The sequence below is a fragment of the Pseudomonas sp. GW821-FHT07G10 genome (genome assembly GCF_059418545.1).
In genome coordinates this window covers 76,885-118,058 of record NZ_JBWKQB010000020.1, presented here as the reverse complement: position 1 = coordinate 118,058, position 41,174 = coordinate 76,885, and the positions used below count along the sequence as shown (strand labels likewise).

The window sequence follows — 41,174 nt, the reverse complement described above, 5'->3', positions numbered from 1 at the left end:
TCTGGCGAGCATTCTCGCCTAAATGGGTGTCCGGTTTCATTAGACCACTACAGTTACACCCCTAGAACATGCCCACTCAGCTTCTCCGACTTAAGGCGACGAGAGCTCTCAGAAGCGCTCAAGCAATGGGTTAAAGACTATTCTTTAAGCCTTGCCCTCATGTCGAAAATTTCCGGAGTGACCGGTCGGCCGAACCCTCAACGCAAAGCCGCCTTTACCGTGATCGCCAAAGCAGCTAGAAATTGACGCTCAATCGGTCTATGGCGTTGTGACTTCTCACTCAGCTTAAAACTCCGAGCTAATGACGCAACTGGGCGACGCCCAAGCCTCATCCGTGAACGACCTGAGAGCCTCCCTGAGCTGCATGCTCTACAAGTTACGTAGAAGATCTGCGACCTGGCTCAGTAAATAGCGCCAGCTTTATTTGAAAAAAGCTAGAAAGGGATCAATGCTTCGTGTCGACCTTTCGAAACGTTATGGATAGTCGGCGCCCCCTAGGCACGCCTGCTTCCTTAATCTTTCGTGGAATCTCGTGCAGCCAACTCTTTCGCGCCTCGCCGTCAAGCACGACGGCACTTCGACGCGCCAATAGCACTTTGTACTTCTCATCGGTTCCTGACTTCGTTTGACGGCTGAAAACCATTTCCCAACTTTCATTAAGACTAATGGTTACAATCGCGCCGCGAAAACATGGCAGGCAGTCGATGTGCTTAGCTATCCCTTGCTGGCCTATGTATTCGTTCACGATCACCTGATCAGGACGCTCCAATAACAAACCTTGCCTGAATAGTCTTTCTCCCATTTCGCTCGCCCATTTCGGCAGAGGCCCAATGTAAGCATTTGGGTTAACTTTCCTAGTTTTGTAATCGTAGCGCCAGCCATAATGCTGCACTCTACGGCTCATGGTCGAATCCCAAGGCAGGGCATCAATGGATTCAATCAAGGCCGACTCTTCTTCAGGGGTAATGAAATTTGGGGCGATTAACAGGCCCCTAGGTGGTTTTACCGGAGAAAGTTTGGTTTGGCTTGCGGAGTCTTCGACAACTGTTCGCTTCTTTACTTTTGTCGTCGGCGCAGGATTGGAGGCGCTAACACTGATAACATTCTCTGCGTCATTCGTAGCGGGCGGGCGCGGAAGCCGATGCGACATCGATGCGGTCGCAAGCCAATCGCGAAAATCGGCTACATCGAGTCGGCTGTCCAGGCTTGTGTTCGGGCCGAAGGTAATTTCTAATCGTCCTTTCACGCTCAACTTCATTTGCGTAGCATCAAGTGTAGCTTGACCGCTACCCACTAATTGGTAACTACCCTCTTCTAAAGTTAGCGTTTGTCGAAGTCGATCAGGGCAGAATTGTTGCGCAAGATTTTTGGCCTCATCCGCATATAGGGGGTCGTTTAAGTTGACTTGGTACCACCGCCCTCTATTGCTAAATTTGTGCTCAGCCAAGACCTCGCGATCTGCCCGAAGAACGACAGAGTCATTCTCAACAGCCCACGCCAATGAATCTTGACATAGAGTGTTCCACCCGTTTGAGCATCCTACGCCGGATAGTTTCCATGTGCGCAGTGCAAGAAGTTTGCGTGCTCCCAATGATCCACGAAAGCTTGGAGGAAGCGCGCGAAAGCCACTGACGTATCCCGTCAGGATTGCTCCTGTCCACCACGCAGCGGGAGGAATGGCGGGCCAATCTTCTTTCCATCCAGCGAAACGCTCAGGCGACGGTCTAAGCAAAACGAGCTGAAATACTAGCCCCAGAAGATCGTCCTTGATTCCTATGTGCTGAATAGTGCCACGATCCTGAAGCAACATCATTGTTGAGTCTCTAAGGCGATCCAGTCGCTCTTCGCTATCACCTAGCAAGTGAGCACGGGAGCACACAGCATCTAGCAGTGCCCGTGGCCGCCACTCTTTGAGTAAGCCAGGGCGTGAGAGCTCAGAAACAATCGCACGCCACAACATTGGAAATCGCGAAGACGATTGAGCTTCAGCCGACCAAAGAGCAAAGCGAAGCCAAGGAGCATGAACGGCTTCTGCGGTTTCGGTGGGCTTTTCGCTGGATAACGATTCGCACAGAACCTCCAACCATGGCCCAATTGCCGGTACAGCCCAGAGCGCCATGGCGGCGGCGCCTCGGAGAGCATCCCAATTTTCGGGAGGGCGGTTAGAACTGGAAGGCAGATTTCCGTCTGTAGGCACTAAAACTTTATCGACCGGCCTAACTTCAACGGATTGTGACGGTAGATCAATGTCCGCGAAATTCCGAACCATCGCTAGCAAGTGAGCCCTAGACTGGCTTGTTTCAACGGTAAAGTGGTCGACGGCGAATAAGGGTAGAGGCGCATCCCAAGAAATCACCGTGTCGTTTGGGCCAATGTCGCTTAAGGCTACAATTGACCAGGCCCCTCCTCTCCATATTGTGATGTTGATTGGGGGGAGCTTGGCCTGATCGAACCAAACGGCTACGGTCATTAGGTCTGGGGGAATGTAGGATTCACATGCACGATCTAACCCCAATAAGAATTTTCCAGAGCCATCAGGAAACAACCACTCTTCAATGAGAAAACGCATCCAAGTTCGGTGGTCTAACTCAATTACCAGCTGCGCGCGGTCTTGCAAACCCTTCTTTTTTGGGGGTGGATTGTCTAGAAAGTCTAGCTGCGTGCCGGGATAAGATTTCATCGTTCGAGAATATTTTGTGGGGGTAGTGAGTTCAATTGTGCCACCGTCAGCTCAGTAGGTCCGTTCACCAACACCAATTTGTTTCGTGCTCGTGCGCATAGCATGTAGAGACGTCGATTTTTGATCGCCTCGTCAGCCGGTAATGAGCGCGACAGATCCTGCAAATAAAGCGCATCAAACTCCAGTCCGATTGCAGACTCTCCGCAAATGACTGTAACCCCATGGTCACGCATGCGTATTGTCGCCTCTGCTCCTTGAATCGCATCGCTGGTGTATGAGTCGACACGGGCTGTGTCTAAGCGTTGGCGCAGAAGACTTGAAAGATAAGACACCTCTTCCTTGCGGTATACGATGACTCCAATGGCCTCGCCTGTGTTTTTCAAGCGAGCCGTGACAGTGTCAGCCAGAGCTTCCCAATTAGGCGTTGCCATCAAGTAAGGGAGATCGAAGCCTGCTCCTCGACTTGCCATCGCTCGAGGCAACTTTCTGTCTTTGTGGAAGTGTTCGATGACGTCAACGATTTCTTTCGTGTTGCGGTGATTGACAAGAAGGGGCAGGATCTCTGTGAACCCAGCGTCTCGCAAGTCAGCAACGCGTGATCCCACGCCGAGCGTCGATTGATCTTCATCGGCAAACACGGAAACCGCCTTCGCCCCAAACCGCACAGCCCATTTAAAGAAGGAAGGAGGTAAGTTTTGCCCTTCGTCGATGATCAGATGATCAATTGACGGTTGAACGCCTGCTTCCTCGTACTCGCGCAATATCACATCCCAGATGTATTCAAACGCATAGTGTTGTGGAGCAAATCGACCGAATTGGTCGTAGTAACTATTCGCGATCAAGCTACTCATTGTTGTAGCTTGAATTGCCGCACCATCGTGTTCTTTTGCCAACTCGCTAGCGACAGCCACAAGAAGCCGATTGCGCGTTACCAGAACGACGCTGCGATTCAGCTCGGGCCCCACCAAAAGACGCGCTCGCCAAATGGCCATGGAGGTCTTCCCTGAGCCGGGTGGGCCGACGACCAGTATGGAGCTATCAGGTGGACACTCGAAAACCTTTAGTTGCTCTAATGTCAGATCATTGAAGCTTGGCAGTCTCATCCTAAGAACTCACTCATGGAGAACGTCGTTACAGCGGGACGCACAAACAGTGCGTAGTGGATATCGCGCGGCTTATCGGTATCCTGGAAACGCTCAGTTTCCCTGACGTGCTCTTTAAAGCCAGCCTCGACCATTCGGTCTCTGAATCTTGGATAGTTGTTGCGAGCGCCCTCTCTTGCGGAGTTGGTGTACAGCACTACCGTTTGACCGAGCCCTATTCGGCCACGCGCACGATTTATTTCCCCGACGAGCGCATCTACGTCGACGGAGTTACTAGCCAGAAGGTATGAAAGGACAAATACCGTCATCTCGGCAGCCCGGGGATTTCCGAAGTTGATTTCATCTATGCTCTTATGAAAACTCACTTCTGTACGGTCATTGAACTCCCCCACTTTCCGTACTTCCGCCGCCAAATCGTTGGCCAGCGTAAGCATCGACGATGCACGGTCCACACCGAAATACCTGTAGGCTACACGGTTGCCAAGGACATTCGCCAGCGCAAGGCCAGCTGTAAAAGGCCCGCAGCCCACGTCAATGACGGTCGCATCGTGGAAGCTCTCCACCCCCTGCAAAAAAAACTGATCGAAAGCGTGGATAAGCTCGTCAATATGCGCCTTTTGGTTGAACAGCGCATACAACATCACCCTATCCCGGGGAGATAGCTCATCGATTGGCAGGTCAAAGTTCGCCTGCCCACCGCCTATTGCATGGTTGAAAATCCACCCTGAGTCTCGACCCAGCCGTGTTCCATTAACGCTACGACGGTCGTTTACGATCGGATCGATAATGAATTCGCGGCGTAACTGCTCAAGCCACGGCTTTCTATTTGTCAATGTTGCCTCCTGGTGGGACAGTTCCCCGAAAAGGATTATACCGACCAGAAGCATATCAACCACCTTAGAAATCGTGACAAGATCAGTGATCAATCCGTCTAGTCTGCCGCCCCTTGGTGACCAGCAACTGCACCACCCAAGAGCCGATAGATCTATGGATTGAATGGGCTCGCTTAAATTCTGCTCCAATTTGGCAACGCAATGGTGTTGAAACGCCCCCGACGCTACGATGGATATTTCCCAGCTCTATGTATCTAACGTCTGAGGGGCCGTTCAACTATGAGTCTCTAGCAAAGGCACACCTCTTCAATCTGGAGGATCAGTAGGTGATGAACGCCACCGCACAAACTATTCCACCTCGCGAGGAGCCTCCTTTTGCGCCAAGGGTCACATTGATTTTTTTGTGACCTCGTCTTGGCGCACAGCCGTAACTGGTTGTCTCGAGATACATCCTCACCCGTTCACAAATATATGGACCGAAGATATGGGAGGGGATGGGTATGCGGGACTTGGATACGAGCAGTTAAGACCGACTTGCTGTGCAGCCTGCCGTTGGTCAATCCAACTGCCCCAAGCCTTAGACCTAAGTATGGTCTATGGTATGGTCCTTAAAACACGGAAACAAAAAAGCCCTGAAAAATCAGGGCTTTAATGATGAATATGGCGGAGAGATAGGGATTCGAACCCTAGGTACCGGTGAAGGTACAACGGATTTCGAATCCGTCCCATTCGGCCACTCTGGCATCTCTCCAACGGCGCGCATCATAACAGCACAGTTGCTGGAAGCGAAGCCCCCAAGCAAAATTTTTCCGTGCTATCAGATGCTTGCGTCGATTAAAGCGGTACGCCGAGACGCTTGGCAACTTCTTCGTAGGCTTCGATGACGTCACCGAGGCCTTGACGGAAGCGGTCTTTGTCCATTTTCTTGCCGGTGGCTTTGTCCCACAGACGGCAACCGTCCGGGCTGAATTCGTCACCGAGGACGATTTCGCCGTGGAACACGCCGAATTCGAGTTTGAAGTCGACCAGCAGCAGGCCAGCATCGTCAAACAGCTTGCTCAGGACTTCGTTGACCTTGAGCGACAGCTCTTTCATGCGAACCAGTTGCTCGGACTTGCCCCAACCGAACGCCACGACGTGGGATTCGTTGATGAACGGGTCGCCCTTGGCGTCGTCCTTGAGGAACAGTTCGAAGGTGTAAGGCTCAAGCTTGAGGCCTTCTTCGACGCCCAGGCGCTTGACCAGGCTGCCGGCTGCGTAGTTACGCACGACGCACTCGACCGGGATCATGTCGAGCTTCTTCACCAGGCATTCGTTGTCGCCCAACAGTTTGTCGAATTGGGTCGGCACGCCGGCTTCTTCGAGTTTCTGCATGATGAAGGCGTTGAACTTGTTGTTCACCATGCCTTTGCGGTCGAGCTGCTCGATGCGCTTGCCGTCGAACGCCGAAGTGTCGTTGCGAAACAGCAGGATCAAACGGTCAGCGTCATCGGTCTTGTAAACCGATTTGGCTTTGCCGCGGTAGAGTTCTTCACGTTTTTCCATGATGGGCTCCGCTTGCTAAGTAGGTGGGCTAGGCGCCCCGTTTGGGACACTAGGCGATATGCCGCCAGTCGAGCCCTGAATCTTGATCGGCCAACTGCAGCCAGTCCGGGTCGCACCCGAGGGTGTCGACAAAACATTGCCGGGCCAGCTGCGGCAGGTTGTTCTTGCTGCTGAGATGGGCCAGCACCAAATGCTGCAAATCTTGCCATCCCAACTCGTCCACCAGGCGTGCGGCCTGATGGTTGTTCAAATGTCCCGTTTCTCCGCCCACCCGCTGCTTGAGAAAGTACGGGTAGTGGCCTCGAGCGAGCATGTCGCGGCAATGGTTAGCCTCGATCATCAACGCATCCAGATCGCGATAGCCGTCGAGCACAGTGGCGCAGTACGAGCCCAGATCGGTCAACAGACCGAAACGCCGTTGACCATCACTGAAGACGAACTGCGTCGGCTCCTGCGCATCGTGGGATACGGAGATCACGCTGATACTCAAGGCACCAACCTGAAATTGCTCGCCACCCGCCACGAAGCCTGTCGGCTCAACAGGTTTGCGCATCCCGCGCAACGTACCGCGACTGAGGTAGACCGGTAGATTGTAGCGCCGAGACAGTAAACCCACGCCATGCACGTGGTCGGCATGTTCGTGGGTTACCAGTATGGCGCTCAGCTGCGTTGGGTTGACACCCAGGCGCAGCAGGCGCCGCTCGGTTTCGCGCAAGGAGAAACCACAATCCACCAGAACGTACGTCTCATCACTGGCTATCAGCGTGCCATTTCCTTGGCTACCACTGCCGAGAACGGCGAAACGCATCTGATCAGCCCAGGTTGTCCTGAATCACGCTCAACACTTTGCGCGCCACTTCAGCCGGCGCAACGGTATTGATGTTTTTCTCGACGGTGACTTGTACCGTGTCGCCAACCTTGCTCAGGCGAACCTGATAACGCTCGGCGCGGGCTTCGACTTCTTCTTTGGCGGGTTTGCTGCCAAACAGCTTGCCGAAGAAACCTGGTTCGTCGTTTTTCTTCTCGGCTTTTTCAGCGAGGTTGATGTAGTACAGGCCCAGGCTGCGGTTGATGTCTTCAACACGCCATTCGCCATGTTCCAGCGCACGACCGACACTCGACCAGGCGCGATCGAGGTCTTCGCCGAGGTTGAGCACCACGTTACCGCTACCGTCTTCGGTGAGGCTGACGCGGTTAGGCGTATCGAAATCACGCGCGGCCAACAACGATACCGAACCACCCTTCTCGGAGCTGCGGCTCATGCTGGCAAGCATTTCGTCGACCAGTGCGGCGTCCAGACCGGTATTGACCGAACGGCTGGTGAAATCCACATTGGTCGTGCTGCCGGCTGGACGCTCGGCACTGACCACATAGACTTCACTGGTGTTGCGCTGCACGCCCGGCTCGATACGAACCCGCACACGGGTTTCGCTGCCGGATGCCACTCCGGCACTGCTCAGGCGTTTGGCCATCGAGGCGGAAAGCTCGTCGGAATGCTGCCAGGCGGTGGTGAATTCGCCGGTTTTCGGACGCTGTTCATCGAGACGGAAACCGTTATCCTGGAAGAACTGCACGGCCACTGGCCAGACTTCAGCGGGTGGACGCTGGGCCATGACCCAGCGCGAGTCAGCGCTTTTCTGCAGGCTGTAGTCGCTGGCCTCGGCTACGGCCGACAACGGCTGTGGACGTGGTACTACGTATTCGCCCTTGGTGGTGTCGTCGGCCACGTTACGCGGGATCGGCAACAGCGGGTCGAGACGCTTGGAAGTGCTGACATTCGGCGGCAATTGCATTGGCGCAGTTTGTTTCGACTCCAGATAATCGCTACCGCGGTCACGGAAGTAGCCTTCCGAGCCCCAAAGCCAGCCACAGCCACTGGTGCTGGAAATAATCAAGGCAAGTGCGGAAAGTCCGGCCAATCGCTTCATGCGTAGTACTTCCTCAATTAAACCAATACGCCGGACTGGCGCATGGCCTGTCGCAGCGGTTCGTGACAGGCAGCACTGAGCCAGGTGAGCGGCAGACGGATACCGTCCGGCATCAGGCCCATCTCGTGCAGGGCCCATTTCACGGGAATAGGGTTGGATTCGATAAACAGGGTTTTATTGAGTGGCATGAGCTTTTCGTGGATCGCACGGGCAGTCACGGCATCGCCACGCATTGCAGCGGCGCACAGATCGCTCATGGCACGCGGGGCAACGTTGGCGGTTACCGAGATGTTGCCTTTGCCGCCGAGCAGCATCAGCTCGACCGCGGTCGCGTCGTCACCGGAGTACACCAGGAAGTCGCTGCTCACGCCGGCCAGGATGTCCTTGGCGCGCTGCAGATCACCGGTGGCTTCTTTGATGCCGATGATATTCGGCACGGTAGACAGGCGGATCACCGTCTCGGCCAGCATGTCGCACGCAGTACGGCCCGGCACGTTATAGAGAATCTGCGGGATATCGACCGCTTCGGCGATGGTGCGGAAGTGTTGATACAGACCTTCTTGCGTCGGTTTGTTGTAGTAAGGCGTTACCAGCAGGCACGCGTCGGCGCCAGCGTTCTTCGCGTTGGTAGTCAGTTCGATCGCTTCGCGCGTCGAATTGGCGCCTGTGCCGGCGATCACCGGGATACGCCCTGCAACTTGAGCTACCACGCGACGAATCACTTCGATGTGTTCGTTCACATCAAGGGTGGCCGACTCACCTGTAGTGCCGACCGCCACGATGGCGTTGGTGCCCTCTTGCAGGTGGAAGTCCACCAGTTTGCTCAGACTGTCCCAATCGAGACGACCCTGTGCATCCATGGGTGTGACCAGTGCCACCATACTGCCCGCAATCATGCAACCGCTCCTGCCGGAAAAAGAGAACGGTAATGGTACTGGCGCCAAGATGCTTGTACAAGCGAAGTACTACGCTCGCGCCATTCCCCTGAGCGATGGTTTTCGCTACCCTTCAGACTTTGATCGGTACTGATAAGCTTGTACGCCGGGTTCCAGCCTCCCTTTTCGGCATCCGAAGCCCTCGATTCCCCGTTGCCACCCCTTGCTCTCGTCTCACTGGAGCTCGTCGCAACCTCTGGATTCAGGGTTTCTGAATTCGTATCCGGACGCTCGCCCCCCAGTACTCGAGCCCGTAAAGTATCGACCGCTCATCGTATTAGGAATGCTGCATGTCCACCCCCACAGTTCGCGAACAATTCCTTGTCATCAGTGCCCTCGGCGCCAACCCCATGGAGCTGACTAACGTCCTGTGCCGCGCCAGCCATGAAAATCGCTGCGCCGTGGTGACCTCCCGCCTGACTCGCCATGGCGAATGCAGCGCGTTGGTCCTGCAGATTTCAGGCAGCTGGGACGCCCTGGCGCGCCTGGAAGCCGGCTTGCCCTCTCTTGCCAAGAAGCACGCTTTCACCGTTAACGTAGTGCGTAGCGCTGCGCTAGAAAATCGTCCCGAGGCATTGCCTTATGTGGCGTATGTCAGTTCGGCCTATCGCTCGGATATCGTCAACGAGCTGTGCCAGTTCTTCATCGACCATCACGTCGAGCTGGAAAACCTGACCTGCGACACCTACCAGGCCCCGCAAACCGGCGGCACCATGCTTAACGCAACGTTCACCGTGACCTTGCCGGCCGGCGTGCAGATCAGCTGGCTGCGCGACCAGTTCCTGGATTTTGCCGACGCGCTGAACCTCGATGCGCTGATCGAACCGTGGCGCCCTCAGAACCCAATGTAAGGAAGCTTTCATGGCCGTTGCTATCGACCAACCCGTCGCTGACTTCGAAGCGCCTGCCACCAGCGGGCAAACCGTCAGCCTCGCAGGACTCAAAGGCAAACAAGTGGTGATCTACTTCTACCCGAAGGACAGCACACCCGGCTGCACCACCGAAGGTCAGGGTTTTCGTGATCAGTATCCCGAGTTCAAGGCTGCCAACACCGAAGTGTTCGGCGTGTCCCGCGACAGCTTGAAGTCCCACGAGAACTTCAAGTGCAAGCAGGAGTTTACGTTCGAACTGATCAGCGACAAGGACGAGGCCCTCTGCCAGCTGTTCGACGTGATCAAGCTGAAAAAGCTCTACGGCAAAGAGTACATGGGCGTAGACCGCAGCACTTTCCTGATCGACAAGGATGGCGTCCTGCGTCAGGAGTGGCGCGGTGTGAAAGTACCCGGCCACGTGGATGCCGTGCTGGCTGCAGCCCAGACCCTCAACAAGATCTGATCCTGTTTAAGCGATGCGCTGTCCGCCCAGGACGCCATCGCGGGCAAACCCTAGAGCAAGGGCGCTACAACCGGCTCCTTGCTCGGCCAGGCATCCAGCACCGCCTTGAACAGGGTAGCCAGCGGAATTGCGAAGAAAATCCCCCAGAAGCCCCACAACCCGCCAAACAACAGCACCGCACAGATGATCGCCACCGGATGCAGGTTGACCGCCCCCGAAAACAGCAGCGGCACCAGCACGTTGCCGTCCAGCGTCTGAATAATCCCGTACACCGCCATCAGATAAATGAACTGATCGCTCCAGCCCCACTGGAACAGCGCAATCAGCATCACCGGCACGGTCACTACTACCGCGCCGACGTAGGGCACCACGACCGAAATCCCGACCAACAGCGCGAGCAATGCCGCATAGTTCAGACCCAGCGTCACAAAGGCAATGTAAGTAATGCCGCCGCAAATAAAGATTTCGATAACCTTGCCGCGAATGTAATTGGCGATCTGACGATTCATTTCCTGCGCAACCCGGGTGATCAACGCTCGCTCGCGGGGCAGATAGCCACGGACCCATTGCCCGATCATTTCCCGGTCCTTGAGGAAGAAAAACACCAGGATCGGCACCAGAACCAGGTAGATCATGATGTTGACCAGCAACGGCAGACTGGACAGCGAGAACGTCAGCGCCCATTGACCGAACTTGCCAATCTCACCGCGTGCCACTTCGATGGCCTGCAACACCTGCTCGTCGGACACCAGATGCGGATAACGCTCCGGCAGCAGCAATAGCAGTGATTGCCACTTGGCGAGCATGCCCGGTAACTCGTTGAACAAGGTGATCAACTGATGCCAGAGCAACGGCACGACCACCACGATGAACACCAGCAGCACGCCCATGAACAAGGCGAACACCGTACCCACCGCTGCCCCGCCGGGCAAACTCAGGCGTTCAAGCGTGCTGACCAGCCCTTGCATCAGGTAGGCCAGCACCATACCCGCCAACACCGGCGCCAGCATGCCACCCAAGGTCAGTACCGCAGTAAAAGCCAGAAACAAGAGAACGGCCAGGACCACGGCCTCCTCATCGGAAAAGTAGCGCTGAATCCAGTCGCGTAACACTTTGAACATCAATGATCCTTATAAATGAGCGCTGCAGGTTTCAGGCTTTACGCAGCCAATAGCGATAGACGCCGTCGTCATCTTCTTCTCGAAGCAGCGTATGACCTGCCAAACGGGCAAAGGTGCGGAAATCGCGCTGGGAACCTGCGTCAGTAGCAATCACCTTGAGCACCGCACCGCTGGCCAGGCGATTGAGTTCCAGCTTGGCCTTGAGCAATGGCAACGGGCAGTTCAAGCCGCTGGCATCAAGTTCGGCGTCGTGCGTTAAAGCGTCGGTCATTACTTTGCTCCTGACAGGCATTCAAGCCGCCTAGAATATCTGGTCCCAAGCCAAGTGTCCGGCTACAGTAGGCTCTTTGTCGACTAAGGCTTTGTGCATGACCTTTTTGCGCCCTACCCTGCTGACGCTCGCCTGCCTGCTCGCCTCACCAGGCTTCGCCGACGACCTGCCGTCACTCGGTGACGCCAGCTCTGCCATCGTCTCACCGCAACAGGAGCACCAATTGGGCCGTGCCTGGCTGGCGCTGTTGCGCAGCCAGGTGTCGCAGCTCAACGACCCGCAACTCAAGGACTACGTCGAGTCCAGCGTCTATAAACTGGTGGAGACCAGCCAGGTCAATGACCGGCGTCTGGAGTTCATTCTGATCAATAGCCCGCAACTCAACGCCTTTGCGGCGCCGGGCGGGATCGTAGGGGTCAACGGCGGGCTCTTCCTCAATGCCCAGACCGAAGGCGAATATGCGTCGGTGCTGGCTCACGAATTGGCTCACTTGTCGCAACGCCACTTTGCTCGCGGCGTAGAAGCCCAGCAACGCCTGCAAGTGCCAATGATGGCAGCCTTGCTGGCCGGGATCGTGATCGCGGCCGCCGGTGCCGGCGATGCCGGGATTGCGACCATCGCCGGTACCCAGGCTGCGGCGGTTCAGGAACAGCGACGCTTCTCGCGCCAGAACGAGCAGGAAGCCGACCGCATTGGCATTCTCAACCTGGAAAAAGCCGGTTACGACCCGCGCTCCATGCCAACCATGTTCGAAAGGCTCATGCGCCAGTACCGCTTCGATGCCAAACCGCCGGAATTCCTGCTGACTCACCCGGTCACCGAATCGCGGATCGCCGATACCCGCAACCGCGCCGAACAATCCAAACCGGGCGGCACCGAAGACAGCCTGCGCTATCAATTGATTCGCGCACGGGTCCAGTTGAACTACGAAGGAACCCCGGGGCTGGGCGCCAAACGCTTCCGTGCTCAACTCGATGAAAACCCGAACAATGAGGTGGCCCGCTACGGCTTGGCGATCGCCCAGATCAAAGGCAGTCAGTTCAATGAGGCACGAGAGAACCTCAAACAACTGCTGGCCAAATCACCGAACGACATCACCTATAACCTGGCGCAGATTGACCTGGACATCACCAACAGCCGCCTGCCAGATGCCCAATCACGAGTCGATCGGATGCTCAAGCAGTATCCGGGCAACTATCCGCTGAACCAGGTGCGTGTTGAATTGTTGCTCAAGCAGAACCACCCCGCTGACGCCGAAAAAGCGCTCGAGGCTCTGCTCAAGACCCGTCCGGACGATCCGGATGTCTGGTACATGGTGGCGGAAACCCGCGGACTATCTGGCAACATCATTGGCCTGCATCAAGCCCGTGCCGAATACTTCGCGCTGGTCGGCGATTACCGGCAGGCGATTCAGCAACTCGACTTTGCCAAACGCCGCGCTGGCACCAACTTCCCCCTGTCCTCAAGAATCGATGCCCGACAAAGGGAGCTGATGGACCAGGAACAAATGATCAAAGACATGATGCGCTGACTTTTATCCCGCCCACAAAAAAAGCCCGTCTCTTTCGAGACGGGCTTTTTAATGCCGCGAATAACCGGTTACCCGGTTATTCAGCCAGTTTGAAGGTAATGAAGCTGGCACGACCTTGACGTAGAACCCGCATCGACACCGAACGATTCTTCGGCAGCGCCTTGGCGATCTCGGTAAATTCCTTGGCCGAACCAATTGCCTGGTTATTCAAGTGAGTAATCACGTCGCCCGGCTGCAAGCCGATCAAGGCGGCAGGACCATCCTGAACTTCCTTGATGACTACACCACCCTTGAGGTCGTAGGTCTTCTTCTGCTCATCGGTCAGCTCAACCACGGCAACACCCAAACGGTTGCTGCTGCGCTCGACACCGGATTTAGGCAGGGCGTCCAACTCTTTACCTTCTTCAGGAATAGCGCCAACGGTCAGCTCGACGTTTTTGCGCTTGCCCTCACGGACGACTTCAAGCTTAGCCTTGGAGCCAGCCTTGAGTGCGCCCACCAGATGCGGCAGATCCGCAGACATGACAATCGGCTGATCATTCATGCTCAGGATCACGTCGCCCACTTGCAGGCCACCCTTGGCCGCCGGGCCGCCATCCTGGATCTGTGCCACCAGCGCACCGGCGGGCTTCTCCAGACCGAAGGACTCTGCCAGGTCTTTGTTCACTTCCTGGATCACCACCCCCAGCCAGCCACGGCTGACTTTGCCGCCGCTCTTCAGCTGGTTGGAAACGTCCATCGCAACATCGATCGGGATAGCGAACGACACGCCCATGAAGCCGCCGGAACGGGTGAATATCTGCGAGTTGATCCCGACCACTTCACCGGCAAGGTTGAACAGCGGACCGCCGGAGTTACCCGGATTGATCGGCACGTCAGTCTGGATGAACGGCACATAGTTTTCGTTCGGCAGACTACGACCGATGGCGCTGACGATGCCTTGGGTCACAGTGTGATCAAAACCAAACGGCGAGCCGATAGCGACAACCCATTGCCCGGCTTTCAAGTCCTGGGATTTGCCCAGCTTCAGAACCGGTAGATCCTTGCCTTCAATCTTCAGCAGCGCCACATCGGAACGCGGATCAGTGCCGATCAACTTGGCTTTCAACTCACTGCGATCAGCCAGCCGCACGACGATTTCATCCGCATCGGCGATCACATGGTTGTTGGTCAGGATGTAGCCGTCAGGCGAGATAATGAAACCCGAACCCAGCGATCGGGCTTCGCGCTGACGATCACCACGTGGCGAACGCGGCTGCGGCATGCCGTGCTCGAAGAACTCGCGCAACATCGGTGGCAAGCCTTCCAGATCAGGCATTTGAGCCGAATCTGAGACCTTGCGATCAGGGAGTTTTTGGGTGGTGCTGATATTCACCACCGCGGGCGAAGCTTGTTCGACCAGCTGCGTGAAGTCAGGAAGCTCAGCCGCCTGGGCGGCGACCGTCTGACCCAGCAACAACACAGTGGCGACAATGGATAGATAAGACTTCAAACGTGGTATCGACATACGGCTCCCGTTACAACGAGCATGGTTAAGCGATATGGAGCAAGAAACACCGGGAAAATATACGCCGGTACTTTTGTTCCGGGAACAACAAACAAGGCCAGAGCCGAGGACTCTGACCTATAGAAAAATTCTGGATTCTTTGCAAGTTGAAATACTCACCAAATATTTCGACATCTCAATTGTGGAGTAGGCATTGCTGAACTCTTGCACAACCAAACGCTTTGATGAGCATTGCTTCAGCCGCTCACTGCTTGGACGCAGTGGCATCGGTGCGCATGGAAAGCGCAATCCGCTCAGCGGTGCCGATCGGTATCTCGCCAACCACCGTCACCATCACCTCACCCTCCGGCGTGGTCAGTCGTCGCGAAACCGCAACGGTCGGGCCTAGCTGAGTTCGGGTATCGGTGACTACTGCACCGTTGAGTGGCTCAAGGAACACCGAGAATCGTGCCAGGCCATCGTCATACATCAGACTGTTGACCAGTATCTTCGTGTCCGGATCCTTGCGGGCAGCGCTGCTGGTCAATTCGAATCCTGGTGGCAACCAGTCTGAATGCCAAGCCTGCGCAGTCTTCACTGCCGAAGCCTTGTCGCTGTCGAGAACCACAGGCTTGCACTCGGCACTGGCTTGCAGCTCGCCGTCCTTGGGCACATCACCAGTATTGAGCTGGGTAAACTGGAACCGCTCAAGCAATTGCCCTTTGTCATTCAACAGCAATGACTTCAATGGCAAGCCTGTTTCGCGGTCCAGATGGAGTTCGAAACCATACCGATGCTGATCACGAGGAGTCAGCGAAACTATGACTGCCGGTCGACCGGCCACGCGCGACCTGCCAATAACGGCAAGGTCATACCAATTCTTGAGCTTTTGTGGATCAAGTGCACGAGCGGTAGAGTTGGGAGCATCCCCAAGCCCTGCTATCAGTGTGCCACTGACGCATTGAGTATGCCCATCAATGCGCACGACCTCCTGAGCCGAGCCGTCGAGCTGAATCAAACGCTCGAGGACCTTGCCATCCTGAACGCGGTGCCAGATGTGATGGGAAGAAAAACTACCGTTACGCTCGTAAACGAAAGTACCGTGAAAGCTTTGCTGTTGCTCGGCCTGCCCCAGACGGGTCAACCAGTCCTGGGCTTCATCGGCATGGGCTGGAACAATGAACCAGCCACCAAGCAGAAGCGTAAGTAGAGGTATGGCGCGCATGATCCTCCTTAGCGGTTTTCCAGGCTTGCCGCACGGGCATAAGGCAGAGCGCTTTCAGTGCCTTTCAGTGCAGCTTGTTGAGCATGTTGACGCAAGTAGCCTGGCAGACGCTGATCATGCCAGCCTGGCTGACCTTGCAGCACACCATTGGTCATAGGACCAGCGGCTTCCGAACTCTCACTATAGCCTGCCAACACCGCTGGTCCCTTAATTTGCGGAACAGCCAGACCTGGTTGAGTCGATTGCTGAGCCAATTCGACTCCCGCAATCTCATCGTGGTTATACAGGCGTACACCCGCCAGCACGGCAACCGTCACCGAAGCGGCAACAGCCAGACGACCCAGGCTGCGCCATGGACCACGAGTCGCTTTTACCGGTACGGTTTCATCTGCCAGAGCCGCAGAAACTGCTGCAGCGATGTCCAGACGAGGGAGCAACAAGTCCTTGTGCATCGCTGCCCGAGCGATTTGGTAACGAGCCCAGGTGTCGCGGGTTTCAACATCGTCAAATGCATTCAATACCCGACGTAGTTCCAGTTCGTCCGCTTCGTTATCCATCACTGCGGACAGCGATTCCTGCAGGGCTTCACGACTCATGGCGGTTCCTCTCTTGGCTATCGCCGCTGTCTCGGTTATTCCTGCAACAACGGCTGCAGGGCTTTATCGATGGCTTCCCGAGCACGGAAAATCCGGGAACGCACGGTACCCACCGGACACTGCATGACGCTCGCAATGTCCTCGTAACTCAGACCATCGAATTCACGTAAAGTTAACGCCGTACGTAAATCTTCTGGCAGTTGCTGAATGGTTCGATGGACGGTGCCTTCGATCTCATCGCGCAGTAATGCACGCTCCGGCGACTCGAGATCCTTGAGGCCATGATCGCCGTCGTAGAACTCCGCATCTTCAGAACTGACATCGCTATCCGGCGGCCGACGGCCGCGTGAAACCAGATAGTTCTTCGCCGTGTTGATGGCGATACGGTACAGCCACGTATAAAACGCACTGTCGCCACGAAAATTGCCAAGTGCACGATAAGCCTTGATAAAAGCTTCTTGTGCGACATCCTGGGCTTCATGGGTGTCGTGCACGAAACGCACGATCAACCCGAGAATTTTGTGCTGGTATTTCAGCACTAGCAGATCGAAAGCTCGCTTGTCGCCGCGTTGAACGCGCTCTACAAGCTGCTGATCCTCTTCCTGGGTTAGCATGAACACTCCTCGTTAAACTCGGAGGAGGCTTGCATTACCAAACGATCTAGCCTGCAAACATAGACTCGGGTTTTTCGCAAAAGTTCTCCCCCTCCAAGCAAGTTTCCTGCGTGCTCTGATTTGGCACGCACGAAAAGCGCAGCTCGGGCAATGCCGGCCGCGCGAATAATCCTGTCGTCGAAACCACCTGCAAAGACCGGTACACAAATCCGGCATAGCTCCGACACTCTCCCCCTCCTTCGGGCAACCTACTATTGAGCCTGCCCACCCGGCAAAAGTTCCACATTTTTATAGCTGCGCATAACGAACATTGTGCAACCGTGAGGAGAAAAACACCGCTTCGTCCTCAATATGGTCGTCTTTTCGTCGATTTACCGGAAAATCAACCGACACACCGTCAGTCTGATGACAGTCTTTTCAGTCACAGTAGTTTCACAATGCCACGAAGGCCCGACTATTGTGCCGATCCCCCCCTCTATATACTAGTGGGCTGTATGGCTGCCTAGACTCGCCGATCCAGGTGTCTTGCGCCAACCCCGACCCGGGTCGCTTTGAGCGGAATCCTGAAATGAGCCAACAGTTTCAACACGATGTACTGGTAATAGGTAGCGGTGCTGCCGGCTTGAGCCTTGCGCTGACCTTGCCCGGTCATCTGCGCATTGCCGTACTAAGCAAAGGCGACCTCGCCAATGGCTCGACATTCTGGGCCCAGGGCGGCGTTGCTGCCGTGCTGGATGACACCGACACCGTTGAGTCCCATGTCGATGACACGCTCAATGCTGGCGGCGGCCTGTGCCATGAAGACGCCGTACGCTTTACTGTCGAGCATAGCCGAGAGGCGATTCAATGGCTGATCGATCAGGGCGTGCCCTTCACCCGCGATGAACAATCCGGCACCGAAGACGGTGGTTTCGAGTTCCACCTGACCCGCGAAGGCGGCCACAGTCATCGACGGATCATCCACGCCGCGGATGCCACTGGCGCGGCAATTTTCAAAACCTTGCTGGACCAGGCAAAACAACGGCCAAATATCGAACTGCTGGAACAGCGAGTCGCAGTCGATCTGATCACTGAAAAGCGCCTGGGCCTTGGCGGCGACCGTTGCCTTGGTGCCTACGTGCTCAACCGCGGCACCGGCGAAGTCGACACCTTTGGCGCGCGCTTCACCATTCTCGCCTCCGGTGGCGCAGCAAAAGTCTATCTCTATACCAGCAACCCTGACGGCGCCTGCGGTGATGGCATCGCAATGGCCTGGCGCTCGGGTTGCCGGGTGGCAAATCTGGAATTCAATCAGTTCCACCCCACCTGCCTCTATCACCCACAAGCCAAGAGCTTTCTGATTACCGAAGCCCTGCGCGGCGAAGGTGCACACCTGAAGCTGCCGAACGGCGAACGCTTCATGCAGCGCTTCGACCCTCGAGCCGAACTGGCGCCGCGCGACATCGTCGCCCGCGCCATCGACCATGAGATGAAGCGTCTGGGCATCGATTGCGTATACCTGGATATCAGTCACAAGCCGCAAGCATTCATCAAGACCCACTTCCCGACCGTCTATGAGCGCTGCCTGGAATTTTCCATCGACATCACCAAGCAGCCGATCCCGGTTGTCCCGGCGGCGCACTACACCTGCGGCGGAGTGATGGTCGATCAACAAGGCCGCACCGATGTACCAGGCCTGTACGCCATCGGCGAAACCAGCTTCACCGGCCTGCACGGGGCCAACCGCATGGCCAGCAACTCGCTGCTGGAGTGTTTTGTCTACGCCCGCTCGGCGGCCGCGGACATACTTGAGCAGTTGCCGAAAATCCAGGCGCCTCTGGCCCTGCCCGCCTGGGATGCCAGCCAGGTCACCGATTCCGATGAAGACGTGATCATCGCGCACAACTGGGATGAGTTGCGGCGCTTCATGTGGGACTACGTCGGTATCGTGCGCACCAACAAACGCCTGCAACGAGCGCAGCATCGTGTGCGTTTGCTGCTGGACGAGATTGACGAGTTCTACAGTAACTACAAGGTCAGCCGGGATCTGATCGAATTGCGCAACCTGGCTCAGGTTGCCGAATTGATGATCCGCTCAGCCATGGAGCGCAAGGAAAGCCGCGGCCTGCATTACACCCTCGACTACCCGAATATGCTGCCGGTTGCCCTCGACACTATTCTGGTGCCGCCCACCTACGCCGACTGAACTTGAGCCGAACCCGCAGGCGCCGGTGCACATCCGCCGCCTGCGAGTCACGCGGCACGCAGATCGCCCGCACGCACCGCTCACCGCGCAAACGAAAACGCAGCACGACGATCACTGGCAATGCCAGGCTGTCGGGCCGCAACTGTACGGCCTGCCAGCCATGGGCGGCATTCCAGAGTTGCCAGCCATCGGCATTACGGCGCAAACCGGTAAACGAGGCGCGATGAGTCAATAAAATTTGCCGCGGTAGCGCCCACAGGCCATGGGCCAGGCACAGTACAACGCCGGGCAGACTCGCCCAGATCGGTATAGCGAGAAGAGATAGCGAACCCAGCGTGAGCAGCTGAGCCAGAAGATACGCCGCCAGCAATTGCCGTGAGGCATGCCAGCGGCATTCGAAATGATTACTTGGGCTGGACACGGTCCAGAATCATCCGGACCATGCGCTGCAACTCAGGATCTTGCGATTCGGTACGTTCCATGAACCAGCCGAACATGTCCTGATCTTCACACTCAAGCAACTTGCGATAGCATTCGCGGTCTTCAGCATTCAAATGCGGGTAGACCTCTTTCACGAATGGCACCAGCAACACGTCCAGCTCAAGCATGCCGCGGCGGCTATGCCAGTAGAGGCGATTGAGTTCAACATCTTCGACCATGGAGCGCTCCTCAAATAGAGCGCAAGTATACAGGGGGCGGCTGCGACGAACAGTCGGCTTTGGTCGGGCACTACCTATCCTTTGTAAACTACCCATTTCAAGGGCGCCCCCTTATGATGTCCCCCAGACTTTTTACCCTGTGATGACCCATGGCTGATTCCGCATTTTTCTGTACCTTGTCTCACGAAGGCGTTCTTGCCGTTCGTGGCCCGGACGCCAGCAAATTCCTTCAGGGGCAACTGACCTGCAACCTCAATTACCTGAGCGAAACCCAGGCCAGTCTCGGCGCACGCTGCACCCAGAAGGGCCGTATGCAATCGAGCTTTCGCATCCTGCTTGAAGGCGACGGCTGCCTGCTGGCGATGGCAACCGAGCTCCTGGAACCGCAACTGACGGACTTGAAAAAGTACGCCGTATTCTCCAAATCCAAACTAACCGACGACAGCGCATCCTGGGTTCGCTTCGGTCTCGGCCAGGCGGACGCCGCTCTGTCGGCCCTGGGTCTTGATCTGCCACAAGAAACCGACGCAGTGGCGCGTGGTAATGGTTTGATCGCGATTCGCGTGTCCCCCGACAGAGCCGAACTCTGGGCTGCTGCGGATCAAGCCCAAACCCTGCGTGGTCAATTGTCCGGGCAACTGGTCGAAGGCGATCTGAATCAGTGGTTGCTGGGGCAAGTTCGCGCCGGCATCGGCCAGGTCATGCCGAGCACCCGTGAGTTGTTCATTCCGCAAATGCTCAACCTGCAAGCCGTTGGCGGCGTGAGTTTCAAGAAAGGCTGCTACACCGGCCAGGAAATCGTCGCGCGCATGCAGTACCTGGGCAAGCTCAAGCGTCGTCTGTATCGACTGCAACTGGACGCAGCCGAGCTGCCTGAGCCCGGCACGCCGCTGTTTTCCCCAAGCCACGGCAGTTCCATCGGCGAAGTGGTCATCGCCGCCGGTGCCGGACAAAACGTTGAACTGCTGGCGGTGCTGCAAGCCGAAGCAGCAGAAGGTGGCATCATCCATCTTGGCGCCCTTGAAGGCCCCGCCCTGCAACTGCTCGATCTGCCTTACCAACTGGACCGTGATCGCGAAATCCAGCGTTAATTGCAGCACCTTTTTTTGCAATACCCTAGAGAACAGAAATGAGCGAGCTGGCGGAAAAGGTCCAACAGGATTTGGTTGAGGCCATCGATAACGATGACCTGGTTCTGCCAACGTTACCGGAAGTGGCCCTCAGGATTCGCAAGGCCGCTGAAGACCCGGAAATCAGTGTCAGCACCCTGAGCAAAGTGATTGGCCGCGATACGGCGCTGTCTGCGCGTCTGATCAAAGTGGTCAACAGCCCTTTGCTGCGTGCAACCCAGGAAGTGACCGACCTGCATACGGCGATCACCCGGCTGGGCGTCAACTACAGCAGTAACCTCGCCATCGGCCTGGTCATGGAACAGATTTTCCATGCCCGCTCCGAAGTGGTGGCGCAGAAAATGCACGATGTCTGGCGCAAGAGCCTGGAAGTGGCCGGAGTCAGTTATGCCCTGTGCCGCAGCCATACTCAATTGAAGCCGGATCAGGCGGCCCTCGGCGGGCTGGTGCATCAGATCGGCGTGCTGCCGATTCTGACCTACGCCGAAGATCACTATGAGTTGTTGTCGGACCCGGTCAGCCTAAACCATGTGATCGAGCGCATTCACCCGTTGCTCGGCGACAAGCTGCTCAGGGTCTGGGAGTTTCCCGAAATGCTGGTAAAGCTGCCGGGGCAATACCTGGACTTCAAGCGCCGGTCGGAGCGGGTTGATTATGTCGATCTGGTGCAGATTGCCACGCTGTATTGCCACAAAGACACCGATCACCCGCTCGCCAGAATCGATGTCCTCAGCGTGCCGGCCCTCAAAAGGCTGGGCATCGATCCCGAGAACAAAACGATGTGCAGCGATCTGGAAGAGTCGCGTTCAATGTTTTATTAAACCGGATTTTTGTATCAAGGCGGCTATTGCATCGCGGGCAAGGACTGACAACACAAGCATTCAGCCTTACCCCGCGATAAAACTCACCCGCACCTTCAAGCCGGCCTGCGCGCCGTCGTGCAGGCTGATCTGCGCCAGGTGAGCGCGGCAGATTTCGCCAACAATCGCCAACCCCAAGCCGGAGCCTGCGACCTGCTGATTACGCCGATAGAAGCGCTCGAACACCCGATCACGCTCCTCAAGCGGGATCCCCGGTCCGTCGTCCTCGACTTCCAGCACGGCCGGAGCGGTGACCCGCAGGATCACGTTGCCACCTGATGGCGTGTGGGCCAGGGCGTTGTCCACCAGGTTGCTCAATAGCTCATTCAACAGTGTTGGTTCGCCGCGCAGCCACACCGGCTCGTCGGCTTCCAGGGCCAACGCCACGCCGCGCGCATGAGCCAGTGGCGCCATGGCCATACCCAGTTCGCGGGCCAACTGACTGAGATCCAGCAATTGTGCGCCACCCTCGGCAATCGCCCGCGCACCGTTTTCAACGCGAGCCAGGGAAAGCAATTGATTGGCCAGATGAGTCAAACGATCAGTGCCTTGGGCGGCGCTCTCTAAAGTGTTTCGCCAGATTTCCGGCTCCTTGGCGCGCAGACCCAATTCAAGGCGTGCCTTTAGTGCCGCCAGCGGTGTGCGCAACTCATGGGCCGCATCGGCAATAAACTGCGCCTGACGCTCGAACTGCCCACGCAAACGCTCGGTAAAGTGATTGAGTGCCCGCACCAACGGCCACAGTTCCCGCTGCACCTGCACCAGTGGCAAGGACCGCAGATCATCCGACTGACGCTCTTCCACCGCCGTGCGCAAACGCTCCAACGGGCGCAAGGCCGCACTGACCGCAAACCACACCAGCAGCAGTGCACCCATCGCCAGCAGGCCCAGCCGCAACAAGGTATCGGTCATCAGACTGCGAGCCATTCTGACTCGCGCCTCATCGGTTTCCGCCACACGAATTTCCGCCATGCCGTTCATGTTCGGATCACTGACGGGCTTGAGCAGGCTCACCACTCGCACGTTCTGCCCTTGATAGGTGGCATTGTAGAAGCGCGCCAGCGCCGGATAATCGTCGGTACGCGGCGTACCTGGCGGTGGGCCTGGCAGGTTTTCGTAGCCGGAAATCAGCTTCTGATGAGTATCATTGACCTGGTAGTAAATCCGCCCGGCGCTGTCATAAGCGAAGGTATCGAGGGCGACGTAAGGCACATCGGCACTCAGACCTCCATCGCGCTGGGACAGGCCGGCGGCGATAGTCCGAGCCGAGGCCAGCAAGGTCCGGTCATAAGCGGTGTCGGCAGCTTCCCGACCGTTCCAGTAAGCGCTCAAGCCGCTGGCCACCATCAACACCACCAGCAACAGCGCGAGGTTCCACAGTAACCGCCAACGCAGACTGCCGGGCTTATGCATCGCGGCTTTCCAACAAGTAGCCAAGCCCCCTGAAGGTCACGATCGCCACTGGCTGTCCATCGAGCTTCTTGCGCAAGCGGTGGACGTAGATTTCGATGGCGTCAGGGCTGGCTTCTTCGTCCAGACCAAACACCTGCGAAGCAAGCTGCTCCTTGCTCATCACCCGACCGGGCCTGGCGATCAGTGCCTCGAGCACCGCCTGTTCGCGGGAAGTCAGGGTGAGCAATTCATCGCCCAGGGTGAAGCGCCGCGTATCCAGGTCATACACCAGCACGCCGCAACGCTGCTGGCGCTCGCCACCCAGCACACTGCGACGCAGCAGTGCCTTGACCCGCGCTTCAAGCTCCGTGAGTTCAAAGGGTTTTGCCAGGTAATCGTCGGCGCCGAGGTTGAGTCCATGAACCCGATCCTTGACGTCGCTGCGGGCAGTCAACATCAGCACCGGCAGGTTTTTCCCACGAGCGCGCAATCGCGCCAGCACCTCGAAACCGTCCATGCGCGGCAGGCCGACGTCGAGAACCGCCACCGCGTATTCCTCGCTGCTCAAGGCCAGGTCGGCGGCCACTCCATCGTGCAGCACGTCGACGGTCAGACCGGTGCTTTTCAGCGCCTGGGCGACACTTTCGGCTAACTGAAGATGGTCTTCGACAAGAAGAACACGCATGGATCACTACCTCATTCAGGAACGGTCGACACCATTCTTTGGCGCGGAGTTTACAGCCGCACCCGCCGCTGTGAAGCCTGAAAACAGTGAAAGTCTGCTGAAAGGTTAGCGAAAGGTAGGCCCGTTAGAGTCCAGCCGCGGACAGTTTCGACTGCCGTGACTATTGAAGATCAGTTAGAAAAACGCCTCGAAGCGTTTTCGCCAATAAGAACAATAACGGAGTACTTCACAATGCTGTCCATGCAGCCTCAGGCTCGTCCGCCTGCTCGTTTTTCCCGCCTTGGCCAGACCGCCCTTGCCAGTGCCGCCACCCTCGCCGGCTTTTCGCCGTTAAGCCAGGCAGCCTTCTTCGAAGACAGTAGCGCCACGTTCGAAACCCGCAATATGTATTTCAACCGCGACTTCCGCGATGGCACCAGCGCCCAGCAATCCAAGCGTGACGAATGGGCTCAGGGCTTCATGCTCAACCTGCAATCGGGTTACACCGAAGGCACCGTAGGTTTCGGTGTCGACGCACTGGGTATGCTCGGGGTCAAACTCGACTCCAGCCCCGACCGCACCGGCACCGGCCTGTTGCCAATCCATGATGATGGGCGCGCCGCAAACGAGTACTCCAAACTCGGCCTGACCGGCAAGGTGAAGATCTCCGCCACCGAACTCAAGATCGGCAGCCTGATCCCGGAACTGCCGATCCTCAAGCCCAACGACGGGCGCATCCTGCCGCAGACCTTCGAAGGCGGCCTGCTGACCTCCAGGGAAATCAAGAACCTGACCTTCACCGGCGGACGTCTGGACAAGGCCAAGGATCGCGATGACACCAACTACGAGGACATCGCCCTCAACAACAAGAACAGCCGCTTTGTGTCGGGTGCCACTGGCAAGCATTTCGACTTCGGCGGCGTAGATTACAAGTTCACCGACAAAATCACCGGCAGCTACCACTACGCCCAACTTGATGACGTGTACAAGCAGCACTTCGTCGGCGTGGTCGCGTCGCAACCGTTCGGCCCCGGCACTTTCGCCACCGACCTGCGTCTGGCCATCAGTGACGACCAGGGCGCAGCCCGTGGCGGCAAGATCGACAATAAATCCCTCAACGGTCTGGTCAGCTATGCCTTGAACGGGCATAAACTCAGTGCCGGCTATCAGCACATGTCCGGCGATAGTGCCTTTCCCTATGTCGATGGCAGTGATCCGTACCTGGTCAACTTCGTCCAGATCAACGACTTTGCCGGCGCCGAAGAACGCTCATGGCAGGCCCGCTACGACTTTGACTTCGCCAGGCTGGGCATTCCCGGCCTGAGTTTCATGAGCCGTTACATCAGCGGTGACAACATCAAGTTGAAAAACGGCGAGACTGGTAAAGAGTGGGAACGCAACAGCGAGATCAGATACGTCGTGCAAAGCGGCACCTTGAAAAACGTTGCCGTGCGCCTGCGCAACGCCACTTACCGTTCCAACTACTCTGCCCGCGATGCCGATGAAGTGCGTTTGCTGGTGAGCTACAGCGTTGATCTTTGGTAATCGCCTCATCCAATAACAACAATAGGGAGATCCACATGAACTTATCACTGCGTCGCTTCGCCCTGGCCGCCAGTTGCATGCTCTTTGCCGGCCAATTGCTCGCGGCTACAGAGCCAAAACGCCCGGAATGTATCGCACCGGCCTCGCCGGGCGGTGGTTTCGACCTGACCTGCAAACTGGCGCAAACCGCGCTGGTCAACGAAAAACTGCTGAGCAAACCAATGCGTGTGACCTACATGCCTGGCGGTGTTGGCGCAGTGGCTTACAACGCGGTGGTCGCTCAGCGTCCGGCCGACGCCGGTACGCTGGTCGCCTGGTCCAGCGGTTCGTTGCTGAACCTGGCCCAAGGCAAGTTCGGACGTTTCGATGAAACCGCCGTGCGTTGGCTGGCAGCGGTTGGCACCAGCTACGGTGCTATCGCAGTGAAAAGTGACTCGCCCTACAAGAACCTCGACGATCTGGTCCAGGCGCTGAAGAAAGATCCGAGCAAAGTGGTGATCGGCTCCGGCGGCACCGTCGGCAGCCAGGACTGGATGCAGACAGCACTGATCGCCAAGGCCGCCGGGATCAACCCGCGTGACCTGCGTTATGTCGCCCTCGAAGGCGGCGGTGAAATCGCCACCGCCCTGCTTGGCGGCCACATCCAGGTCGGCAGCACCGACATCTCCGACTCCATGCCGCACATCCTGAGCGGTGACATGCGCCTGCTGGCGGTTTTCGCCGAGAACCGCCTGGACGAGCCGGAAATGAAAAACATTCCGACCGCCAAGGAACAGGGCTATGACATCGTCTGGCCGGTGGTACGTGGTTTCTATCTCGGGCCAAAAGTCAGTGACGAAGACTATGCCTGGTGGAAAAACGCCTTCGACAAACTCCTGGCCTCGGAAGACTTCGCCAAGCTGCGGGATCAGCGTGAGCTGTTCCCGTTCGCCATGACCGGTCCGGAGCTGGACGCCTACGTGAAGAAGCAAGTCGCCGACTACAAGGTGCTTGCCAAAGAGTTCGGTTTGATCCAGTGATCGCCTCTGTCTAGCGGTTGCGCCCTTGCGCATCAGGGGCGTGACCCAGGAGTTCCTCATGCTCTTACAACGCATTTTCGCGTTCGCACTGCTATTGGTCTGTATTGGCCTGGCACTGATGGCGTGGCCGTATCAGGCCGCCTTTTCCTACGAACCTGTCGGGCCTCGAGCCTTTCCGCTGCTGATGCTCGGCCTGATGGGGCTGGCTCTGCTTTACCTGTTTTTTCGCCCGACGCCGATCGTGCACAGCGACGACGAACCGCAACTTGACCGCGAAACCCTGACCAAGATCGGCATCTGCGTAATGCTGTTGCTGGTATTCGCCGGGACCTTCGAACCGCTCGGATTCGTTGTTTCCAGCATCCTGGTCGGCATCCCAATGGCCCGTCTCTATGGCGGACGCTGGTTACCCAGCATGGTGATCATCAGCCTGATGAGTATCGGTCTGTACCTGCTGTTCGACCGGGTGATGGACGTGCCGCTGCCTTTGGGCCTGCTCGACGTTCTGGAGAATTGATATGGATACTCTGAATTATCTTGGCCAGGGCTTCGGCGTTGCGTTGACACCCTACAACCTGGTGACCGCGTTGAGCGGTACCCTGATCGGTACCGTGGTCGGTCTGCTGCCGGGCCTGGGTCCGATCAACGGCGTGGCGCTGTTGATCCCGATTGCCTTCGCTCTCGGTCTACCGCCGGAATCGGCGTTGATCCTGTTGGCAGCGGTTTATCTGGGCTGCGAATATGGCGGCCGCATCAGCTCGATCCTGCTGAACATCCCGGGCGAAGCTTCCACCGTGATGACCACGCTCGACGGTTACCCGATGGCCCGTCAGGGCTTGGCGGGCGTGGCGCTTTCCTTGTCGGCGTGGAGCTCGTTCATCGGTGCCTTTATTGCCACCTGCGGCATGGTGTTGTTCGCGCCGCTACTGGCGAAGTGGGCAATTGCCTTCGGCCCGGCGGAATACTTTGTGCTGATGGTTTTCGCCATAGTCTGCCTCGGCGGCATGGCCGGTGATCGACCACTCAAGACCTTCATCGCGGCGCTGATCGGTTTGTTCCTGTCGAGTGTCGGTATCGATGCCAACAGCGGCGTGTACCGCTTCACCGGTGACAACATCCACCTCACCGACGGCATTCAGTTCGTCGTGCTGGTGCTGGGCCTGTTCTCCATCAGTGAAATCCTCTTGCTGCTGGAAAAAACCCATCGCGGCCAGGAAGCGGTGAAGGCTACCGGCCGGATGATGTTCAACTTCAAGGAAGCGGCGTCGGTATTCACGGTGAATATCCGTTGCGGTGTGCTGGGTTTCATCATGGGTGTGTTACCGGGTGCCGGTGCAACCCTGGCCAGTGCCGTGGCCTACATGACCGAGAAACGCATTGCCGGTACGAGCGGTAAGTTCGGCCAGGGCGACAAGCGTGGCCTTGCGGCGCCTGAAACCGCGATCGGCGGTGCTGCCTGCGGCGCGCTGGTGCCGATGCTGACTCTGGGTGTACCAGGCTCAGGCACCACTGCGGTGATGATCGGCGCGCTATCGCTGTACAACATCACCCCCGGCCCGCTGCTGTTCCAACAGCAGCCGGACATTGTCTGGGGCCTGATCGCCTCGTTGTTCGTCGCCAACGTCATGTTGGTGATCCTCAACATCCCGATGATCCGCATCTTCACCCGCATCCTCGCCGTGCCGAACTGGGCACTGGTGCCGGTGATCGCCATCATCACCGGGATCGGCGTCTATGCAGTGCACGCCACGACCTTCGATCTGTTCCTGATGATCGGCATCGGCATCTTCGGCTACATCCTGCGCAAGCTCGACTTCCCGCTGTCGCCGGTACTGCTGGGCTTTATCCTCGGCGGCCTGATGGAGCAGAACCTGCGTCGTGCGTTGTCGATTTCCAACGGCGCACTGGAAATCCTCTGGTCGAGCCCGATCACCTTCGGCGTCTGGGTTCTGACTGCAATCATGCTGCTGATGCCGATCCTGCGGATCTGGCGCAAACGTTCCGCGCAGCGTCGTGCCCTGGCCGATGCCTGAGACCTCCTTGAAAAACTGGTGGGGAACACCGCTGGCCGGTTTGCTTGGCGGTTACCTCGCCAGCCAGATCGGTTGGCCGCTGCCCTGGATGGTCGGCTCATTGCTGGCGATCATCCTGGTGCGCTGCCTGACACCCTGGCAACTGGCGCAAATCCCGGGTGGGCGTAAATGCGGCCAGTGGATCGTTGGCATCGGCATCGGCCTGCACTTCACCCCGGTGGTGATCGAGCAGGTCATGAGCCACTTCGGTTTGATCTTCTTCGGTGCCTTGGTCACCAGCCTGTCCAGTGTGGTCGGGGTCTGGTTGCTGCGGCGTACCGGCGAAGATCGCGCCACCGCGTTTTTCTCCAGCATGCCCGGCGGTTCCGGTGAGATGGTCAATCTCGGCGCGCGTAATGGCGCGGTGCTCAGTCGCGTTGCGGCCGGGCAGAGTTTGCGGGTGCTGGTGGTGGTGCTATGTGTACCGGCAGCGTTCAAGTATTTGTTGGGAGACGGTGCGCCGGTGCTTCATCCGACGGCAGTCGATTGGCGCTGGCTGGCGGTGCTGTTTCCGGCGGGCGCCCTGCTCGCCTGGCTCTGGCAGCGTTTGCGCCAACCTAACCCCTGGTTGTTCGGACCGTTGCTGGTGAGTGCGGCGGTGAGCATCGCCTGGGATGTGCACATCGGCTTGCCCAAGGGTGGCAGCCAGATCGGCCAGTGGTTGATCGGCAGCGGTTTGGGCTGTCACTTCAACCGGCAATTCTTCCGCCGGGCACCGTCGTTCATGGGCCGGACGTTGATCGCAACGGGCTTGACCATGTTGATCGCCGCACTCGCGGCCTTGGGCCTTAGCGCGGTGACGAATCTGGATCTGCGTTCGCTTACCTTGGGCATGATGCCCGGCGGCATCGCTGAAATGAGCCTGACTGCCGAAACCCTGCAACTGTCGGTGCCTCTGGTGACGGCGATGCAGGTGATGCGGTTGCTGTTTGTGTTGTTTCTGGCTGAACCGTTGTTCCGGTATTGGGATAAGTTGCCGGAGAAGGCCTGACATTTGATCGTTCCCACGCTCTGCGTGGGAATGCAGCCCGTGACGCTCCGCGTCACTGCCGAAGCGGACGCAGAGCGTCCAATGAGGCATTCCCACGCAGAGCGTGGGAACGATCCACACTTAATGCTGCCGCGACTGACGGTCAGAGATCTCGTCGACTGCTCGTCCGTCTTCGCGGGCGAGTCTGACTCTGATCATTCCCACGCTCCCGCGTGGGAATGATCATGGTTACTAGACCGGCGGCAATCGCCACTCGATCGGCGTCTGGCCATTCTGCTCAAGAAACTTGTTGGCCCGGCTGAAGTGCCCGCAACCAAAGAACCCGCGATAAGCGGATAGCGGGGACGGATGCACTGAAGTCAGCACCAGGTGTTTGGTCGCGTCGATCAGTTTCTGCTTGCTCTGGGCATGCGCGCCCCACAGCAGGAACACCAGATGCGGCTGGTGTTCGCTGACGATCTCGATAACCCGGTCAGTAAAGAACTGCCAGCCCTTGCCCGCATGGGAGTTGGCGTTGGCGCGCTCGACGGTCATGGTGGTGTTGAGCATCAGCACGCCCTGCTCGGCCCAGCTTTGCAGGCAACCGTGAGCGGGAATGTCGATGTTCAGGTCACGCTTGAGCTCTTTATAGATGTTTACCAGCGACGGCGGTGCCGGCACACCCGGTTGCACCGAGAAGCATAAGCCGTGAGCCTGTCCCGGGCCGTGATACGGATCCTGACCGAGGATCACCACCTTGACCTTGTCCAGAGGGGTCAGGTTCAGCGCATTGAAAATCATTGACCCTGGCGGATAGATTTCCTTGCCGCTGGCGTATTCCTGACGCAGAAATTCGCGCAGCTCGGCCATATACGGCTGGTCGAACTCCGCACGCAGTGCCTCCTTCCAGCTCGGTTCGAGTTTGATACGGTCGTCAGAATTCATCGCTTGGTCCAGAAAAAACTATCGGCGCACCCTAAGAAAGCCCGTGCCCCTTGTCAATTGATCTGACGCAGAACCGGCACTTTCCCGTATAGCGATCATACTGAACGCTCAATTCAGTCATCGAGGTCAAAATGAATCTGCACTTCGAAGAACTCACGGGCACCGACGGCGCGCGCATCGGCATCGCCAGCCTGGATGCCGAAAAGTCCCTGAACGCCCTTTCCCTGCCGATGATCCACGTTTTGAGCGAACGCCTGGACGTCTGGGCCAAAGACCCGCAGATCGTTTGTGTGCTGTTGCGCGGCAACGGCACCAAAGCTTTTTGCGCAGGTGGTGAGGTCCTTAACCTGGTTGAGGCCTGTCGTGCTCATCCGGGTGAAGTTCCGCCCTTGGCTGCGCACTTCTTTTCGGCAGAATACCGCCTCGACTACCGCCTGCACACCTACCCCAAACCACTGATCTGCTGGGGTCACGGCTATGTGCTTGGAGGTGGCTTGGGGCTATTGCAAGGCGCGAGTATTCGCATCGTCACCCCCAGCAGCCGGCTGGCCATGCCGGAAATCAGCATTGGCTTGTACCCGGATGTTGGCGCCAGTTGGTTCCTTTCGCGCCTGCCAGGCAAACTCGGGTTGTTCCTGGGATTGACCGGTGCCCATATGAATGGCCGCGATGCGATCGATCTGGACCTGGCCGACCGCTTTCTGTTGGATGAACAGCAAGAGGAGTTGATCGAGGGACTGTTGCAACTGAACTGGCAGGAACAGACGCCGATGCAGCTCAACAGCCTGCTCAAGGCCTTGCAGCAGGAAGCCATCGGGCAATTACCGCCAGCACAGTGGCTGCCGCGGCGTGAACAGATCGATGAATGTCTGGATGTCAGCGAGGTGCGCTGTGCCTGGCGTGCCATCAGCCTGCTGCGCGATCACAACGACGTTCTGCTCAGTCGCGCGGCGAAAACCATGAGCGAGGGCTGCCCGCTGACCGCGCATCTGGTCTGGGAGCAGATTATCCGTGCCCGCCACCTGTCACTGGCCCAGGTGTTCGAGATGGAATACACCTTGAGTCTGAACTGCTGTCGTCATCCGGAATTCAGTGAAGGGGTGCGCGCACGGTTGATCGACAAGGACCAAAAGCCCCATTGGCATTGGCCCGATATCAATGCAATTCCTGACGCGGTGGTCGAAGCGCATTTTCACAAGGTTTGGGAGGGTCGACATCCGCTCGCGGACTTGTCCGATTACTGAATCCCGGACAAAAAAAGCGGCGCTTGATGCGCCGCTCGATAACAGTCGTACTTAGCGGTTCCAGTCGCGGTTCCAGTCACCTCTGTGGCCGCGATCTCCGTGATCACGGTCGCCGTGACGGTTGTCGTCATGACGCTCCTCATGACGTTCCTCATGACGACTTTCACGACGGTCATCATGGCAATCATGGAAATCCCAACCGCGGTTTGGAAAAGGCCGGTACACCACGCGTGGAGCCTCTTGGTAATACCGTGGCGCCGGGTAGTAACGCGGCGACGGTGCGTAGTAACGGCTGCGGTCCTGATAGTAGTAGGACCCGCCGCCGTTGTAATAAGCCGGGGCAGGCGTGGTATAGACCTCGGAACGGTAGTAGCTCGATTCCCCATCGTAGTAGGGCACGCACGCAGAAAGAGACAAACCCAGTAAAGCAATCAGAATAAGTCGTCGATACATGGCGGCCTCCTGGACCGCGAAAGTGCACACACCAGCGTCGCTGGTCGGCGGCAGTCAACATCAGCTGACTGACGAAACATCTGACAGCAAAAAAGGAATCCGGTGCGATTCAGCAATACATTTATATAGGTGGAGCACGGCCATGATTGCCCTATCCCGGTGCGAACAAGCACCACAACGCAGCAGGATTACCTGCGCCCATCCTCCGACCCTTGAGCCAGACCCTCTGGATCAACGCTCGACAACACTTGGCACGCCTCTCGCTTAGTCAACTGCGTGCAGGAGTCATCACAGGTTCGCGGCACCACAATTTGCAATGGCTGACTAGGGTTCCGGCTCGCTTGGGCGAGTGACTGGTCCGAGAGTCGGCGACCTCCAGTTGAGGTTACACGGCGGGATAAAAGCCCGGGAGACAAGCCACCGTTCGCGGTGCCGCGTGCTCCTGTGCGCCCTTGATCAACTGGAGAACCACTCATGTCCCAACTTCGTTTACCCGCCCTGCTCGCCGCCGCTTTCGCGGCCCTCGTGAGCTTCTCGTCCCAGGCCGCACAGAAAGACCACTTCAGCGTCTGCTGGACCATCTACGCCGGCTGGATGCCCTGGGAATACGCAGGCAGCCAAGGCATCGTCGACAAGTGGGCGAAAAAGTACGGCATCAAAATCGATGTGGTGCAGCTCAATGACTATGTCGAATCGATCAACCAGTACACCGCCGGCCAGTTCGACGGCTGCAGCATGACCAACATGGACGCCTTGACCATTCCCGCCGCTGGTGGCGTGGAAAGCACCGCGCTGATCGTCAGCGACTTTTCCAATGGTAATGACGGCATCGTAGTCAAAGGTGAAGGCAAGACTGTCGCCGACCTTAAAGGAATGAACGTCAATCTGGTGGAGCTGTCGGTCTCTCACTACCTGTTAGCGCGCGCGCTGGACTCGGTCGATCTCACCGAGAAAGACCTGAAGGTAGTCAACACTTCCGACGCCGACATCTCCGCCGCCTTCAATACCGATCAAGTACACGCCGTCACCACCTGGAACCCGATGCTGTCGGACATCAAAGCCAAGCCTGGCGTCACCCAGGTGTTCGACTCGAGCAAGGTACCCGGCGAAATCATGGACATGATGGTCGTCAACACCCAGACCCTGAAGGACAACCCGGCACTGGGCAAGGCACTGACCGGCGCCTGGTTTGAAGTGGTCGCCCTGATGAACGCCAAATCCGCCGCCAGCACTGCAGCGCTGGAACACATGGCCAAAGCGTCGGGCACCGACCTGCCGGGCTTCCAGTCGCAACTGGACACCACCAAGTTGTTTTCCACCCCTAAAGAAGCACTCGATTTCGCTACCAGCGCGCAACTGCCGAACACCATGCGCAAGGTCGCCGAGTTCTCCTTCCAGCACGGGCTTCTCGGTGAAGGCGCCAAGGACACCAGCGCTGTCGGCATGTCCTTCGCCAACGGCGTGACCAGCGGTGACAAGGCCAACCTCAAGCTGCACTTCGACCCGAGCTACGTGCAGCTGGCCGCCGACTCCAAGCTGTGAGCCACGTTGTCAGTAACCGGAGAACATGGCCATGCGCCTGATCAATCGCCACCCGGATAACCCGAGTCGCCTGTTGCTGGTCATCCTGCCGTTCGCCTTGGTGCTGTTCGCCTATTTCACGGGCTCGGCCGAGCGGCTGACGGACAACCCCAACGACAAGCTGCTACCCAGCGCCGGGCAAATGGCCGACGCGGTGAAACGCCTGGCCTTCACCGCCGACCCGCGCAGCGGCGACTACCTGCTGTGGCAGGACACCGGTGCCAGCCTCCAGCGGCTGGCCATTGGCCTGGGCATCAGCGCTCTGGCGGGCCTGTGCCTGGGCATTGCCGCCGGCACGCTGCCGTTGTTCGGCGCGCCGTTGTCGCCCTTGTTGACGGTGTTGTCGATGGTGCCGCCGCTGGCGATCCTGCCGATTCTGTTCATCGTTTTTGGTCTGGGCGAGTTATCGAAAGTGATGCTGATCGTGATCGGCATCACCCCGTGCCTGGCCCGCGATCTGGAACAGCGCGCCCGGGAAATCCCCGTCGAGCTACTGATCAAGGCCCAGACGCTCGGTGCTTCGACCTGGACCGTGATTCTGCGGGTAGTCCTGCCGCAACTGCTGCCACGCTTGCTGATCTCGCTTCGACTGATGCTCGGTTCGGCGTGGCTGTTTTTGATCGCCGCTGAAGCGATCGCCTCCACCGACGGCTTGGGCTACCGGATTTTTCTGGTGCGCCGCTACCTGGCGATGGATGTGATCCTGCCATACGTGGTGTGGATCACCCTGCTCGCCTGGCTGATGGATTGGGGACTCAAACGCCTGACCCAGCGGGCTTTCCCCTGGTACGAAGGAGCACGGATATGAGCTACGAAGGAGCGCGGGGATGAGCTTCATTACGGTGAACAACGTCTGGCAGCAATACGCTGATCAGGTGGTGCTCGAAAGGCTCAACCTCAGCGTCGACGAGGGTGAGTTCTGCACCCTGGTCGGTGCTTCGGGCTGCGGCAAATCGACCTTTCTGCGATTGCTGCTGGGGCAGGAAACAGCCAGTCGCGGAGAAATCCTGTTGGACGGCAAGACGCTGGCCAGCGAACCGGACGCCAGCCGTGGCGTGGTGTTTCAGCGTTACTCGGTGTTCCCGCATTTGTCGGTGCTGGACAACGTCGCCCTTGGCCTCGAACTGCCACGCTCGCCACTGATCGGGCGCTTGTTTGGCCATGCCAAGCGCGAGGCGCGGGAGCAAGCAGGCGCATTGCTGAAAAAAGTCGGCCTCGGCCACGCGCTGGAAAAGTACCCGGCGCAGCTCTCCGGCGGCATGCAGCAACGGCTGGCCATCGCCCAGGCACTGATCATGAAACCCCGCGTGTTGCTGCTCGACGAACCCTTCGGTGCCCTCGATCCGGGCATTCGCAAAGATATGCACAGCCTGTTGCTTGAACTGTGGCGCGAGACGCAACTGACGGTGTTCATGGTCACCCATGACCTGTCCGAAGGCTTCAGCCTCGGCACCCGCTTGCTGGTGTTCGACAAGGTTCGCCTCGACCCGCACGCCCCCGGTGCCTATGGCGCACGCATCACCTACGACATCCCTTTGAACAGCGACCGCCGCGCCAACAGCAAAGCCGTCGACGCCCTGCCGGCAGTACTGGCGGGCACGCTTCGCATCGCTTAGAGGATTTTTCACATGACTGATTCGACTCAACTGCTTCCCCCCTTCGCCGAAGAAATGCTCCCCGGTGGCGGTCATCGTTCCTTTGTCCTCAAACGTGGCCAACTGCTGCGCCTGACCGATATTCGTGGTGGCGCCAATGTCAGTCTGACCCTGCTCAACGCCAACGAGAAAACCGAACGGCTGAACCTGCCGGACAGCCTCAAATGCCAACACACCGCCAGGCTCACCGTCGGCCATTGCCTGTACTCGGACATGGGCCGCGTTCTGGCGGCGATCACCGCCGACACCTGCGGCTGGAGCGATAGCATCGGCGGCGTGCTCTGCGCGCACGAGGTGGCGGAAAAATACGGCCAGGGCCGCTTTCAGGAACTGCGCAACGGTTTCTACCGCAACGGTACCGACAACCTGTTGGTGGAACTGGGCAAATGGGGGCTGAGCCTGTCCGACCTGCTGATGACCCTCAACCTGTTCAGCAAAGTCAGCGTCGATGCCGACGGACGTTTGCACTTCATCGAAGGTAACTCCAAGGCCGGTGACTACATCGAGCTTTACGCGCCGATGGACACCTTGGTGGTGCTCACTGCTCTGCAACACCCCATGGATCCCAACCCGGAATACGCCCCCAAGCCGCTCAAGCTGAGCTGGATGACCGCCGACGCCAGCGTCGCCAAGCATTGCCGCACCTCGCGTCCCGAGAACGAGCGCGGCTTCATTAACACCGACCGTCTGTTCGCCTGAGGATCGCGCCATGTCTTTAGCAATCGCCCCTGCCACCAGGCATCCTGAAACCGCGGTGTACCGTGCCACCATTCCGTCCGGCGAGCCGTGGCTGATGGAGGTCAAGGCCGGACAGACCTTGCGCATCCTCGATCTGGAAGGCAATCAAGCCGTCGACACTTTGTTCTACAGCCTGAAAAACCCCAGGGAACGCTATGACGTGCAGCGCACCTTGCGCCGACAAAACAGCGTCTACCTGAGCACCGGCAGCGTGCTCTTTTCCAACCTGGGCCAGCCGATGCTGACCATCGTCGAAGACACCTGCGGACGCCACGATACCCTTGGCGGCGCCTGCGCCCAAGAGAGCAACACCGTGCGATACGCGTTGGAGAAACGCTACATGCACAGCTGCCGCGACAACTACCTGCGGGCCTGCGCTCATGACGGGCGCCTGGGCAAAGGCGACATCGGGCCGAACATCAACTTCTTCATGAACGTTCCGGTCACTGCCGACGGTGGCCTGACCTTTGAGGACGGTATTTCCGCCCCCGGAAAATACGTCGACCTGCGGGCCGAAATGGACGTGATCGTGCTGATATCCAACTGCCCGCAACTGAACAACCCGTGCAACGCCTACAACCCCACACCAGCGGAGCTACTGGTATGGAACTGAAATGCGTGCGCCTGCGCCGTTGGTTGTTCGCCCTGTGCCAGAGCCGGTCGGGGCAGTGCATCAGGTAAACACAGGTGATCACCTGGCTAAACCAAATTGATTCTGCCGCCTGGGACGACCCCGGCGCACATCGAAAACTGCGGGACGGCCCGCATCCCAGGTCGGGGCTGAGCTGCCTTCAGCCTCCAGGGGTTTTGTCATGTTCAAAAAACTGTTGATAGCCAACCGTGGCGCCATTGCCTGTCGCATCTTGCGAACCCTGCGTGAATTGCAGGTCAAGGGCGTCACCGTGTATTCCGAAGCCGACGCCGCCAGCCTGCACATCCTGCATGCCGACGAAGCTCACAGCCTGGGCGAAGGTGCTGCGTCGGCTACCTATCTGGCGGTGGAAAAAATCCTCGCCATCGCCAAGACCAGCGGCGCCACGGCGATTCATCCCGGCTATGGTTTTCTCTCGGAAAACGCCGCGTTCGCCGAGGCCTGTGAAGCGGCCAATATCGCCTTCGTCGGGCCAACGCCAGAACAACTGCGGGTGTTCGGCCTCAAGCACACCGCCCGTGCCCTGGCCAAACAACACGGCGTGCCGATGCTCGAAGGCACCGGGTTGCTGGACAGCCTCGACGCCGCGCTGATCGCAGGTGAGCAGGTCGGTTATCCGGTGATGCTCAAAAGCACCGCCGGCGGTGGCGGCATTGGAATGCGCGTTTGCCGTAGCGCGGCGCAGCTAAGCGAATCCTTCGATGCAGTGAAGCGCCTGGGACAGAACAATTTCAGCGACGCTGGCGTGTTCATCGAGAAGTACATCCAGCGTGCCCGGCACCTTGAAGTTCAGGTGTTCGGTGACGGCCAGGGCGAAGTCATCGCCCTCGGCGTGCGCGATTGCTCGGTGCAGCGGCGCAACCAGAAAGTCCTTGAAGAAACCCCGGCGCCGAACCTGCCCGACGGCATGGCCGAGGAGCTGTGCCTGGCGGCGATCAAACTCGCAAAAGCGGTGAATTACCGCAGCGCCGGTACCGTGGAATTCGTCTTCGACAGCGACGCCCAGCGCTTCTATTTTCTGGAAGTGAACACCCGTTTGCAGGTCGAGCACGGCGTCACTGAACAAGTGTGGGGCGTGGATCTGGTGCGCTGGATGGTGCAACTGGCCGCCGGTGATCTGCCGCCGTTGAGCGAGCTGAGCCGCACCTTGAAAGCCGAAGGTCATGCGATTCAGGCACGGTTGTATGCCGAAGATCCGGGCCGGGATTTCCAGCCCAGTCCTGGCCTGCTGAGCGCCGTGAATTTCCCGGTGGCCGATGGCAAACAGTTGCGCATCGACACCTGGGTCGAGGCCGGTTGCGAGATCGCGCCCTACTTCGATCCGATGATCGCCAAACTCATCAGCTGGGCGCCCAGCCGCGAAGAGGCGCGCGCCGATCTGCATCAAGCCTTGGGCGACAGCCTGCTGTACGGCGTGGAAACCAACCGCGATTACCTGCGGCAGATATTGCTCGATGTACCGTTCGCCAGCGGCCAGCCCTGGACCCGTTGCCTCGAAGGTCTTCTCTACCAGGCCAATACCTTCGAAGTGCTCAGCGCCGGCACCCAGACCAGCGTGCAGGACTACCCTGGTCGCCTCGGTTACTGGGCGGTTGGCGTGCCGCCGTCGGGGCCGATGGACAGCCGGGCTCTGCGCCTGGGCAATCGCTTGCTGGGTAACGAAGAAGGTGCCGCCGCGCTGGAAATTACCATGAGCGGACCGTTGCTGCGCTTCAACTGCGACGCCGTAGTAGCGGTCACTGGCGCTGTCATTGCGCTGACGCTGAACGGCCAACCGGCACCGATGAACACCACCCTTCTGATTCCGGCCGGTGCGACCCTGGGTCTGGGTAGCATCACCGGAGTCGGTGCTCGCAGCTACCTGTGCCTGCGCGGTGGCCTGCAAGTGCCGGACTATCTGGGCAGCAAAAGCACATTCACACTCGGCCAGTTCGGCGGCCACGGCGGTCGTGCCTTGCGGGCTGGGGATGTGCTGCATCTTTGCCCGTTAAGTGACCATGGCGCGGGGGAAAGCCTTGCGGTTGAACAAGTGCTCGAGTTGCCGCCAGTGCGACAAATCCGGGTGATCTACGGCCCCCATGCCGCGCCGGAATATTTCACTGAAGGCTATATCCAGACCTTCTTCGCCACCCAATGGGAGGTCCATTTCAACTCCAGCCGCACCGGCGTACGGCTGATCGGCCCCAAGCCCGAATGGGTTCGCGCCGATGGCGGCGAAGCCGGGCTGCATCCCTCGAATATCCATGACAACCCGTACGCGATCGGCGCGGTGGATTTCACCGGCGACATGCCGGTGATCCTCGGTCCCGACGGCCCAAGCCTGGGTGGGTTCGTTTGCCCGGTGACGGTGATCGAGGCGGATCTGTGGCAGTTGGGGCAGTTGAAGGCTGGGGACAAGGTGCAGTTCTTTCCCGTCGGTATCGACACAGCACGAGCCTTGGCTTGTAAACCCTATCTATGTGGGAGCGAGCTTGCTCGCGATGAAGTTGACGCGGTGTCTGGTCTGGCCCCATCGCGAGCAAGCCCGCGTCCAGAGGAATTGGTTTCGCCCATCGTTCTGGACCTCGGCCAGGACGACACGCGCTTGATCGCACGGCTGTCCGGCGACACCCATCTGCTATTGGAAATCGGCGCCCCCGAGCTGGATCTGGTGCTGCGCTTCCGTGGTCACGCGCTGATGCAAGCGCTGCAAAGCAAAGCACTGCACGGGGTGATCGACCTGACCCCGGGTATCCGCTCGCTGCAAGTGCATTACCAACCCGAGCAACTGCCGCTGGCCGATCTGCTCGGCATCGTTGCCGGCGAATGGGATGCGGTGTGCGCCGCCGAAGACCTGCAAGTACCGTCGCGCATCGTCCACCTGCCGTTGTCCTGGAATGACCCGGCCTGCCAGCTGGCCATCGAGAAATACATGACCACCGTGCGCAAGGATGCGCCCTGGTGCCCAAGCAACCTGGAGTTCATCCGCCGCATCAACGACCTGCCCAATCTCGACGAAGTCCAGCGCACGGTGTTCGATGCCAGCTATCTGGTGATGGGTCTGGGCGACGTCTACCTCGGTGCGCCGGTCGCCACCCCGCTCGATCCACGGCACCGGCTGGTCACCACCAAGTACAACCCGGCACGGACCTGGACCGCCGAAAACTCGGTGGGCATCGGTGGCGCCTACCTGTGCGTGTACGGCATGGAAGGCCCAGGTGGTTATCAGTTCGTCGGTCGCACGTTACAAATGTGGAACCGCTACCGCGAGGTCGCGGCATTCGACGGTAAACCGTGGCTGCTGCGCTTCTTCGACCAGATCCGGTTTTACCCGGTGAGCGCCGATGAGCTGCTGCAGATTCGTCGTGATTTCCCGCTGGGGCGCTTTGAGCTGAGCATTGAACATAGCCAGCTCAGGCTTGCCGACTACCAAGCCTTTCTGGCCAAAGAAGCCGAGAGCATCGCTGCGTTCCGCCAACAGCAACAGAGCGCCTTCAACGCCGAGCGCGAACGCTGGATCGCCAGCGGCCAGGCGCATTTCGACAGCGAGGAGCGGGTACCCGAACAGGCCGAAGATGCGCCACTGGAAACAGGCCAGCAGAGCGTCGACAGCCACATTGCCGGCAACCTCTGGCAGGTTCAGGTAGCAACCGGCAGCCGGGTCGCCGCCGGTGATGTGCTGGTGATTCTGGAGTCGATGAAGATGGAAATCCCGGTGCTCGCGCCCATGGCCGGTGTGGTCCGGGAGATCCGCGTGCAACCCGGTTGCGCGGTGCGCGCCGGGCAGCGGGTCGTGGTGCTGGAACTCGACTGATCTCATTTAAAGAAGGAAGGACTCAAGCCATGACCATCAATCTGCAACTCGATGCCCTGCGTGCGGCCTATCGCGCCGGTAGCACCACGCCTCGGCAGCTGCTGCTGAGCCTGCGGGAAAAAGCCGCCGCGCTGAACCCGGACTATCACCTGTTTATCCACCTGCTCAGCGTCGCTGAACTGGAACCGTACCTCGCCATGCTGGACGGTCGCGACATCGACAGTTTGCCGCTGTACGGCGTGCCGTTCGCGATCAAGGACAACATCGACCTGGCGGGCATTCCCACCACCGCCGCCTGCCCGGCGTTCGCTTATGTACCGCAGCGTTCAGCGACCATCGTCGAGCAACTACTGGCGCTCGGCGCAATCCCGTTGGGCAAGACCAACCTCGACCAATTCGCCACAGGCCTCAACG

The 41,174-nt window shown here is 58.4% G+C and carries 39 protein-coding genes, 1 tRNA gene and 1 riboswitch (1 of these 41 running past the window's edge); of the genes, 20 read left to right on the top strand and 20 right to left on the bottom strand.

Annotation, left to right across the window (positions count from 1 at the left end; genetic code table 11):
- A partial coding sequence (locus AC07O1_RS21045; RefSeq protein ID WP_495089985.1) for a hypothetical protein occupies positions 1-246 on the top strand: 246 nt, incomplete at its 5' end.
- A 199-nt stretch (positions 247-445) separates the two neighbouring features.
- On the opposite strand, the gene AC07O1_RS21040 is transcribed toward AC07O1_RS21045, so the two are convergent.
- From AC07O1_RS21040 to dapA, 8 genes are all read right to left on the bottom strand, one after another.
- Entirely contained in the window at positions 446-2,569 is a 2,124-nt protein-coding gene (locus tag AC07O1_RS21040) for an alpha-ketoglutarate-dependent dioxygenase AlkB (protein ID WP_495089984.1), read from the bottom strand.
- Positions 2,570-2,676: 107 nt separating this feature from the next.
- Positions 2,677-3,672, bottom strand: a complete 996-nt coding sequence (locus tag AC07O1_RS21035; protein ID WP_495089983.1) for a hypothetical protein — start codon at positions 3,670-3,672, stop codon at positions 2,677-2,679.
- Between the two features lie 107 nt (positions 3,673-3,779).
- Positions 3,780-4,670: a hypothetical protein gene (locus AC07O1_RS21030; protein WP_495089982.1), complete on the bottom strand. Its 891-nt coding sequence runs from the start codon at positions 4,668-4,670 to the stop codon at positions 3,780-3,782.
- Positions 4,671-5,277: 607 nt separating this feature from the next.
- A tRNA-Ser gene (locus AC07O1_RS21025) sits at positions 5,278-5,367 on the bottom strand.
- A gap of 83 nt (positions 5,368-5,450) precedes the next feature.
- Positions 5,451-6,161 carry a phosphoribosylaminoimidazolesuccinocarboxamide synthase gene (purC, locus tag AC07O1_RS21020; RefSeq protein WP_495089981.1) on the bottom strand — a complete coding sequence of 237 codons (711 nt, stop codon included), beginning with the start codon at positions 6,159-6,161 and terminating at the stop codon, positions 5,451-5,453.
- Positions 6,162-6,210: 49 nt separating this feature from the next.
- The gene (locus AC07O1_RS21015) at positions 6,211-6,969 is read right to left on the bottom strand and encodes an MBL fold metallo-hydrolase (RefSeq protein WP_495011589.1); all 759 of its coding nucleotides are present in this window, start codon (positions 6,967-6,969) and stop codon (positions 6,211-6,213) included.
- Positions 6,970-6,973: 4 nt separating this feature from the next.
- Positions 6,974-8,089 carry an NlpB/DapX family lipoprotein gene (gene bamC / locus AC07O1_RS21010; protein WP_495089980.1) on the bottom strand — a complete coding sequence of 372 codons (1,116 nt, stop codon included), beginning with the start codon at positions 8,087-8,089 and terminating at the stop codon, positions 6,974-6,976.
- A gap of 17 nt (positions 8,090-8,106) precedes the next feature.
- Positions 8,107-8,985: a 4-hydroxy-tetrahydrodipicolinate synthase gene (gene dapA, locus AC07O1_RS21005; RefSeq protein WP_419115066.1), complete on the bottom strand. Its 879-nt coding sequence runs from the start codon at positions 8,983-8,985 to the stop codon at positions 8,107-8,109.
- Positions 8,986-9,314: 329 nt separating this feature from the next.
- Here dapA and AC07O1_RS21000 point away from each other — a divergent pair, with 329 nt between their 5' ends.
- Both AC07O1_RS21000 and AC07O1_RS20995 read left to right on the top strand, forming a co-directional pair.
- Positions 9,315-9,875 carry a glycine cleavage system transcriptional repressor gene (locus AC07O1_RS21000; protein WP_419115067.1) on the top strand — a complete coding sequence of 187 codons (561 nt, stop codon included), beginning with the start codon at positions 9,315-9,317 and terminating at the stop codon, positions 9,873-9,875.
- Between the two features lie 10 nt (positions 9,876-9,885).
- Positions 9,886-10,359, top strand: a complete 474-nt coding sequence (locus AC07O1_RS20995; protein ID WP_495089979.1) for a peroxiredoxin — start codon at positions 9,886-9,888, stop codon at positions 10,357-10,359.
- A gap of 50 nt (positions 10,360-10,409) precedes the next feature.
- Here the strand turns inward: AC07O1_RS20995 and AC07O1_RS20990 are convergent, their stop codons facing one another.
- Both AC07O1_RS20990 and AC07O1_RS20985 read right to left on the bottom strand, forming a co-directional pair.
- Complete coding sequence (locus tag AC07O1_RS20990; protein ID WP_494994544.1) at positions 10,410-11,480, bottom strand: AI-2E family transporter; 1,071 nt, start codon at positions 11,478-11,480, stop codon at positions 10,410-10,412.
- A 31-nt stretch (positions 11,481-11,511) separates the two neighbouring features.
- A complete protein-coding gene (locus tag AC07O1_RS20985) occupies positions 11,512-11,751 on the bottom strand; it encodes a sulfurtransferase TusA family protein (protein WP_494994543.1) in 240 nt (79 codons plus the stop codon).
- Positions 11,752-11,848: 97 nt separating this feature from the next.
- Here AC07O1_RS20985 and AC07O1_RS20980 point away from each other — a divergent pair, with 97 nt between their 5' ends.
- Complete coding sequence (locus AC07O1_RS20980; RefSeq protein ID WP_495089978.1) at positions 11,849-13,282, top strand: M48 family metalloprotease; 1,434 nt, start codon at positions 11,849-11,851, stop codon at positions 13,280-13,282.
- Between the two features lie 76 nt (positions 13,283-13,358).
- On the opposite strand, the gene AC07O1_RS20975 is transcribed toward AC07O1_RS20980, so the two are convergent.
- The 4 genes from AC07O1_RS20975 to rpoE form a co-directional block, all read right to left on the bottom strand.
- A complete protein-coding gene (locus AC07O1_RS20975) occupies positions 13,359-14,789 on the bottom strand; it encodes a DegQ family serine endoprotease (RefSeq protein ID WP_494994541.1) in 1,431 nt (476 codons plus the stop codon).
- A 244-nt stretch (positions 14,790-15,033) separates the two neighbouring features.
- Positions 15,034-15,993 carry a MucB/RseB C-terminal domain-containing protein gene (locus tag AC07O1_RS20970; protein WP_494994540.1) on the bottom strand — a complete coding sequence of 320 codons (960 nt, stop codon included), beginning with the start codon at positions 15,991-15,993 and terminating at the stop codon, positions 15,034-15,036.
- An 8-nt stretch (positions 15,994-16,001) separates the two neighbouring features.
- Complete coding sequence (locus tag AC07O1_RS20965) at positions 16,002-16,589, bottom strand: sigma-E factor negative regulatory protein (protein ID WP_494994539.1); 588 nt, start codon at positions 16,587-16,589, stop codon at positions 16,002-16,004.
- Positions 16,590-16,624: 35 nt separating this feature from the next.
- Positions 16,625-17,203 (bottom strand): RNA polymerase sigma factor RpoE/AlgU, encoded by a 579-nt coding sequence (gene rpoE, locus AC07O1_RS20960; RefSeq protein ID WP_494994538.1) that lies wholly within the window; start codon positions 17,201-17,203, stop codon positions 16,625-16,627.
- Positions 17,204-17,771: 568 nt separating this feature from the next.
- Between rpoE and nadB the strand changes: the two genes are divergently transcribed.
- On the top strand, positions 17,772-19,388 hold the full coding sequence (gene nadB / locus AC07O1_RS20955) for an L-aspartate oxidase (RefSeq protein WP_494994537.1): 1,617 nt from the start codon (positions 17,772-17,774) through the stop codon (positions 19,386-19,388).
- Here nadB and AC07O1_RS20950 read toward each other — a convergent pair.
- Complete coding sequence (locus AC07O1_RS20950) at positions 19,357-19,809, bottom strand: protein YgfX (RefSeq protein WP_495089977.1); 453 nt, start codon at positions 19,807-19,809, stop codon at positions 19,357-19,359. The two genes, nadB and AC07O1_RS20950, sit on opposite strands and share 32 nt — an antisense overlap.
- Positions 19,793-20,047 carry an FAD assembly factor SdhE gene (locus AC07O1_RS20945; RefSeq protein ID WP_494994535.1) on the bottom strand — a complete coding sequence of 85 codons (255 nt, stop codon included), beginning with the start codon at positions 20,045-20,047 and terminating at the stop codon, positions 19,793-19,795. The genes AC07O1_RS20950 and AC07O1_RS20945 overlap by 17 nt, the downstream gene beginning before the upstream one ends.
- A gap of 149 nt (positions 20,048-20,196) precedes the next feature.
- On the opposite strand from AC07O1_RS20945, the gene ygfZ reads away from it, so the two are divergent.
- Together ygfZ and AC07O1_RS20935 are read left to right on the top strand one after the other, a co-directional pair.
- Complete coding sequence (ygfZ, locus tag AC07O1_RS20940; RefSeq protein ID WP_495089976.1) at positions 20,197-21,138, top strand: CAF17-like 4Fe-4S cluster assembly/insertion protein YgfZ; 942 nt, start codon at positions 20,197-20,199, stop codon at positions 21,136-21,138.
- Positions 21,139-21,176: 38 nt separating this feature from the next.
- Positions 21,177-21,998: an HDOD domain-containing protein gene (locus tag AC07O1_RS20935; RefSeq protein ID WP_495024411.1), complete on the top strand. Its 822-nt coding sequence runs from the start codon at positions 21,177-21,179 to the stop codon at positions 21,996-21,998.
- Between the two features lie 66 nt (positions 21,999-22,064).
- Here AC07O1_RS20935 and AC07O1_RS20930 read toward each other — a convergent pair whose 3' ends face one another.
- Positions 22,065-23,450, bottom strand: a complete 1,386-nt coding sequence (locus tag AC07O1_RS20930; protein WP_495089975.1) for a sensor histidine kinase — start codon at positions 23,448-23,450, stop codon at positions 22,065-22,067.
- A complete protein-coding gene (locus tag AC07O1_RS20925; RefSeq protein ID WP_494994531.1) occupies positions 23,443-24,114 on the bottom strand; it encodes a response regulator in 672 nt (223 codons plus the stop codon). Before AC07O1_RS20925 ends, AC07O1_RS20930 begins: the two co-directional genes overlap by 8 nt.
- A gap of 231 nt (positions 24,115-24,345) precedes the next feature.
- Between AC07O1_RS20925 and AC07O1_RS20920 the strand changes: the two genes are divergently transcribed.
- The 5 genes from AC07O1_RS20920 to AC07O1_RS20900 are packed head-to-tail and all read left to right on the top strand — an operon-like array spanning position 24,346 to position 29,720.
- On the top strand, positions 24,346-25,638 hold the full coding sequence (locus AC07O1_RS20920) for an OprD family porin (RefSeq protein ID WP_495024412.1): 1,293 nt from the start codon (positions 24,346-24,348) through the stop codon (positions 25,636-25,638).
- Positions 25,639-25,667: 29 nt separating this feature from the next.
- Entirely contained in the window at positions 25,668-26,657 is a 990-nt protein-coding gene (locus AC07O1_RS20915; RefSeq protein ID WP_495089988.1) for a Bug family tripartite tricarboxylate transporter substrate binding protein, read from the top strand.
- Between the two features lie 58 nt (positions 26,658-26,715).
- Positions 26,716-27,174 carry a tripartite tricarboxylate transporter TctB family protein gene (locus AC07O1_RS20910; protein ID WP_495089974.1) on the top strand — a complete coding sequence of 153 codons (459 nt, stop codon included), beginning with the start codon at positions 26,716-26,718 and terminating at the stop codon, positions 27,172-27,174.
- Position 27,175: 1 nt separating this feature from the next.
- On the top strand, positions 27,176-28,690 hold the full coding sequence (locus AC07O1_RS20905; protein ID WP_495089973.1) for a tripartite tricarboxylate transporter permease: 1,515 nt from the start codon (positions 27,176-27,178) through the stop codon (positions 28,688-28,690).
- Positions 28,683-29,720 carry an AbrB family transcriptional regulator gene (locus AC07O1_RS20900; protein WP_495089972.1) on the top strand — a complete coding sequence of 346 codons (1,038 nt, stop codon included), beginning with the start codon at positions 28,683-28,685 and terminating at the stop codon, positions 29,718-29,720. The genes AC07O1_RS20905 and AC07O1_RS20900 overlap by 8 nt, the downstream gene beginning before the upstream one ends.
- A gap of 231 nt (positions 29,721-29,951) precedes the next feature.
- On the opposite strand, the gene ung is transcribed toward AC07O1_RS20900, so the two are convergent.
- Positions 29,952-30,644: a uracil-DNA glycosylase gene (gene ung / locus AC07O1_RS20895; protein WP_494994526.1), complete on the bottom strand. Its 693-nt coding sequence runs from the start codon at positions 30,642-30,644 to the stop codon at positions 29,952-29,954.
- A 131-nt stretch (positions 30,645-30,775) separates the two neighbouring features.
- On the opposite strand from ung, the gene dspII reads away from it, so the two are divergent.
- Positions 30,776-31,888, top strand: coding sequence for an enoyl-CoA hydratase/isomerase DspII (gene dspII / locus AC07O1_RS20890; protein WP_494994525.1), 1,113 nt, complete (start codon positions 30,776-30,778; stop codon positions 31,886-31,888).
- A 51-nt stretch (positions 31,889-31,939) separates the two neighbouring features.
- Here the strand turns inward: dspII and AC07O1_RS20885 are convergent, their stop codons facing one another.
- Positions 31,940-32,341: a hypothetical protein gene (locus AC07O1_RS20885; RefSeq protein ID WP_495089971.1), complete on the bottom strand. Its 402-nt coding sequence runs from the start codon at positions 32,339-32,341 to the stop codon at positions 31,940-31,942.
- Between the two features lie 313 nt (positions 32,342-32,654).
- Positions 32,655-32,755, top strand: a riboswitch (guanidine-I (ykkC/yxkD leader).
- 60 nt (positions 32,756-32,815) lie between these two features.
- Between AC07O1_RS20885 and AC07O1_RS20880 the strand changes: the two genes are divergently transcribed.
- From AC07O1_RS20880 to atzF, 7 genes are all read left to right on the top strand, one after another.
- Entirely contained in the window at positions 32,816-33,883 is a 1,068-nt protein-coding gene (locus AC07O1_RS20880) for a putative urea ABC transporter substrate-binding protein (protein ID WP_495089970.1), read from the top strand.
- A gap of 31 nt (positions 33,884-33,914) precedes the next feature.
- Positions 33,915-34,730: an ABC transporter permease gene (locus AC07O1_RS20875; RefSeq protein ID WP_494994522.1), complete on the top strand. Its 816-nt coding sequence runs from the start codon at positions 33,915-33,917 to the stop codon at positions 34,728-34,730.
- A 19-nt stretch (positions 34,731-34,749) separates the two neighbouring features.
- A complete protein-coding gene (locus AC07O1_RS20870) occupies positions 34,750-35,538 on the top strand; it encodes an ABC transporter ATP-binding protein (RefSeq protein WP_495089969.1) in 789 nt (262 codons plus the stop codon).
- 12 nt (positions 35,539-35,550) lie between these two features.
- Positions 35,551-36,276: an urea amidolyase associated protein UAAP1 gene (locus tag AC07O1_RS20865; protein ID WP_495089968.1), complete on the top strand. Its 726-nt coding sequence runs from the start codon at positions 35,551-35,553 to the stop codon at positions 36,274-36,276.
- 10 nt (positions 36,277-36,286) lie between these two features.
- Complete coding sequence (locus AC07O1_RS20860; RefSeq protein ID WP_495089967.1) at positions 36,287-36,928, top strand: urea amidolyase associated protein UAAP2; 642 nt, start codon at positions 36,287-36,289, stop codon at positions 36,926-36,928.
- 199 nt (positions 36,929-37,127) lie between these two features.
- Entirely contained in the window at positions 37,128-40,760 is a 3,633-nt protein-coding gene (uca, locus tag AC07O1_RS20855) for an urea carboxylase (RefSeq protein ID WP_495089966.1), read from the top strand.
- A gap of 29 nt (positions 40,761-40,789) precedes the next feature.
- Positions 40,790-41,174, top strand: the 5' end (the start) of a protein-coding gene (gene atzF, locus AC07O1_RS20850; RefSeq protein ID WP_495089965.1) for an allophanate hydrolase. Its footprint extends 1,394 nt past the window's final position; the window shows 385 of its 1,779 coding nt (coding positions 1-385); it begins with the start codon at positions 40,790-40,792; its stop codon lies off the right edge, out of view.

Excerpts from the sequence above, each read along its gene's own strand:
- dapA (WP_419115066.1), bottom strand. The coding sequence starts at position 8,985 with ATGATTGCGGGCAGTATGGTGGCACTGGTCACACCCATGGATGCACAG.
- purC (WP_495089981.1), bottom strand. The coding sequence starts at position 6,161 with ATGGAAAAACGTGAAGAACTCTACCGCGGCAAAGCCAAATCGGTTTAC.
- ygfZ (WP_495089976.1), top strand. The coding sequence starts at position 20,197 with ATGGCTGATTCCGCATTTTTCTGTACCTTGTCTCACGAAGGCGTTCTT.
- AC07O1_RS21015 (WP_495011589.1), bottom strand. The coding sequence starts at position 6,969 with ATGCGTTTCGCCGTTCTCGGCAGTGGTAGCCAAGGAAATGGCACGCTG.
- AC07O1_RS20990 (WP_494994544.1), bottom strand. The coding sequence starts at position 11,480 with ATGTTCAAAGTGTTACGCGACTGGATTCAGCGCTACTTTTCCGATGAG.
- nadB (WP_494994537.1), top strand. The coding sequence starts at position 17,772 with ATGAGCCAACAGTTTCAACACGATGTACTGGTAATAGGTAGCGGTGCT.
- AC07O1_RS20860 (WP_495089967.1), top strand. The coding sequence starts at position 36,287 with ATGTCTTTAGCAATCGCCCCTGCCACCAGGCATCCTGAAACCGCGGTG.
- AC07O1_RS20905 (WP_495089973.1), top strand. The coding sequence starts at position 27,176 with ATGGATACTCTGAATTATCTTGGCCAGGGCTTCGGCGTTGCGTTGACA.
- rpoE (WP_494994538.1), bottom strand. The coding sequence starts at position 17,203 with ATGCTAACCCAGGAAGAGGATCAGCAGCTTGTAGAGCGCGTTCAACGC.
- AC07O1_RS20965 (WP_494994539.1), bottom strand. The coding sequence starts at position 16,589 with ATGAGTCGTGAAGCCCTGCAGGAATCGCTGTCCGCAGTGATGGATAAC.
- AC07O1_RS20875 (WP_494994522.1), top strand. The coding sequence starts at position 33,915 with ATGCGCCTGATCAATCGCCACCCGGATAACCCGAGTCGCCTGTTGCTG.
- AC07O1_RS20945 (WP_494994535.1), bottom strand. The coding sequence starts at position 20,047 with ATGGTCGAAGATGTTGAACTCAATCGCCTCTACTGGCATAGCCGCCGC.
- AC07O1_RS20980 (WP_495089978.1), top strand. The coding sequence starts at position 11,849 with ATGACCTTTTTGCGCCCTACCCTGCTGACGCTCGCCTGCCTGCTCGCC.
- AC07O1_RS20870 (WP_495089969.1), top strand. The coding sequence starts at position 34,750 with ATGAGCTTCATTACGGTGAACAACGTCTGGCAGCAATACGCTGATCAG.
- uca (WP_495089966.1), top strand. The coding sequence starts at position 37,128 with ATGTTCAAAAAACTGTTGATAGCCAACCGTGGCGCCATTGCCTGTCGC.
- AC07O1_RS20995 (WP_495089979.1), top strand. The coding sequence starts at position 9,886 with ATGGCCGTTGCTATCGACCAACCCGTCGCTGACTTCGAAGCGCCTGCC.
- AC07O1_RS20920 (WP_495024412.1), top strand. The coding sequence starts at position 24,346 with ATGCTGTCCATGCAGCCTCAGGCTCGTCCGCCTGCTCGTTTTTCCCGC.
- AC07O1_RS20975 (WP_494994541.1), bottom strand. The coding sequence starts at position 14,789 with ATGTCGATACCACGTTTGAAGTCTTATCTATCCATTGTCGCCACTGTG.
- bamC (WP_495089980.1), bottom strand. The coding sequence starts at position 8,089 with ATGAAGCGATTGGCCGGACTTTCCGCACTTGCCTTGATTATTTCCAGC.
- AC07O1_RS21035 (WP_495089983.1), bottom strand. The coding sequence starts at position 3,672 with ATGGCCATTTGGCGAGCGCGTCTTTTGGTGGGGCCCGAGCTGAATCGC.
- AC07O1_RS20910 (WP_495089974.1), top strand. The coding sequence starts at position 26,716 with ATGCTCTTACAACGCATTTTCGCGTTCGCACTGCTATTGGTCTGTATT.
- AC07O1_RS20970 (WP_494994540.1), bottom strand. The coding sequence starts at position 15,993 with ATGCGCGCCATACCTCTACTTACGCTTCTGCTTGGTGGCTGGTTCATT.
- AC07O1_RS20885 (WP_495089971.1), bottom strand. The coding sequence starts at position 32,341 with ATGTATCGACGACTTATTCTGATTGCTTTACTGGGTTTGTCTCTTTCT.
- AC07O1_RS21040 (WP_495089984.1), bottom strand. The coding sequence starts at position 2,569 with ATGCGTTTTCTCATTGAAGAGTGGTTGTTTCCTGATGGCTCTGGAAAA.
- AC07O1_RS20865 (WP_495089968.1), top strand. The coding sequence starts at position 35,551 with ATGACTGATTCGACTCAACTGCTTCCCCCCTTCGCCGAAGAAATGCTC.
- AC07O1_RS21000 (WP_419115067.1), top strand. The coding sequence starts at position 9,315 with ATGTCCACCCCCACAGTTCGCGAACAATTCCTTGTCATCAGTGCCCTC.
- AC07O1_RS20880 (WP_495089970.1), top strand. The coding sequence starts at position 32,816 with ATGTCCCAACTTCGTTTACCCGCCCTGCTCGCCGCCGCTTTCGCGGCC.
- AC07O1_RS20925 (WP_494994531.1), bottom strand. The coding sequence starts at position 24,114 with ATGCGTGTTCTTCTTGTCGAAGACCATCTTCAGTTAGCCGAAAGTGTC.
- dspII (WP_494994525.1), top strand. The coding sequence starts at position 30,776 with ATGAATCTGCACTTCGAAGAACTCACGGGCACCGACGGCGCGCGCATC.
- AC07O1_RS21030 (WP_495089982.1), bottom strand. The coding sequence starts at position 4,670 with ATGCTTCTGGTCGGTATAATCCTTTTCGGGGAACTGTCCCACCAGGAG.
- AC07O1_RS20935 (WP_495024411.1), top strand. The coding sequence starts at position 21,177 with ATGAGCGAGCTGGCGGAAAAGGTCCAACAGGATTTGGTTGAGGCCATC.
- ung (WP_494994526.1), bottom strand. The coding sequence starts at position 30,644 with ATGAATTCTGACGACCGTATCAAACTCGAACCGAGCTGGAAGGAGGCA.
- AC07O1_RS20930 (WP_495089975.1), bottom strand. The coding sequence starts at position 23,450 with ATGCATAAGCCCGGCAGTCTGCGTTGGCGGTTACTGTGGAACCTCGCG.
- AC07O1_RS20900 (WP_495089972.1), top strand. The coding sequence starts at position 28,683 with ATGCCTGAGACCTCCTTGAAAAACTGGTGGGGAACACCGCTGGCCGGT.
- AC07O1_RS20985 (WP_494994543.1), bottom strand. The coding sequence starts at position 11,751 with ATGACCGACGCTTTAACGCACGACGCCGAACTTGATGCCAGCGGCTTG.